The organism is Chitinimonas sp., from assembly GCF_036568685.1.
GTDB lineage: Bacteria > Pseudomonadota > Gammaproteobacteria > Burkholderiales > Chitinimonadaceae > Chitinimonas.
In genome coordinates this window covers 1-45,851 of the sequence record NZ_DATCSC010000114.1, presented here as the reverse complement: position 1 = coordinate 45,851, position 45,851 = coordinate 1, and the positions used below count along the sequence as shown (strand labels likewise).

The window sequence follows — 45,851 nt, the reverse complement described above, 5'->3', positions numbered from 1 at the left end:
CCGGCCGCTGCAAGCGCTGCAACCAGGCCGCCAGCCACTCTGCCTGCTGATCGCTACGCGCCGACTGCCAGCTCCAGTCGCTGAACATCAGGATATTGGGGCGAGCCAGGCCACCGCAGCCTGGGCAGCGCGGCAACGGTGACAGCAGCCGGCAATGGGCCGTGTCGATCTCGGGCAGAAAGTCGTCGGCCGGCCAGATAGGCTGGCCACAACCGCGGTGGCACTGCAGATGGTGGATAGAGCCGTGGATCTCGTACACCCGTGTGGCGTCAAAACCCGCCCTTTGGAACTGGCCATCTACATTGCTGGTGTAGACCGCAGCACCATGAGCCATGCGGGTGGCGAAATCCTGCAGGATGGCAAAGCCCGCGTGTGGCCGGGTTGCGCGGTAGAGCACCAAACGGTGGCCATAGAAGCCCCAGGCCAGCGTCGGGTCGGCATCGAAATTGGACGGGTCGGCGATCTCCTCGAAGGCGAGGCCAGCTGCCGCCAAGGCCGGATAGGCCCGCCAGAAACCCTCCCGGCCACGAAAGTCCGGCAGGCCGGAATCCACCCCCATGCCCGCACCGGCCGCGATGATCAGCCCATCGGCCTCACGTAGCCACTGCACCGCCTCGTCCAAACCTTGCTCACCCATTGCAAGCTCGCCTCCACCTTGATCAGCCAGTCAGCTTAGGTGCAAAAACGTGGCGGCAACAAGCTGAGATAGTGGCCAGAATGCACAAAGGCCCGCATCGGAAACGATGCGAGCCTTTGACTTTCTGGTGCCGACTACCGGAATCGAACTGGTGACCTGCTGATTACAAGGCAGCTGCTCTACCAACTGAGCTAAGTCGGCGTAGGGGCGGGATTATACCGGGCTATTTGCCTTTTCCCATATCCTTGGACAGAAAAAACGCGTCCGAGAAGAAGTCTTCGGCCGGCAGGCCGCGGCCCGTGAAGCTGCCGTGGGCAGCTTCCACCATCACCGGGGCGCCGCAGGCATAGACTTCGTAGCCGGCCAGGTCGGCAAAATCGTGCAGCACGGCTTCATGCACAAAGCCGGTGCGACCATGCCAGGCGTCTTCCGGGCGCGGCTCGGAGAGCACCGGGATAAAGGTGAAGTTGGGATTCTCCACCTGCCACTGGCTGGGCAGCTCGGGCATGTAGAGATCATCCAGGGTACGAGCCCCCCAATACAGCACCATCTCGCGCTGTATGCCCTTCTTGATGGCGTATTCCACAATGCTGCGGATAGGCGCAAAACCGGTGCCGCTGGCCAGGAAGATGATGGGCTTGTCCGACTCCTCTTTTAGGAAGAAGGAACCCAGCGGGCCGGTGAAGCGCAGGATCTCGCGCTCGCGCATGGAGTGGTGCACGTATTCGGAGAACTCGCCCCCCGGCACCAGGCGTACATGCAGCTGCAGGTATTCGTCGTCGTGCGGCGGGTTGGCCAGCGAGAAGCTGCGCTTCTTGCCGTCCTTGGTATGCATATCAATGTACTGGCCAGCCAGGAACTGCAGCCGCTCATTGGTCGGCAGTTTGAGCGAGAGCACCGCCACATCGTGCGAGACGCGGTCGATCTTCTCTACCCGGCAAGGCAGGGTACGGATCTGGATATCCTTGGTGGCCTGTACCTCACGGCACTCGATGGTCACCTCACCCACTGGCTCGGCGCAGCAGAACAGCGCCAGGCCCTGGGCTTCCTCGGTCTTGTTGAGCGCCGACCCGGAATGCTCGCGGTGGCGCACCTCGCCGGCCAATACCTTGCCCTTGCAGGCACCACAAGCGCCGTTGCGGCAGCCATAGGGCATATTGAAGCCCGCGCGCATGGCGGCGTCGAGGATGGTTTCGCCGTCCTCTACCGTGACTTGCTGCTGGCTCGGTTCGATGGTGAGCTGACTGGACATGCCGGTTCCTGCTGAAAGGCCCGCTGCCGTTACAATGGCAGCATGCGAAAAAGAAGATTGTTGATCGTCGGTTGCGGCGACGTCATGCGTCGCGCACTCCCCTGGCTGACCCTGCGCTTCCAGGTCTACGCCCTGTGCCGGAGCGAGGAACAAGCCCTGGCACTGCGGCAGTTGGGCGTGCTGCCGGTACAGGGCGACCTGGACCAGCCGGACACGCTGGGACGCTTGGTCGGCCTCGCCGAATACGTCTTGCACAGCGCGCCACCTCCCAACCAGGGAGAGGACGACCCCCGTAGCAAACGGCTCATGGCCGTGCTGGGGCAAGCTGCGATTCTAGCACGCGGCCTCTGCTACATCAGTACCACCGGGGTCTATGGCGACTGTGGCGGCGCCCTGCTGGATGAGAGCCACCCCCTCAGGCCACAGTCCGCACGAGCCCTGCGGCGCGTTGCGGCCGAGCGCACGCTGCGCGGCTTGGGCAAGCGAGGCTGCCGGGTAAGCATATTGCGTGCACCCGGCATCTACGCGGCCGACCGCCTGCCACTGGAGCGGCTGCGCAGCGGCACGCCGGCCCTGCAGCCGAGCGAAGACGGCTATAGCAACCACATCCACGCCGACGATCTGGCCCATGCCGCCTGCCTCGCGCTATTTCGCGGCAGGCCGGGACGGGTCTACCACGCTTGCGACGATAGTGACTGGAAGATGGGGGATTGGTTCGACAAGGTGGCCGATGCCCACGGGCTACCACGCCCGCTGCGCCTACCGGCGGCCGAGGTCGAACGCTCGGTCTCACCGGCGCTGTGGTCCTTTATGCGGGAGTCTCGCCGGCTGAAGAATCGCCGGCTACGGCAGGAACTACGGCTGCGGCTGGCCTACGCCACGCCGCAGGTGCTGCTGGATCAATTGCGCAAGAGCTGATGCCGCTCCCGCTCCAGTTGGGCGATATAGCGCTGGAGCAGGTTCTCGGTCTGCCGCGGCAAGTCCACAAAGCGGGTGCCCAGCATGGTCTGTACGGTACCGTCGCGCTTGGTCACCTGGCGCTTGCTGCGCACTTCCAGCGAGACCTCGATGGTGCCAAAGGTGCCCAGGTCCAGCCGGCAGCCAGGGAATACATCCAGCTGTTCGACTTCCACCTGGCCGCTCATCCACAGCCCCATGCCGCCGATCGAGATATCGTGCAGCGGCAACTCCATGATCTTGCCGTTGGGGTGGCGCAGCTTGCAAACCAGCGGCTTGCCGACCGGGGTATCAAGGCGGAAATACTCACGCCGCTGAAGCTTGATCAGGTCATCCGGGAAACTGGCCGAGAAGGCCGGGCGGCCATCGTAGTCCACCTCGGTGACGCCGCCACTCAGCACAAACTGCACCCTCACCCCTTCGGGGGCGGCGGCAAAGACGATGTGGCTGGCACGCAGGAAGGCACGGTTGATCGCCTCCACCCCGCTGATGTCGAACAGGAACTGCTGGGCCTTGGGGTCGGCCTCCAGGATGGCAGACAGGAAGGAGAACTCGCCATGGTTGAAGTAGATGGTGACAAGGTCACCCTTCTGGGCGAGCGAGCGCAATACGAACCCGATCTCCATCGGCGTACGCAACAGGAAATTACCGACGTCGACCCCTTCCGGGATCAGGGCGATCGGTCCTTTACCTTCCGTAGCAGTGCTGTTGTCCGTTTCCACCACAGTCTGTTCGACCTGAATAATTATAGAATTTCCTGATTCTGCCACACGCCGCGCCAGGCTTGCTTTGGTACAAAGTTATCCACAGGCTGTAGCGCAGCTATGCTGGCCTACTCCGCCAAAATAATGCCTACGTCATGCGAAAATACCTTCGCGCCGGCACCATAGTTGACGAAGAGGCGCAATTTACCCGCTTTATCGAGAATATAGCTACCCGCGCTGTGGTCCACCGTGTAGTCGGTACCAGCGGCACCATTCTTCTGATAAACGATCTTGAAACTGTCGGCCACCTTGCGGATTTGCTCCGGTGAACCAGACAAGCCGATGAAGCTCGGATTGAAAGCCGGCACATACTGCCCGAGCAAGGCAGGGGTATCGCGCTCGGGGTCTACCGTCACAAACAGCACCTGTACCCCGCTCGCCTTGTCCCCCAGCTGCTTCATGGTCGATGCCAGTTCACTCATGGTGGTCGGACAGACATCCGGGCAGTGGGTATAGCCGAAGAACAGCACCACGACCTTGCCCTTGAATTCAGACAGGCTGTGCGGTTTGCCATCGTGGCCAGTGAGCTGAAAGTCACCACCGATGGCGGCGCCGGTCACGTCGGTGGCCTGGAAATCCGGCGCCGGCGTCTTGCTGCATGCAGCAAGACCCAATGCCAGGGCCACGAACGCGGCGCTAAGGGGTTTGAGCATCATCAGATCAGTCGGATGGGCAGGTAGTGGTCCAGCAGCAAGGCCGCGAACAAGAGCGAGAGATAGAGGATGGAATAGCGGAAGGCGCTACGCGCCAAGGCATCCGAGTAGCTGCGCCAGATACGCCAGGCGTAGACCAGGAAGGCGGCATCCAGCAGGGCCGCGCTGACGAGATAGATCCAACCGGCCATGCCGGTGGCCACCGGCAGCAGGGTCACCGCAGTCAAAATCAAGGTATAGAGCAGCACATGCAGGCGGGTAAAGGCCTCGCCATGGGTCACCGGCAGCATGGGCAGGCCAGCACGGGCATAGTCGTCGCGGCGGTACAGCGCCAATGCCCAAAAGTGCGGTGGCGTCCAGGCAAAGATGATCAGGAACAGGATCATGGCATCGTGGCTGACCGTGCCGGTCACCGCGGCCCAGCCCAGGATGGGCGGCATGGCACCGGACGCTCCGCCGATCACGATGTTCTGTGGCGTATTGGGCTTGAGCACGATGGTATAGACGATGGCGTAACCGACAAAGGTCGCCAAGGTCAGCCACATGGTCAGCGGGTTGACCCAGGCATACAGCAGCCAGAGGCCCAGGCCACCGACCAGCAAGGCAAAGGCCAGGGTCTGGCCGCTGGTAACCTGGCCACGCGGCAGCGGCCGGGCGCGGGTGCGCGCCATCAGGGCGTCGATCTTCTGCTCAACCAGGCAATTGATGGCGGCCGCCGCACCTGCCACCAGGGCGATGCCGACAGTGCCGGCGAGCACTGCCGTCAACGGCGGCAGCTCGGGCGAGGCCAGGAACATGCCGATAACGGCGCAAAATACGATCAGGGCTACCACCCGGGGCTTGGCCAGCGCCAGAAATTCGCGCAGGCGGGCCTTCAGGCCCGGTCCGGGTTTGGCTAGTGTCGTGGCGGTCATGCTGTCTCCTGCATTGTTATCCGTACTGCGCCACACGGTCCGGCCCCCACTTCAGCGGCGGGGTGCCAGCCGGTAATTCAACGTCACCATCAAGGTCAGCAAGAGGGCGGCGCCCGCGTTGTGCAGCACCGCCACCGGCAGGGGCAGATGCAGCAATACATTGCTGATCCCCAGGCCAACCTGTACCAGCAGGACCACGCCGATACCGAGCGCAAGGCTACGCAAAACCCCTCTTGCATACAAGCGCCAGGCCAGCCAGCCAACGTAGCAGAAGGTGATCAGGGCTCCCAGCCGGTGCAGCCAGTGGATCGCGGTCAGATTGGCCATGCTCAGGAGCGCACCATCAGGCGTCTGGCCCAGCTCGCGGTGCACATGGAAGGCATCGCGGAAGTCCATATTGGGCACAAGGCTGCCCTGGCAGGTGGGGAAGTCGGTACATACCACGGCCGCGTAGTTGGTACTGACCCAGCCACCCAGAATGATCTGGCAGGCCACCACCAGCAGACCCAGCAGGGCGAACTTGCGCAGGCCGGCAGACTCGCGCGAGAGGTCTGGCCACTCCCGTTGCCTGAGGCTGAGCCAGACCAGCACAGCCAAAATACTCATGCCGCCGATCAGATGCCCGGTGACGATGGCGGGTTTTAGCAACAGGGTGACCGTCCACATGCCCAGCGCGCCCTGGAAGCAGACCAGCAGGAAGGCAAAGATAGGCAGCATGGGCGACTGTCGCAGTCGCTCACGCTGACGGATGGCCAGGGTCATCAGCACCAGGATCAACAAGCCCAGGCCGCTGGCGAAGTAGCGGTGCACCATCTCCTTCCAGGCCTTGGCCATACTGACCGGGCCGTGTGGCTGGTCGGCATGGGCGGCACTGATCTGCTCAAGCGCATGGATGGGGCTGGCCTTGCCATAGCAGCCAGGCCAGTCCGGGCAACCCAAGCCGGCGTCAGACAAACGCACATAGGCACCCAGTACGATCAGGCAGAAGGTCCAGATGGCGGCGAACAGCGCAAGTTTGCGGTACATCGTGTCAGCCCAGGTTCTCGTTGTTCTTGAGGAATTTTCCGATTTCCTTGATCACCTTGACCGGGTCGGCGCTACGCGGGTAACGCACCACCTGGTTACCCAGCGGGTCGATCAGGTAATAACCGCCGGTCTGGTCACCGGGCAGCGGCACCGGGTCCTGTGCCCGAAAGAGCCGAGCGCCATCGGCACGGGCCAGCGCCTCGGCCGAGGGGGCTGCCGTGCCGGTCAGAAACCAGACCCGCTCCAGCCGCCCCATCTCCTTGCCCTGCGCGATGCGGATCTGCCGCAAGGCGTGCAGCGCATCGAGGCAAGCGACATTGCAGCTGCCGTCATCCACCATGGCCAGTAGCCATTTGCCCTTGAGCTGGCCCAAGTCGGCCGCCTTGCCATCCAGGGTCACCTGCCGGAAGGCCGGTACCGGTCTGGTCTCCAGCAACTGCCCATAGGTCAGGCCGCCAGCCGGTTTCCAGACGTAGTAGAGCAGGTAGGAGGCCGCGATAGGGGCGGCACAGATGCCCACCACAGCCAGGATAATGCGGCGCTGCTTGCGCGGCGGGGGGAGACTGACGCTCATGGACGAGGACGCTTCCAATGCAAGATAAGGAACAAGGCGACGGCCAGCGTCGCAAACAAAAACCATTGCCCGGCATAGGCGTAGTGCTTTTCCACCCCCAGGTCCGGCGCCGGCCAGCGGCGGGAAAGCGTATCTGCCCCCTCCAGCTGATAGGCCAGCGCCGCTACCAGCGGCGCATGGGCCAGCAGCCGGTAGCGGTCCCAGTCGAGGTTCTGCCACATCGCGCCAGCCTGCTGCTCCGACGACAGCGCCAGGTAGTGCTGCTCGGGTGGCTGCAAACGCACCAGCAGCCTTACCTCACCCTCGGGCAGAGGCGCTGCCGGGGCATGGTCCTGCTGCTTGGGCAGCCAGCCACGGTTGATCAGCAACCAGCGGCCATCGGCCAGCTGCAGTGGGGCCAGCACATGAAAACCTGCCCTGCCCGCCTCCAGCCGATTATCCAGAAAGATCTGCCCGCCCGGCTGCCAGCGGCCGCTCACCCAATAGCGCCGCTGCCAGGCAGCGTCCCCGATCTCACCCTGCCAGGCCGTCGGCACCAAGCGGTCCATGGCAGCCAATCGCTCAGCCTTGGCCGCCTTCTGCTGGCCTCGGTCCAGCTGCCAGAAACCCAGCCGGACGGTCAGCGCCACAAAGAGCACGGTGGCGATCACGATCAACAGACGAGGCTTACGCAGGGGCATGGGAACAACTGGCGGGGGAAAGGGAGTCGCTACTACACTGGTGGCTTTCGCCGGGGAACCACAACCACATGAAGATCATCGCCGTACTGCTGATACTGTGCATCCTGGCCGCGCTCGGTAGCGCCATGTACAGCCTGATACGCCATCGTGGCGCCTCGGACCGCACCGTCAAGGCCCTCACCCTGCGGGTGGCCTTGTCGGTAGCGCTATTCATGCTCTTGATGCTGGCCTACCGCCTGGGTTGGATACAACCGCACGGCGTGCAGTAAGCGCAATCACCCTGCCGCCTGATTTCAGCCAGGCGGCAGGACCAGGGATTACAGCCAGTAGACGAAGACGAACAGGATCAACCAGACCACGTCCACAAAGTGCCAGTACCAGGCGGCGGCTTCGAAGGCGAAGTGGTGCTCGGCGGTGAAATGGCCCTTGCTGGAGCGAGCCAGCATCACGGCCAGCATCAGTGCACCGATAAAAACATGCATGCCGTGAAAGCCGGTCATCATGTAGAAGGTTGCGCCATACACACCGGACGACAGAGTCAGGCCCATGTGGCCCCAGGCGTGGCTGTATTCGTGCATCTGCAGGCCCAGGAACAGCGCGCCCAGGAGCACGGTAACCAGAAGGCCCAGCTTGAGCTGGCCACGGTTGCCCTTCATCAGCCCCCAATGCGCGAAGGTCAGCGTGACACCCGAGGTCAACAGGATCAGGGTGTTCCAGGCTGGCAGGCCCCAGGCCGCCATCGACTCATACGGCGCAGTGCCGTGCGGTGCCACCGAGTTGGGCCAGGCGGCGATGAAGTCAGGCCACAGCAGCTTGTGCTCGGCATTACCGAGCTCCGGTACCGAGATCGTGCGCAAGTAGAACAGGGTGCCGAAGAAGGCGGCGAAGAACATCACCTCCGAGAAGATGAACCAGCCCATGCCCCAGCGGAACGACAGATCGACGCGCTTGGAATAGACACCGCCTTCGGATTCCTTGATCACGTCGCCGAACCAGCCGAACAGCATGTACAGGAGGATGGCAAAGCCCAGTGCCAGCGAGTAGTGGCCGACCGGCAGCGAATTGACGGTGAAGGCGGCACCGAGGCCGATGAAGAACAGCGCGAAGGAACCGACCAGCGGCCACTTGGAGGGCGCTGGTACAAAATAATCGGGTTGATGCGTGGCCATATTGTCTGCTCCCTTATAGATATCGCTTTACAGCTTTTCTGGGCCGGGCAACCAGCTACTGACTGGTGATGCTGCGTACCAGGGTCAACAATCCCAAAATCAACAGGGCAAAGCACAGCAAGGCGGCCAGTATGATCTGCACCGGCCGCAGATTCTTCAGGTCATCGCGCGAGTCCTTGCCGCGGCGGATGCCGCTGAATGCGGACAGCACGGTCCCTACCGCCTTGAGCGGATTGAGGCTGCCTTTCGGTTGCTCGCTCATGTGCCCGAACCTGCCTTGCTTGTACCTGCTACCTCAAAGAAACTGTAGGACAAGGTGATGACTTCAACCTCAGGCGGCAACGCCGGGTCGATCACGAACACCACCGGCATGCGCCGCGTCTCGCCAGGCTGGAAGGTCTGCTGCTTGAAGCAGAAGCATTCCAGCTTGCCAAAATACCTGCCCGCCACCGCCGGGCCGTAGCTCGGTACCGCCTGCCCCACCACCGTACGCGAGGTGGTGTTTTCCACATCGTACGCCACCTGCACCAACTGGCCAGGGTGAACTGCCAGCTTGGTCTGCTCGGGCTTGAAGCGCCAGGGCAGGTCGCCGCGCAGATTGGCGTCAAACTCCACCGTCACCCAGCGCTTGGCATCCACCTGGGTATTGGCCACCTTGTCCGGTTTGATCAGGTTGTTGATGCCGGCCACCTCGCAGATCTTCTCGTAGAAGGGCACCAGGGCATAACCGAAGGCAAACATGCCCACGGCGATGACGGCCAGCTTGATCAACAGGCGCCGATTATCGGCGCGAACATCTGCATGCATAACGCCTCAACGCCCCAGGAGCAGGAACCGGGCGACATAGCCCAGGGCAAACACCACAGCCACGCTCAGAAGGATCAGGGCGGTACGGAGATTCCTGTTCTGCATGCCGATGTTCCCGATGCTCAATGCAGCTTCTGCAGGGCAGAGAGCTTATCCACCAGCTCGCGCTCGGGCGGCTCCTCCCAGGTGTGGAACGGTGCCGGCGAAGGCACTTCCCACTCCAGGGTATGCGCGCCTTCCCACGGCCGTTGCGGGGCCGGGCCGGCACCGCCGCGCAGGGTGGGCAGCAGCACGCCGAACAGGAAGTAAACCTGGGCAAAACCAAACAGGAAAGCACCGACCGAGGCCATGGAGTTGAACTCGGTGAACTGGGTGGCATAGTCCGGAATACGACGCGGCATGCCGGCCAGCCCCAGGAAGTGCATGGGGAAGAAGGTGATGTTGAAGGCGATCATGGACCACCAGAAGTGCACCTTGCCGGCGGTCTCGTTGTACATGTAGCCGGACCACTTGGGCAGCCAGTAGTAGACGGCCGAGAACAGCGAGAACAGGGCACCGGCCACCAGCACATAGTGGAAGTGAGCCACCACGTAGTAGGTGTCCTGCAGCTGGATATCCACCGCGGCGACCGACAACACCACGCCGGAGAAGCCACCGAAGGTGAACAGACAGACAAAGCCGATGGCGAACAGCATGGGGGTCTCGAAAGTCATCGAGCCCTGCCACATGGTAGCGATCCAGTTGAACACCTTCACGCCGGTCGGCACCGCGATCAGCATGGTGGCGTACATGAAGAAGATCTGCGCGGTCGCCGGCATGCCGGTGGTGTACATGTGGTGCGCCCAGACCATGAAGCTCAGGATGGCGATGGACGAAGTGGCGTACACCATGGAGTGGTAACCGAACAGCGGCTTGCGGGCGAAGGACGGGATCACCTGGCTGACCACGCCGAAGGCGGGCAGCGCCATGATGTAGACCTCGGGATGGCCGAAGAACCAGAACACGTGCTGGTACAGCACCGGGTCACCACCGCCGGCAGCGTTGAAGAAATTGGTACCGAAGTGGCGGTCGGTCAGCACCATGGTCACGGCACCGGCCAGCACCGGCATCACCGCAATCAGCAGGTAAGCGGTGATCAGCGAGGTCCAGACGAACATGGGCATGCGCATCAGGGTCATGCCCGGGGCGCGCATATTGAGCACCGTGGTCACGATGTTGATTGCGCCCATGATGGACGAGATACCCATGATGTGGATGGCGAAGATGGTCAGGTCCATACCCATGCCCATCTGCGTGGCCAAGGGCGCGTACAGCGTCCAGCCTGCAGCCGCGGCACCGCCTGGTACCACGAAGGAGATGAGCAACAGCAGGGCTGCGGGGGGCAGCAACCAGAAGGACCAGTTGTTCATCCGCGCAAAGGCCATGTCTGGCGCGCCGATCATGAGCGGGATCTGCCAGTTCATGAGGCCGGTGAAGGCCGGCATGATGGCGCCGAACACCATGATGATGCCGTGCAGGGTGGTGAACTGGTTAAAGAGTTCAGGCTTGAAGAACTGCAGGCCGGGGTGGAACAGCTCCAGGCGGATGCACAGCGCCATCACCCCGCCGGAGAGGAACATGATGAAGGCGAACCACATGTACAAGGTACCGATGTCCTTGTGGTTGGTCGCCGTCAACCAGCGCATCAGGCCCGTTGGCGCGTGGTGATCGTGGTCGTGGTCATGCCCGTGGGCGTGGTCGGGCGTATGGGTAGTCGTTGTCATTGTCTCGTCCTCGCTATCCAGCCATCACTTACGGGCGGCCTTGATATCGGCCGGTTGCAGTAGGTCGCCGGTCTTGTTGCCCCAGGCGTTGCGCTCGTAAGTGATCACGGCGGCAATTTCGGTGTCGGAGAGGGTCTTGGCCCAGGCCGGCATGGCATTCTTACCTTGCAGCACTAGGTGGACGTGGTCGTCCTTATGGGCCTTGTCGCCGGCAATCTTGGAACCATCCAGCGCCGGGAAGGCACCTTGGCCCTTGCCGTCGGACTTGTGGCAGACCGCACAGTTGGCCTCGTAGACCTTCTGGCCGCGGGCCTGCAGGTCAGGCAGGGTCCAGACCTTGTTCGGATCGTCCTGGTTGGCGGCCATCAGCTTCTTTTGCTCTTCCACCCAGGCTTTGTATTTTTCTTCCGATACCACGTGCACGACGATGGGCATAAAGCCATGGTCCTTGCCGCACAGCTCCACGCACTGGCCGCGGTAGACACCTTCCTTGTCAGCCTGGAACCAGGCATCGCGGATAAAGCCAGGGATGGCATCTTGCTTGACGGCGAAGGCCGGCACCCACCAGGAGTGGATCACGTCATTGGCGGTCAAGAGCAGGCGGATACGCTTGCCCACCGGCACAACGACCGGATTGTCGACTTCCAGCAGGTAATCGGCATTGCGGGTCGGTTTCTGGCCGTCGAAGTTCTCGTACTGTTCCTGCGGCGTCTTGAGCCGGCTATGGAAGCTGACCCCGTCTTCGAGGTAGTCGTAGCCCCACTTCCACTGGTAGCCGGTGATCTTGATGGTCATATTGGCGCCGGCGGTGTTCTTCTGTTCCAGAACGACCTTGGTGGCGGGATAGGCCATACCGACCAGGATCAGCACCGGAATGATGGTCCAGATCAGTTCGACCTTGGTGCTCTCATGGAAGTTGGCGGCCTTGTGGCCAGCGGCTTTGCGGTGCTTGATGATCGAATAGAACATCAGCCCGAACACCACCACGAAGATGGCGCCGCAGATGTACAGCAGGAAGGAGTGCAGGTCGTAGACCTCGCGGCCTACCTTGGTAACGGGCTGTTGCAGATTGAGCTGGTACTCGGCAAGCGCGGACAGGCTGACCAAGGCCAATGACGCAGCAAGCGATCTGGATACACGGTTCTTCATATTGTCCCCATGACGACACGCCCACGGTCGTAGGCGTCGTTTCCCTCTGCGCCGGTTTTTCCGGCGTCGTGTCGTTTTGCTGCTTGCCTTGATGCAGATCAAAGCCTGCGGCAAAAAGTCGCACGAATCCTAGCAGAGCTAATCTGGGTACTCAACGGGAGTGAAGAACCACAAATCCTTATTTGATAAGCACTTCCAGCCGGATATCGAGCATTTGCTCTTGATTCGATTCGGCTTTTTGATCCGCACCGGAATAGGGAATCACGCCCAGCAACGGGGCGGCTATGTGTTGCGCCAAATAGGCAAGGTTGTCCTCGCGGGCGCGCATCTGGGGGTCGATGCAGTTGGCCAGCCAGCCGGCAAGCCGGATACCACGGGCCTTGATGGCCTCCACCGTCAGCAGCGCATGGTTGAGGCAACCCAGCCGCATGCCCACCACCAGCACCACCGGCAGGCCCAGGAACTGGGCGAGGTCGGCCATGCTGCGCTGCTCGTCAACGGGCGCCAACCAGCCGCCCGCCCCCTCCACCAGGACCAGATCGGCCAGGGTGGAGAGCTGCTCATAAGACTGTTGTATTCGTGCGAATTCCACCGTCACGCCCGCCTCGCGCGCCGCCAAGTGGGGCGAGATGGGTGGCAGGAAGGCATAGGGATTGGCCAGCTCGCGCGCCACCGTCACGTTGCCGGCGGCGGCGTGCGCCAGTACGTCTTCGTTATCCAGGCCGCCATCGGCGTTGCGCACGCAACCCGAGGCCAATGGCTTCATTCCCACCGCACGGTGGCCACACGCCACCGCCGCACGTAGCAAGGCCACAGTGGCGTAGGTCTTGCCGACCTCGGTATCGGTACCAGTGATGAAGTAGGCGGTACTCACGATTTGGGCCGGGCGCGGAATTCGATCACCTGCCGGCCATCCGGCAGCTGCGGCTTGGGCATCGGCTTCCAGGCGTGCCCATAGACCACCTCGTAGGTGGCCGGCAGGCGGCCATCACGACGCAGCTTCTCATAGGCGTCGCAAGCGCGCTGGAAGGCCTGTTTGCCCATCAGGCCACGGTTCCGCCCCAGCGCTACGTTATGGGCGCCGATGGCCTTGAGATCGCGCATCACGGCCTTGACGTCACCATAGGTCAGCACGATCTTTTCCATGTCCATGACCGGCGCCGAGAAGCCGGCATGCGAGAGCGCATCGCCCAGATCATGCATGTCGATAAAGCGGTTCACGTGCGGCTTGTCGTCCACTGCGGCAAAAGCTTGCTTGAGCTCCAAGAGCGTATCCGGCCCAAAGCTGCTGAACATCAGCAAACCCTCGGGTCGCAGCACCCGGTGGAACTCGCGGAAAGCGCGGTCGGGCTCGTTGAGCCACTGGATGGCAAGACTGGACCAGACCAGCTCTTGCGAGTTGTCCGCCAGTGGCAGGGCCTCCAGATCGGCACAGACCTGCCAGTTGCGGCGGGTGAAAACCTTGTCGAGCAGGCCGACCTTGCCGGCCGCCACCTGTAGCATGTTCAGCGCCAGATCGAGCTCGATCAACCGCGCATCCTTGTAACGGGCACGCAGGCGCGGCCCGGCATAGCCGGTGCCGCTGCCGGCATCGAGCATACGCTGCGGCGCCAGCTTGACCAGGTCCAGCCGCTCCAGCATTCGGTCGGCCACTTCGCGCTGCAGTACGGCAGCAGCATCGTAGGACTGCGCCGAACGCTCAAAGGCACGGCGCACCTGGGTCTTGTCGGTGTAGAAATCTTCGGACATCTTCTTGGGCGCGTAGGCTGCGCCAGGCTTGGAGTAACTCTAGGCAGTACGGCGCCGCATGAACCAGCTGCGCATCAGCTGCAACAATACCGGCAGCAGGGCCGCAGCCATGCCGGTGACGACGATCAGGGAGAGGTTGCTGCGGATGAATTCGACATTGCCGAACAGATAGCCCAGCGTCACCAGTGAACCCACCCAGGCCAGCGTACCCAGCACGCTGAAGCTGACGAAACGATAGTAGGGCATGGCCGCCATACCGGCTACAAAGGGTGCAAAGGTGCGCACAATGGGCACAAAGCGCGCCAAGGCCACCGTCTTACCACCATGCTTGGCGTAGAAGGCTTCGGTCCGCACCAGATGGTCACGTCGGAACAGGCGGGACTTGGGGTTGGAAAACAGCCGCTTACCCAAGAGGCGACCAATCAGGTAATTGGTGGAGTCGCCCAGGATGGCGGCGGCAATCAAACAAGCCGCCAGCAACCAGGGATCCATGCCACCGGTCGCCGCCACCGCACCGGCCACAAAAAGCAGCGTGTCGCCGGGCAGAAAGGGCATGGCCACAAGGCCGGTTTCGCAAAAAATCACCAGGAACAGCAGGGCATAGATCAGCACGCCGTACTGCGCCACCATCGCGGCAAGATACTTGTCGAGATGCAGGAAGATATCGATGAAGGTGAAATCCACGGCCATACCTGATTCATCAGGCCCTGTGAGTGAGGGCGGGCCGGAGCTGCAGGGCAACCCCGGCCAGGCGGAAGTACTTAGACGACCGCTTCTTCCTTGGTCTTGACCGGCTTGATCATATTCTCGCGGGTCACGCCGAACAGCAGCAGCAGCGGCGACGCCACCAGTACCGAGGAGTAGATACCGAACACGATGCCGATGGTCAGCGCCATGGCAAAGCCGTGCAGGGCCGGGCCGCCAAAGAACAGCATGGACAGCACCATCATCTCAGTCGAGGCGTGGGTAATCACGGTACGGCTCATGGTCGCGGTGATGGCGTTGTCGATCACCTCAGGTACGCTCTTGCCGCGCAGGCCAGCCTTGCGGAAGTTCTCGCGGATCCGGTCGAACACCACCACCGATTCGTTGACCGAGTAGCCCAGCACTGCCAGTACGGCGGCCAGCACGGTCAGCGAGAATTCCCACTGGAAGAAGGCGAACACGCCCAGGATGATCACTACGTCGTGCAGGTTGGCCAGAATGGCCGACACAGCGAAGCGCCACTCGAAGCGGATGGCCAAGTAGACGATGATGCCCACGCAGACCATGGCCAGGGCGGTCAGGCCGTGGCTGACCAGCTCTTCACCGACCGAGGGGCCGACGAATTCAACCTTGCGGCGCTCGACACTGGCGTCAGACTTCTTGAGCTCGCCCATCACTAGGTCCGACAGCTTGGCGCTGCTGCTGTCCTTGACCACCGGCAGGCGGATCATCACATCCTGCGCGGTGCCCAGGGCCTGCACGACGATCTCCTTGTGCTGGCCACCGATATTGAGCGATTCAACCTGTTCGCGTACCTGGCCCAGGTCAGCCGCCTTGCTGAAGCGGACCTCCAGCACGGTACCGCCAGTGAATTCCACGCTCAGGTTGAGCGGCTTCCAGAACAGGCAGAACACGGCCAAGAGGAAGGTGACGAGCGAAATGGCCGTCGTCAGCCTCCCGTAGCTCATGAACGGGATGTCTTTTTTGAAGTGGAACAGTTCCAACATGACTTTGCTTCCTGCTTAGACGGCGAGCTTGCTGACCTTGCGGCGGTAGCCGTAGATCAGGTTTACAAGGCCGCGCGATACGACGACCGCGGAGAACATCGAGGTCATGATGCCAAGGCAGTGCACCACGGCAAAACCCCGCACCGCGCCCGAACCGAAGATCAGCAGCGAGATGCCGGCGATCAGGGTGGTGATGTTGGAATCAAGAATGGTGGCCCAGGCGTGGGCATAACCCTCGCGGATGGCAGTCTGCGGCGGCAGTCCGGCTCGCACTTCCTCACGGATCCGTTCATTGATCAGCACGTTGGAGTCGATGGCCATACCTAGCGTCAGCGCAATGGCCGCAATGCCGGGCAGGGTCAGCGTGGCGCTGAGAATGGACAAGAGGGCGATCAGGAACAAGAGGTTCACACCCAGCGCAAAGGCAGCGGTAAAGCCGAACACGCGGTAGTAGATCACCATGAACAGCACGATGGCCGAGAAACCGAACAGCGTGGAATGGAAGCCCTTGCTGATGTTTTCCTTACCCAGGCTCGGGCCGATGGTGCGTTCCTCGACCACGGTCATCGGCGCAGCCAAGGAACCCGCGCGCAGTAGCAGCGCGGTGTCGTTGGCGTCGGTGGTGCTCATGGCGCCGGAGATCAGGAACTTGTCACCCAGCTCGACCCGGATGGTCGGCGCAGTCACGACCTGGCCCTTGCCCTTCTCGACCAGGATCATGGCCATGCGCTGGCCGATGTTGTCATGGGTCAGCTGGCGGAAGATCCGGCCACCGGCCGAATCGAGGTTGATGTGCACGGCAGGCTGGTTCTGATCATCGAAGCCGGCCTGGGCGCCGTTGATATTCTCACCGGTCAGTTCGACTTCCTTCTTGACCAGGATGGGGCGGTTGCCGCGGGAGTCAAGCTCTTCCATCAGCTCGAAGCCGGCCGGTACGTTACCTGCAACGGCTTCGGCCAACTTGGCCGGGTCGCTCTCGACCATGCGCACTTCCAGCGTGGCGGTACGGCCGATGATGTCCTTGGCGCGAGCGGTATCCTGCACGCCGGGCAGCTGCACCACAATGCGATCGGCACCTTGCTGCTGGATCACGGGCTCGGTGGTACCCAGCTCGTTCACCCGGTTGTGCAGGGTGGCGATGTTCTGCTTCACCGCGTCGCTCTGGATGCGCAGGCGCTCCTGCTCGCTATAGGTCAGCACCAGCTTGTAGCCACCGTCAGCGCTTTGCTCCTGCAGCTGCATCACAGGCAGGATGCGCTCGACGGCCTTGCGGGCGTCCTTGAGCGTATCGGCGTCGCGGAACTGGACCTCCACGGTGTCGCCGCTACGGCGCACGGTACCGCGGATCTTCTTGTCCTTGAGTTCGCGGCGCACATCGCCCGCCACCCGCTCGGAATTCTTCTCGATGGCCGCCCGCATATCGATCTCGAGCGTGAAGTGCACACCGCCCTGCAGGTCAAGACCCAGCGACATGGGGTGTGCACCGAACTTGGCCAGCAAGGACGGCGTATTGGCCAGGAGGTTCAGCGCCACTACATAGTTCTCGCCCAGCGCGGTTTCGATCGCGCTGCGGGCCTTGAACTGCGAGTCGGTGTCCTTGAAGCGTACCTTCAGGCTGTTGCCTTCCAGGTAGATGCCTTCAGGCTTGACGCCGGCGGCAACCAGGGTCTGCTCGACCTTGTCCATGGTTGCGGTATCGACCTTGACGCCGGAGCGGACACCGGAAACCTGCACGGCAGGGCTCGGATCATAGAGATTGGGGATGGTATAGATCAGGCCGGCCACGATGGCGACCAGGATGATCAGATACTTCCAGAGAGGGTAACGATTCATGGCGGGGAGACCCGTGCGGCGTAAGCCGTAGTGAAAACGGGCAGGCCAGCGGCCCACCCGTGCTGATACTTAGCGTTGCGCCTTGACGGTACCTTTTTCCAGCTTGGCAGCCACCGCGCCACGCTGAACGACGATCTCGACGCCATCGGCGATCTCGATGGTCAGGTAGGCATCGCCAGCCTTGACCACACGGCCCAGTACGCCGCCATTGGTCACCACCTCGTCACCCTTGGCGATGGCGTCGAGCATGGCCTTCTGTTCCTTCATGCGCTTTTGCTGCGGACGGATCAGCAGAAAGTAGAACAGCACGAAGATCACGATCATCGGCAGGAACTGCATCAGGCTGCTGGCGCCCGAGGTGGCGGCAGCGGCAGGAGCGTCGGCGGCGTAGGCGGTACTGATGAACATGGAGCGAGTCCTGGTAAACAAAGGTAAAGGGTCTGGCCACGGAGATGCGGCCGGACTGGCGCTAGTGCAAGCGCAAAGCTTGCCTGGCGCCCACAAAATCACGCCCGCATGGTCTGCTCGACCAGGCAGGCGCGCGATATTCGAGCCGCGCATTCTAGGGTCGGTTGACATTTGAACACAAGCTCGTACGTCCGCTGTTAGATCACGAGCAGGCCGACAGTTCACTGACGGACGGTTAAAATGCCCTGCCCGCCTACAGGCGGCACGATACCAACCAGGGATAAAACATGCGCCACACCCTTATGCTGCTCTCGGCAGCCCTCTGCCTGCCCGCCTTCGCCTCGGACGCGCTGATCGACGCCTACAACGCCGACAAGGTGAAGATCGCCGAGGACTACAAGACAGCGATCCACCAGTGCGAAAAGGGCTCCAGCAAGCTCTTGGCCGGCTGCAAGAAGACCGCCACCCTGGTGCGACAGGACGCCCTCAAGGCCGCCAGCCAGGAGCGGGACGAAGCACTGAAGTGCCGCGACACCTGCGGCCGGGTGGTCGAGGTCGGCAGCGGCGAGAAGCAGGGCGAAGCCAGCGCCGTCGGCACCGTGGGCGGTGGCGTGGTCGGCGCGGTGGTTGGCCGCAAACTGGCTGGCGGCGCCAGCAGCAGCACCAAGAACGTAGCCACCGCCGCCGGCGCAGTGGGTGGCGCACTGATAGGCCGCAAGATCGAGGAAAAGGTGCGCACCCACAAGGCCTGGGTGGTCACCACCCAGCTTTATAGCGGCGAACGCCAGCAGGCCGAGTTCGACAGCGACCCCGGCCTCAAGCAAGGTGACAAGGTCGAGATCCGCGACGGCAAACCGGTACGCAGGTAAGTGCCATATTAAGATATGTAAAAAGGACGGCCAGGCCGTCCTTTTTCATTCCAAACACGCTATCGCTCAATCCACCCCTCGCCCACGTTCGGCATGGAAGCGGGTGACAAAGGCCGGGAACTGGTCAGCCTCGATGGCCTGACGCATCTCCGCCATCAGCCATTGGTAGTAATAGAGGTTGTGGATGGTGTTGAGGCGCGCACCGAGGATCTCACCGGTACGGAACAGGTGGTGCAGATAGGCACGACTGAAGTTCTGGCAGGCATAACAGGCGCAGCTCTCGTCGAGCGGCCGCGGGTCATCCTTGTAGCGGGCATTCTTGACCTTGACGTCACCCCAGCGCGTGAACAGCCAGCCGTTGCGGGCATTGCGGGTGGGCATCACGCAGTCGAACATGTCCACGCCTTGCGACACGCCGTACACCAGATCTTCGGGCGTGCCGACACCCATCAGGTAGCGCGGCTTGTCCTCCGGCAGCTTGGGGGCGGTGTAGGCCAGCACACGGGCAAAGTCTTCCTTGGGCTCGCCCACGCTCAGCCCGCCGATGGCGAAGCCATGAAAGCCGATCTCCTTGAGGCCAGCCAGGCTTTCGTCGCGCAGGCGCTCATGCATGCCGCCCTGCACGATGCCGAACAGCGCATTGGGGTTCTGCAGCCGCTCGAACTCATCCTTGGAGCGACGTGCCCAGCGCGCCGACAGGCGCATGGAAGTAGCCGCCGTCTTCTCGTCCGCCGGGTAGGGCGTGCACTCGTCAAAGATCATGACGATGTCGGAGTTCAACGTGGCCTGGATCTGCATGGAGATCTCCGGCGTCAGGAAGAGTTTGTCGCCATTGACCGGCGAGGAGAACTTGACCCCCTCCTCGGTGATCTTGCGCAAGGCCCCCAGGCTGAAGACCTGAAAACCGCCCGAATCGGTCAGGATGGGCTTGTTCCAGCCCATGAAACGATGCAGACCCTCATGCTTGGCGATCACATCCAGCCCAGGCCGCAGCCACAGGTGGAAAGTATTGCCGAGCACGATCTGGGCGCCGATCTCGTCAAGCTCGTTCGGCGCCATGGCCTTGACCGTACCGTAGGTGCCGACCGGCATGAAGACGGGGGTTTCGACGATGCCGTGGTTGAGTTCGACGCTACCGCGGCGGGCGCCGCCACTGGTGGTCTTGAGGGTAAAGCGCAGGCCGTTTTCCGGCATGGGGCACTCCTGGCGCCGACGGAAACACAGTCCGAAGCGCATTGGTTGGGGCACCCCTTGTAGGGTGCCCATAAAGGCAACGCCGACCGTTTCGGTCGGCCCTGCCCACATCGTTAACGGGTATAGAAGACCGGTTCGCCGCCGCCGCGGTGTTCCGCCAAGGTCAGTCGCATGGGCGCACCGCTGTCGGCGCGCCGTACATCCACATTGCCCTCATAGCCAGCCCCGGTATCGAGATGACAGTGCGAGGCGTGGATGACCGGATAGGGCACCGGTGTATGGCCGCAATAGGTGATGGACAGACCGGGCTGCCAACTGGACTGGGCATGGTCGAGCGCCAGCTCGGCCGCATCGTCGGCCAGGGTACGGCTCCAGATCAGCCGCTCCACCGCCTTGTCATCCGCCTTGGCCAGCCGGTCGTCCAGATCGGCATCGCTGTAGAGCGAGACATCGGACGGCGAGCGTAGCAGGGCGGCATGCACAATATTGAAGCGCTCCGGCGTACCCGGCCCGACCACCAGCACATGCGGCAGGCGATCCAGCACCTGAGAGGCGGCCAGCAGTGAGGGATCGCGCTTGAGTATGCTGCCCAGCGCCCAGCCACCGCCATTGGCCACCGACAAAGCGATCGCCGCGTCGTCGCCGCTCAGGGCATTGAGCAGCATCTGCTCGTGGTTGCCCAGCACGCAGTAGAACCAGGGCTGGCGCAAGAGCTGCAGGCAGCCCATGGCATCCGGGCCACGGTCTATGAGGTCACCAGTGGCGAACAAGCGATCACCCTTGCCCGGCGTAAAGCCGGCGGCGACCAGCAGCACCTCCAAGTCGCGCCGACAGCCGTGCAGGTCGCCCACGATGAAATCGCGGCCCTTTTCATTGCGCGGCAGGAAGGCGACGCGCGGCTTGTTCGGATCGACTGGCATTACGTAATTATGAACGGCGACTTAACGTCGTTCCAGCAGCATGGCATCGCCATAGCTGAAAAAGCGGTATTCCTGCTGCACAGCATGCGCATAAGCCGCCCGCATACGGTCGTAACCCATGAAGGCGGAGACCAGCATCAAGAGGGTGGACTTGGGCAGGTGGAAGTTGGTGATCAGCACATCCACCAACCGGAATGGGTACCCCGGCGTAATAAAGATGTCGGTATCACCTTCCGGCTCGGCCAGTTCACCCTGCTGGCAAGAGGCCTCCAGCGCCCGCAGGCTGGTGGTACCAACCGCCACCACACGGCCGCCACGCGCTCGCGTCTCGCGGATCGCGGCCAGCGTCTCGGCCGGGATGCTGTAGCGCTCGTGATGCATGCGGTGCTCGGCCACGTTCTCCACCCGTACCGGCTGAAACGTGCCAGCCCCGACATGCAGCGTCAGCCGTGCATGGCTGATGCCGCGCGCAGCCAACGTCGCCAACATGGCCTCGGTAAAGTGCAAGCCAGCGGTCGGCGCGGCTACCGCACCCGGCTCGCGGGCGAACACAGTCTGGTAGCGCTCGGCATCGGCACCGTCCGGCTGGTGTTCTATATAAGGGGGCAGCGGCAAACGGCCGGCCTCTTCCAATACCGTCAGGACCGGATCGACAAAACGCAGGCGGAAGAACTCACCCTGCCGCTCCAACATGGTGGCCCGCCAACGCTCGCCAAACACGAGGCCACCACCAGGCTTGGGCGACTTGCTGGCGCGCACCATGGCCAGCGCTTCGAATTCACCCAGCACCCGCTCCACCATGACCTCGACCTGACCGCCGCTGTCCTTCTGACCGAACAGGCGCGCCTTGATCACGCGGGTATCGTTGAGCACTAGGAGGTCGCCCGCGCGCAAAAGCCCGGGAAGGTCGGCAAACTGTCGGTCTGCCAGCCCCTCGCCAACCGGCAGGTGCAGCAAACGACTGCCGCCGCGCTCCTTGGGCGGGAACTGGGCAATCAGGTGTTCTGGGAGGTGATAATCGAAATCTGCGAGCTGCATGCGAAAAAGTCGGCAACGGCCAGGAAAACACGCCATTATATCAGCCGGCAGCCCTACCCTTCGTCAGCCGATATATACGGCACGACCCAAGCGCCAGCCCGCATGCCACGGGCATTTTCGCAACAATCGTCATAAAAAATTCAAGCGGGCGCTTGACCTAATTTTCGGCGATCGGTAGACAACGTGCGCGCATCTGCGGCAAACTCGCCGCCATGACTCAGCCCAACCTGCACAATTTGGCTGGACAGCAACGCAGTATCTTGGTACTCCACGGCCCGAACCTGAATATGCTCGGGCGGCGGGAGCCACAATACTACGGCGCTGACTCCCTGGCCACTATCGACGCGCGCCTCGTCGATAGCGCCCGTGCGGCCGGCTTTGTCTGCCATACGTTTCAAAGCAATAGCGAAGCTGCGCTCATCGAGCGCATCCACGCCGCCTTCGACGACGGTACCGGCTTCGTGATCATCAACCCGGCCGCCTATACACACACCAGCGTCGCCCTGCGCGATGCGCTGGCGGCGGTCAAGTTGCCCTTCGTCGAAGTCCACCTCTCCAACGTCCACGCCCGCGAGCCGTTTCGGCATCACTCCTATTTCTCGGATCTCGCGGTGGGCGTCATTTGCGGACTCGGTGCGGCCGGTTACGGCTATGCACTGCAGCACGCCATAGACCACCTGAAGCGCCAGAACTCGGCCTGACATCTGTTCAGCCTGGCAAATCTGAAACACCACATACCTACATAAAAGGGAACGGGCATGGATCTACGCAAGCTCAAAAAGCTGATCGACCTCGTTGAAGAGTCCGGCATTGCCGAAATCGAAGTCACCGAAGGCGAAGAGAAAGTTCGCATCACCCGCGTTTCGCAAAACGCGCCACTGATGTACGCGCAAGCTCCGATCCAGCAATACAGCATGCCAGGCGCCATGCCGGCCGCCGCCCCCGCCGCTGAAGCCCCCCCGGCTAGCGCCAGCAGCCTGCCGGATGGCAATGTGCTGAAGTCGCCCATGGTCGGTACCTTCTACCGCGCCTCCAGCCCCGGCGCCAAGGCCTTCGTCGAAGTCGGCCAGCAGGTCAATGCCGGCGATACGCTGTGCATTATCGAGGCCATGAAGCTGCTCAACGAGATCGAAGCCGAGACCAGCGGCGTGATCAAGGCCATCCTGGTGGAAAACGGCTCGCCGGTCGAATACGGCGAACCGCTGTTTGTCATTGGTTAAACCGGTGAACAAGTGAACGGGCGCATGGCCGACCCGCGCCCTAGCAGGCTGCAAGTCCCGGCCCTGCCCGTTTGCTTTTCACTTGCTCACTAGGAACAACCATGTTCGAAAAAGTCCTGATCGCAAACCGCGGTGAGATTGCGCTGAGAATCCAGCGCGCCTGCCGCGAGATGGGCATCAAAACCGTGGTCGTCCACTCCGAGGTCGATCGCGAAGCCAAGTACGTCAAGCTAGCAGACGAATCGGTCTGTATCGGGCCGGCACCGAGCCCGCTGTCCTATCTGAACATTCCGGCCATCATCGCCGCCGCCGAGGTGACCGATGCCCAGGCCATCCACCCTGGCTACGGCTTTCTGAGCGAGAACGCCGACTTTGCCGAACGCGTGGAGCAGAGCGGCTTTGTGTTTATCGGCCCGCGGCCCGATTCGATCCGCATGATGGGCGACAAGGTCAGCGCCAAGGATGCCATGAAGGCATCCGGCGTGCCCTGCGTGCCCGGCTCCGACGGTGCCCTGCCGGACGACCACGAGGAAATGCTCAAGATCGGCCGCAAGGTTGGTTACCCCGTCATCATCAAGGCCGCTGGCGGTGGTGGCGGCCGCGGCATGCGCGTGGTGCGCATTGAAGAAGAACTGATCAAATCGGTAGAGATGACCCGCACCGAAGCGGGCGCCGCCTTCGGCAACTCCACCGTCTACATGGAGAAGTTCCTCGAAAACCCGCGCCATATCGAGATCCAGGTGCTGGCCGACGAATATGGCAACGCCGTCTACCTGGGTGAGCGCGATTGTTCCATGCAACGCCGCCACCAGAAGGTAATCGAGGAAGCGCCCGCTCCCGGCATTACCGACAAGCAACGCAAGAAGATCGGCGACGCCTGCGCCGAAGCCTGCCGCCGCATCGGCTATCGCGGCGCCGGTACCTTCGAGTTCCTGTTCGAGAACGGTGAGTTCTATTTCATCGAGATGAATACCCGGGTCCAGGTCGAGCACCCGGTGACCGAGCAGATCACCGGCATCGATATCGTGCAGGAGCAGATCCGTATCGCCGCTGGCGAGAAGCTGCGCTTCACGCAGAAGGACATCGTGCTCAAGGGCCACGCGATGGAGTGCCGTATCAACGCGGAAGATCCGTTCAAATTCACGCCCAGCCCCGGCAAGATTGCGACCTACCACCCGCCAGGTGGCCCTGGCATCCGGGTCGATTCGCATATCTACCAGGGCTATACCGTACCGCCCAACTACGACTCCATGGTCGGCAAGGTGATCGCCTTCGGTGACAGCCGAGAGCAGGCCATGGCACGCATGCGCATAGCACTGTCGGAAATGGCGGTCGAGGGCATCAAGACCAATATCCCGCTGCACCAGGTATTGTTCAACGACAAGGGCTTTATCAAGGGTGGCACTTCCATCCACTACCTCGAGCACCTGCTCGCGGAAGGGAAGGAATAGCCCACATCGGTGCTAAAATGCACGGCGGCCGGGGAGACCCGGCCGCCGTTTTTCATGTTCTGGAGTCCGCCATGCCCTGGCAAGAACTGCGCATCCACGCGCATTCCAACCAAGCCGAAGCCCTGTCCGACGCACTGTTCGACCTGGGTGCCCTCAGTGTCAGCATCGAGGATGCCGCCGCCGGTACTGCAGCCGAGAAGCCCATCTTCGGCGAACCCGGCATGCCGCTCGAACAGCTTTGGGACGAGAGCGTGGTGGTAGTCCTGCTCGAAGAGGACAGCGACGCCGAACTGATGGTGACGGCTGCCGCCAATGTGGTCGGCATCCCGCAACCCCGCCATAGCGTGAGCCGGGTGGAGGAGCAGGACTGGGTACGCCTGACCCAATCACAGTTCGAGCCCATCCAGGTCTCGAACCGCCTGTGGATCACCCCCACCTGGCATGAAGCCACTCCCAACGCCATCAATATCGCGCTCGACCCGGGCCTGGCCTTTGGTACCGGCAGCCACCCCACCACCTGGCTGTGCCTGCAGTGGCTGGATGGCGAGGTAAAAGCCGGCGAGAGCGTGCTCGACTATGGCTGCGGCTCAGGCATCCTCGCCATTGCGGCCAAGCTGCTGGGCGCCGGCGAGACCCACGGGGTGGATATCGACGAGCAGGCCATGACCGCCAGCCGCCAGAATGCCGAACAGAACCACGTGCAAGCCGAGTTCTTTCTGCCGGACGCCGCCCCAGAACGCAGCTACGACCTCGTGGTCGCCAATATCCTGACCAATCCGCTCAAGATGCTGATGCCGCTACTGGCCAGCCGCTGCCGCCCCGGTGGCCGACTGGTGCTGTCGGGCATTCTGGCCGAGCAGGCAGATGACATCATCGCCATCTACGGCCCATCCTTCGACCTCGCCGTCTCGGCCGAGCGCGAAGGCTGGGTACGTATTGCCGGGCTGCGCAAGTAGGGCAGGACCGTAGAGGTCGGCGTTAGCGTTTTGCAACGCCGGCCGCTCCTCTGCAAGAGAATGCTGATCCATGGCACAAAGTTTCATCGAACCTAGCTAGAATCGCGGCCATGTACCACATCACGCGCTGCCCCAACTGCCGCACCAGTTTCCGCGTCACCGACGCCCACTTGGCCGCCTTCGACGGCAAGGTGCGCTGCGGGCGCTGCGCCTTCGTCTTTGATGCCACCGAGCACTTGGTCGGCGATGCAGCCAGCCGGCCGGCTCCTGCCCCGGCACCAGCGCCTCAGGTCACCCCGCCGCCAGCGGCCCGGGTAACGGAAACGGCTGTCGCAGCGACCGTCGCGACACCTCCTGCCCCGACCCGCCAGGCTGAGCACGAAGAGAACCTGTACGGTCTGGACAGCATGGCCAGTCAGCTGGAGGCCGCTGCCGAAGCCGAGCGCGATCAGGCGGACGACACCCTGGCCAGCCAGAGCCTGGCCCAGCTTGCCAATGCCTTGGCGCAGCCTCCTGTGGCGAGCCCGGCCCCCGGCAGCGACATGCTGGAACTGGACCTGGATGAGATCCATCAACGCCTGGAACACGCGCCGGCGTCACCTGCGCCGGCCCCCTTGGCCAGCGAGATCGAAGTCATTGAGATTCCGCCGGTAGCCGGCCATGAGGACTTTGCCACCGAGCCCTTCGAGCACTGGCCGGAACACGCTGCCCAGGCCGAGGCGCCGGCCGCCCCCGTGGTAGCAGCGCTAGCCGGGGATGCCCCGGCCGAAGAGACCATGCTGGAGCTCAGCCTGCCGACCGAACCGGTTGAAGCCGCGCCGGAGGTCGAGACTGTCGCTGCCCGAGCGGTCGCCGAGGCCGGCACCGGCAGCTACCGCCCCATCATGACCGCGCAGGATGAGGCCATGCTGCGAGTGCCGGAGCGGCCCTCGCCCTGGCGCTGGCTGTGGAGCATACCCGCTCTTCTGGCCTTCCTGGGCCTCGTCGGCCAGTTGACCTACCACTACCGTACCGAGATCGCCATCCAGTTGCCCGGCATCGAGCCCAAGCTGCAGCGCTTCTGCGCCATGACCGGCTGCGAACTGGAGCTGCCGGCACGTGCCGGCTATCTGCGTACCGAATGGAACGAGCTGGTCTCGCTGCCCGAGCATCCCAACCTGATCCAGCTCAATGCCACGCTGCGCAACCAGGCCGGCTTTACCCAGGCGCTGCCGCTGCTGGAGCTGACTCTGACTGACGACACCGACCGCATCGTCGCCCGCAAGGTCTTCAGCGCCCGCGAATACCTGGCACCTTTGGCCGACGGTACGCCGGCACCGCTGCCCGAGAGCCTCGCCGCCAATGGCGACCTGCGTGTCTTCCTGCAGCTGGATCTCGGTGAGATGCACTCCAGCGGCTATTCGTTGAACTGGTTCTACCCGGAACCCAACTAGGGCCAGTCCTACCAGGGCCGGCTTGCTTTCGCCTGCGGTGCTGCCGATACTGAAGCTGCCACTATCAGGAGGACAACAGACATGGCCACGGTGTTACTCAACGGCGAGCCCATCGGCATAGGCGGACGCTTCCCGCGCGTGGGCGACACCGCCCACAGCTTTATGCTGGTGGACACCAACCTCAGCGACGTCCCGCTGTCCAAGTTCATAGGCCGGCGCAAGATCATAGCCGTGATCCCCAGCATCGATACCGAAATCGGCCTGCGTATCACGCGCCGCCTGGAGGCGATTGCCGACGGCTTCCCTGAGACCCGCTCCTTCGTGGTCTCGGTCGACACCCCCTACGCACTGGCGCGTACAGCCAACGCCGAGGGCATCCGCAAGGTGCAACTGCTCTCCACCCTGCGCGGCCGCGACTTCCACAAGGACTACGGCGTCATGATCACCGACGTGCCACTCTCTGGCATGATGGCGACCGCGCTGTTCGGCGTGGACGATGATGACACCATCCTCTACGCCGAGCTGGTACAGGACATCAATGCGGAACCGAACTACGACAAGCTGGCCGAAGCCATGCTGGTTACCGAATCCTGAGAAGTTACTGCGAAGGTGTAAGCCGGAAGCAGTCGTTCTCCGCCCGGCTCAGCCGGGCGCTGGCAGTCAGTAGAAGATCAACGGGCTATCGCTGTTTTACTCCACACCCGCCGCCCTCGCCGCCGCGAGGGGGCCTCGCTGACGCGAGAATATGGGCTTTGCAGAGACTCCCTAAGCCCTACGAGTTATCCAAGCTGCTCGCTCCCGCTTCGGCGGGAGCGGCGTTTCTGGGGTCCGCCACGGTCTGTGGCGGCCCAGCCTTAAGACCCTGAAGAGGAATCTCCATGTCTACCGTTACCCTGCGTGGCAACCCCATCCCCGTCAATGGCACCTTCCCAGCCGTCGGCAGCACCGCTCCGGCCTTCAAGCTGGTCGGCGCCGACCTGGCCGATGTGACGCTGGACAACTACGCTGGCAAGCGCAAGGTGCTCAACATCTTCCCGAGCATCGATACCCCGACCTGCGCCACCTCGACCCGCAAGTTCAACGCCGAAGCCGACAAGGTCGCCAACACCGTGGTGCTGTGCATCTCGGCCGACCTGCCCTTCGCCCAGAAGCGTTTCTGTGGTGCAGAAGGTCTGACCAATGTGGTTACCCTGTCGACCATGCGCGGCCGCGAATTCATCCGCGACTATGGCGTGGACATGGCAGCAGGCCCCTTGGCAGGCGTGACCGCCCGTGCGGTGGTGGTGCTCGATGAGCACAACAAGGTGCTGCATGCCGAGCTGGTGGGCGAGATCGCCGACGAGCCCAACTACGCTGCCGCCCTGGCCGTACTGAAATAAGCGACTAGCCACGGCGCGCAAGCAGGTCACCCCGGGGGTGGCCTGCTTGCTTTTGGGCGAGGCTCAGCCAGCCCAGGCGGCTTCATCCCTGATCACCTGATCACGGCCGGCTTGTTTGGCGCGGTACAAGGCGGCGTCTGCACGGGCCAGCAATTGCTCGGCTCTCTCGCCAGGCTGATGGGTGGCAATGCCGGCGCTGAAGGTACAGCGTATGGCCTGCTCGCCATGCAAACAGACACTGTCCCCCACCTGGGCTCGCAGACGCTGCACGATGCGATGCGCCGTCGCCGGTTCGGTCCGTTCGAAGAGAATCACGAACTCCTCCCCACCCAAGCGGCCCAGGGCATCCTCGTGCCTTAGCAGGGTGCCTGCCAGCCCAGCGAACTGGCGCAATACCGCATCACCCGCGGCATGACCGTGGCGGTCGTTGATGCGCTTGAAGTGGTCAATATCCAGCACCGCCACGCTCAAGGGCTGCGACCCAAGCTGCAGCGACGCCTCAAAGGCCTGCATCCAGGCCCGGCGCGACAAGGTTCCGGTCAGATAGTCGCGGCTGGCAATGCCCTCCAGCCGCGCAGCGATACGATCATGCACCATCATGATCAGACCGACCGACACGGCGGGCATCAACAAACTGCCTATGGTAACGAAGACCATGCTCGCTAGGTTGGCCTCGGCGGCCGCGTGCTCGCCCGACAGCAGCCATATATGCGAGCCGCCCCGCCACAGGTGCAGCCCGGTACACAGCCAAGCCAGGCCGGCCGTGAAGGCGTAGCTATAGCGAGGTCGTTCTCGCGGCCAATAGCGGCCTATGGTCAATGCAATGCAGAGGCTGGCGTAGGCACAGTACAGCGAGCTGGCCAGTACCCGCATGGGGTAGTCGTCGCGCAGGTAATAAAAGCTGGCCATGATCAGCAAGGCCATTACCGCGGGCAGCAGTAGTCGCCAGACCCGTAGCGGCCTGGCGAAATAACACTGACAGCCCAGCACCAGCATGGCGTGACCGGCCAGGTTCAAGGCGTTGGCCAGCACGATGCTGAGCCAGGCCGGCGCCCACGGCCGCAAACAAAAGCCGAGTATGGCCACTGCCAGCATGAGGTTGGCCGCCAGAAAGTAGCGCACGCTCTCATCACGGCGCAGCAGCGAACCTAGCGCCAACAGGTTGAGCAGGCAGAAAAGGCCGGTGATGCCGAGTAATACCAGGGGATCGGTCATGAATTGCTACACTTCGGGCCAGCCGGCAGGCGCAAGGGGCGTTAGTTTCGCGTCCTTGCTGGCATGTCGCCAGTGCAACGCTGTCATGACAGCGGCCTAAGCCGAAAAACACCAGCCAGAACAATTGCTTGTGCTCAACCCAACCTCCTCTTCGATACCGCCGGGCAGCTGGCCAGCTGATCTACTGAGCTGCTCGCCCTGGTTTGCCAGCTTGCAGCCGGTACTAAACCAACTCGGCTGGCAGGCCTTTCCGGACGCGACCGCCTGGGACGCCCTGCCCGCTCATTTGCGGCCCGCCACCAGCCGCGGCCGGCTGGTGCAGTTCGTCGTGCCACCGGCGGACGATGGCGCAGGCTACGAAGTCCGGATCGCCGAGCACGGCCTGGTCGCCACCCGCCAAGACAACTGGCACGACGCCTTCAATGCCTTGTGCTGGCTGGCCTGGCCAGCCAGCAAGGCGGCCCTGAATGCGCTACACCTGCGCGAACTATCGCTACAGACCGGCAAACAGCGCAGCCGGCAGCGTGACCTCGCCACCCTGTTCGACGAATCCGGCCTGGTTCTGGCCTGTGCCGATCCTTTACTCAAGGCGGCGCTGATGGCACATGACTGGCAAACCTTGTTCGTGGCACGTGCGGCCGACTGGGGCCGTCTGGTGGAGCCCTTTGTGCTTGGCCATGCCCTGCTGGAGAAAGGCCTCGCACCCTTTGTCGGCATCGTGGCCAAGGTCATGGTGGTGGAAGTGGCACCCGACTGGTTCACTCAACCCGTGGCGGACAAGCTGCGCCAGTTGGACCGGCATATCGCGGAGCAGCTGACGCATGGCGAGCAACCTCGGCGCGAGGCCATGTGGCCCTTGCCGGTACTGGGCATACCAGGCTGGTGGCCGCTGCAGGATGCTGCCTTCTATGCCGACCAGAGCCATTTTCGTCCTCGCCGGCCGGCCGTTCATCCCCGCTAGCCGCCTTTCGGCCCGCCCTGCCGCAACTCGTCGCATGCCCCTCTACCCGGCCAACTGGGGCGAGTAATTTACGCTCCGCAAACCGGCGATCCCGGTGCATTGGGGAGATAACCATGTTCAGTCCGTTCACCATGGGCCGCCGCCAGCCGGCCCCACCGACCAAACAACCGGCCAAGCTGCGGCCACTGCGGCCCGTCCTGCCACAACCCCTACCGCGTGACCCCATGACCGGGATGGCCTAAGCTCGCGGCATGATTTCCGCACCTCACGCTCCCACCCCGGTCGGGCAAGTCAAACGCGCCCTCTGGCGCAACCTGCTGGTCACGCTGTGCATCAGTACCCTGGCCGGTACCTTCCTCTCGTTGGCCAGCCAATCGCCCCCATGGCGGGTCATGCTCACCATCCACACGGTGGGCTTGAGCGTCTTTGTCGCCATCACGCTGATCTTCAGCGTCATCAAACCCTCGCCACGGCGCGAGCCGATCTATTTCATCGGCGCCATCACCGTGGCTGCGGTGCTCGGTCTGGTGCTGAACTGGCTGCTGCGCTTTCAGCTTGAAGAGCTGCTCAAGATCGTGCGCGAATACCCGGCCGAGCTCTTGGCCAGCCTGCTCTTGATGATGCTGTCGGCCGCCGTGACCGCCAGCATCCTCTGGGGCCGGGAAAAAGCCGGTCGGCTGGAAGCGGCCTACCATGCCGAGCAGGCCAAACGCGGCGAACAGGACAAGCAGTTGATGCAGGCTCAGCTACGCATGCTGCAGGCCCAGATCGAGCCGCACTTCCTGTTCAACACCCTGGCGAGCGTGCAGAGCCTGATCGATGTCTCGCCCGGCACTGCGAAACGCATGCTGGGCCTGTTCAACGACTATCTGCGCGCCTCGCTGGCTCGCACCCGCCACGCCGACGGCACCGTGCGGCAGGAGCTAGACCTCTTGAGCGCCTATCTGGGCATCCTGCAGATCCGCATGGGTGACCGCCTGAATTATGAGATCGACTGCCCCGAGCAGCTGCTCGATAGCACCTTGCCGCCCATGCTGCTGCAACCGTTGGTCGAGAACGCGGTCCGGCACGGATTGGAGCCCAAGGTCGAAGGTGGTACGGTACAAATCCATCTGGCCCGAGTCGGCGACCATCTGGAGGCTACCGTCTGTGACAATGGGCTAGGCCTGCCAGCCGAGGTCCATGGTCAGGGCGTGGGCCTTAGCAACGTGCGCGCCCGCCTCGCCACGCTTTATGGCGATACGGCCCGGCTGACGCTCTCGGCCAACCCGGAGGGCGGCGTGACCGCCCGACTTGAACTGCCTTGCCTGCCCACGCTGCCATGATGAGCCCAACCGCCCTGATCGCCGACGACGAGCCTTTGCTCGCCGACTACCTCAAGACCAAGCTGGCCCTGCTGTGGCCCGAGCTGGAGATCGTCGCGCAGGCCCGCAACGGCCCCGAGGCCGCCGCCGCACTGCGCGAATACGAGCCGGACGTGGCCTTTCTCGATATCAAGATGCCCGGCATGAGCGGCCTGGAGGTGGCTCGTAGCGCCGAAGGCTGCCACTGCGTCTTCGTGACCGCCTTCGACCAATATGCGGTCGAAGCCTTTGAGCGGGATGCCATCGACTACCTGCTCAAGCCCTTCAGCGACGAGCGGCTCAAGCGGGCGGTGGACAAACTGCGTGACAAGCTCGCCAGCCGCCAGCAGCCCAGCCCCAACGGCGCCCTGCTCGACACCCTGCGCGCTGCGCTGGGTAACGGCCACCCTGCCTTGGCAGGCAACCACCGGCTCACCTGGATACGTGCCGGCCAGGGCAATGAGGTCAAGCTGATCGCGGTGGACGATGTCTGTTACTTTCATGCCGCCGACAAATACACTACGGTGCTGACCCGCGACGGCGAGTACCTGATCCGTACCTCGCTAAAGGAACTGCTGGAACAGCTCGATGCCGACCAGTTCTGGCAGGTGCACCGCGCCACCCTCGTCAATGTGCGCGATATCGCCGAAGCAAGCCGCGACTTCACCGGCAAGGTCACCCTCAGCCTCAAGTCCCGGCCCGAGAAGGTCTCGGTCAGCCGCGCCTACGCCCACTTGTTCAAGCAGATGTAGGTATACGGGCAAACAAAAAGGCCGCCCTTTGAGGCGGCCTTTTTGTTTGGGGATTCGTACCGCCAAATCAGGCGGCTTGCGGCAAGGCAAACTGCTGGCGCAGGGCCGCCAGCTTGCGGTCCTTCTCCAGCCAGAGCTCATGCACCCAGGCCTGCACCCGTGCACGGAATACCGGATCGCCGCTGTAATCGCCGTGCACGAAGTCGCGCGGGATGGGCAACTCATTGACCAGCACCACAACCTGCCGAACCCGGCCAGCCAGGAAGTCCCAAAAGCTGGGGATGCCCTCTGGGTAGAAGATGGTCACATCCAGGAGCGACTGGAAGCGCTCACCCATGGCGTTGATTGCCAAGGCAATGCCGCCCGCCTTGGGGCGCAACAGGTACTGGTAGGGAGCATCCTGTTTATCGTGCTTGGCGCGGGTAAAGCGCGTCCCTTCCAGGAAATTGATCACCGAGGTCGGTACCAGCGAGAACTTCTCGCAGGCGCGGCGGGTGGTTTCCTGATCCTGGCCACGCTTTTCAGGGTGCTTCTTCAGAAAGGCCTCGGTGTGGCGCTTCATGAACGGGAAATCCAGCGCCCACCATACCAGGCCGATGATGGGCACAAAGATCAATTCCTTCTTGAGGAAGAACTTCAGGAAGGGGATACGGCCGCGCAGGGAACGCTGCAACACGATGATGTCCACCCAGCTCTGGTGGTTGGAGGCCACCAGGTACCAGCCGCGCAGGTTGAGCTTCTCCAGCCCCTCCACCTGCCAGCGTACGCGCTGTGCCAACGATATCCAGAGGCTGTTGGCGTGCACCCAAGCTTGGCCGAAGGCATTGAGCAGGCGATCCAGCGGCCGGCGTGCCGCCGTAAAGGGCAGGATCAGCTTGAGTACCGCAAAGGTCAGGATCAAGGCACCGAAGAGCAGGACGTTCAGTACCAGGAACAGCGTGGATACCACGCCCAGCAAGGGCGCCGGCAGGAAATTCAGCATGAAGAACTCATCACAACGGGGGAATTGGCCGGCATTGTATAGGCCGACCGGGGTGTTAACAGCATAGACGACAAACGGATCGGGCCGCCGGCTCAGCTTTCCTGGTGGGCGCGCATCAGTCGGATATAGTGCTGGGCGCTGTAGGCAAAGTGGGCGATCTCTTCTTCGGTCAGCGGGCGCACTTCCTTGACCGGCCGACCCAGGTAGAGGTGGCCGGATTTCAGCACCTTGCCCGGTGGCACCAGGCTGCCGGCGCCTATCATCACCCGCGGCTCGATCACTGCCCGGTCCAGCACGATGGTACCGATGCCGATCAGGCACTCGTCACCAATGGTGCAGCCGTGCAGGGTGACCTGGTGGCCGATGGTGACCCGCTCACCGATGATCAGCGGCGCACCCTGCGGATCTTCCGGCCGCTTGTGGCTGACATGCAGGCAGGCGAGATCCTGGACGTTGGAATCCTTGCCGATATGGATATGGTTGACGTCGCCGCGCACGATGGCGCCGGGCCAGACCGAGGCGTTCTCGCCCAGCACGACCTCACCCACCACCACGGCTGACTCGTCGACATAGGCCGAATCCGGCACCACGGGTGTGATGCCCTTGAAGGAACGAATAGCCATGCGGGAAACTCCACTGAAATCAGGCGGTCGAGTATAGCTGAGCCGACGCCTTTTTCCGCGCAGGGTAAACTTGCGGCTATCGCCGGGCAGGGTCAGCTTGCTTTGCCCCGCAACGCCCGCATCTAGGACTACAAGCGCAATCCGCCGACATAGAAAGCCCAAGCGATGAGCAATCCCCTACTCGACTTTTCCGGCCTGCCGCGCTTTGCGGATATCCAGCCCGACCACATCACGCCGGCTATCGACAGCCTGCTCGAGACCGCTCGCGCCGCAGTGCGCGCGGCCGAGACCGTCTCGCCGGTGAGCTGGGACAGCTTTGTCCGCCCGCTGGACGATGCCAGCGAGCGACTGGGTCGTGCCTGGGGCCAGGTTGGCCACCTCAATGCCGTGGTCAACACGCCGGCCATCCGCGATGCCTACAACGCCAACCTGCCCAAGCTGAGCCAGTTCGGTGCCGAAGTGGGGCAGAACCTGGTGTTGTTCGGCCAGTACAAGCGGCTGGCCGCCAGCGCCGAATATGCCGGCTATGACGCGGCGCAAAAGCGCATCGTCGAAAACGCTTTGCGCGACTTCCGCCTGGGCGGCGCGGAGCTGCCGGAAGCCGACAAGCCGCGCTTTACCGCGATCAAGGAAGAGCTGGCGACCTTGTCGGCCAAGTTCGAGCAGAACCTGCTCGACGCTACCGACGCCTATAGCTTGTACGTGGAAGACGTAGCCGAGCTGGCCGGGCTGCCCGAGGACGTACTGGCCATGTGCCGCGCCCAGGCCGAGAAGGACGGCAAGCCCGGCTACAAGCTGAGCCTGCATATGCCGGTCTACCTGCCGGTGCAAAGCTATGCCGACAACCGCGCCCTGCGCGAACAACTCTACCGCGCCTACAGCACCCGCGCCGCCGAGTTTGGTCCGGCCGAGTGGGACAATACCGCCGCCATCGACCGCATCCTCACCCTGCGCAAGGAACTGGCGCAGATGCTGGGCTTTGCCAGCTACGCCGAATACTCGGTCGCCACCAAGATGGCCGATACACCCGACGAGGTGCTGAGCTTCCTGCGAGACCTGGCGCGCCGTGCCAAGCCCTATGCTCAGCGCGATCGCAGCGAACTGGAGGCCTTTGCCCGTGAGCAGCTGGGTCTGGCCAGCATCGAGAGCTGGGACTTGGGCTACGTCAGCGAAAAACTCAAGGAGGCGCGTTACAGCTTCTCGGAGCATGAGGTGAAGCAATACTTCACCGAGCCCAAGGTGCTGAGCGGCCTCTTTGACGTGATCGAATCGCTGTACGGCCTCAAGGCCGAGCTCGATAGCGCGCCGGTGTGGCACCCTGACGTGCGTTTCTACCGCCTGAGCCGGGCCGATGGCAGCCTGGTGGGTCAGTTCTACTTCGACCTCTATGCCCGCGAAGGCAAGCGCGGCGGCGCCTGGATGGACGACTGCCGCAATCGCCGCCAGACCCAGGCCGGCGTGCAGACGCCGCTGGTCTACCTGACCTGCAACTTCGGCGCCGGCGTGGATGGCAAGCCCGCCACCTTCAGCCATGACGAAGTGATCACCCTGTTCCACGAGATGGGCCACGGTCTGCACCAGCTGCTGACAGAGGTCGGTGAGCTCGGCGTGGCCGGCATCAACGGCGTGGAATGGGATGCAGTAGAGTTGCCCAGCCAGTTCATGGAGAACTTCTGCTGGGAGTGGGAGCGCCTCTTGGCCATGACCCAGCATGTGGACAGCGGCAAGCCGCTGCCGCGCGCCCTCTACGACAAGATGCTGGCAGCCAAGAACTACCAGGCCGGCATGATCACGGTGCGACAGCTGGAGTTTGGCCTCTTCGACATGGAATTGCACAGCCGGTATGAAGCCGGCAAGGAAAGCGTGCTGCAATTGTTGGCACGGGTGCGCGACGAGGTGGCGGTGAACATCCCGCCGGCCTGGAACCGCTTTCCCAACTTGTTCAGCCATATCTTTGCCGGTGGCTATGCAGCTGGCTACTACAGCTACAAATGGGCCGAGGTGCTAAGCGCCGACGCCTACGCGGCCTTTGAAGAGACCCCGGCCGAGATCCGCCTGACCGGCGAGCGCTTCCGTCGCGAAGTGCTGGCGGTGGGCGGCAGCCGGCCGGCCATGGAGAGCTTCAAGGCCTTCCGCGGTCGGGCGCCACAGATCGACGCGTTGCTGCGGCATAGCGGCATGGCGGGGTGATGCTGGCGACGGCTGGCGGCATGCGCCACCGCCAACAAAAAACCCGGCCTAGGCCGGGTTTTTTGTTGCTTGCTTAACGCCTGGATCAGAAGGCGCCCTGCACACCGATGGAGAAGGAGTCGCGCTTCTCGTCGCCGGCGCTGACGGTCTTGCTGTAAGCCCCGTAGATGCTCAAGGTCTTGCTGAGCTTGGCACGAGCACCGATGTTCAGCACGCCGTAGCTGTTGTCAGGGGTGAAGACTTCAGTGTCGAAAGTCGCAGCCTGACCGACCAGGGCAGCGTTGACATGGCGGTCCTTATCCTTGCTGTCGTGGTAGTACATGGCCGAACCGAAGGGTTGGAACATGCCCAGATCGGCTTCCACCTTGGCGCCCAGACCGGCCAGCAACGAGTCGACGCGCTGACGCTCATAGCGCATGGAGGTGCTGCAGCTGGTAGCGCCAACAACGTCGGCGCAGTTTTCCGAGTAGCCGCCGACCTTGTTCTCGCGGTAGGCCAGGCTGACGGTCGGCGACACGCTGACCTTGCCCAGCGAAACGAGGTAGCTGCCGGCCACACGGAAGCCAAGCTGGCTGCCACGGGCATCGGCGCTTTCCACACGATGCAGCGCGCCGAGCTGTACGTTGCGGTGCACGTCGTTGAAGCGGGTCGAACCCATGAAGACATCGCCGACCACGCTGATCGCGCCAATATCCTGACGAGCAAACAAGGACAGCAGGTGGTTGGCGGCCTTGAAGCCGCCCACATCACCGGCGAAGTCAGTCTTGTTGTGCGCATAGGTGTAGGCCACGCCAACCGCGGTATTACCGCCGGCCTGGTAGTCCAGACCCACGGTCACGGCGGTGTTGCTGCCATCGCTCTGCAGCGCGCCGTTGTTGGCATCCTGATCGTTGTTCAGGCGGCTGACACGGGCGAAGCCATCCAGCGCGCCGACGGAACGAGCCTGGCCGGCACGCTCGTCCAGTGCGGCCTGGGCGGCGTTGACGGCGACCGGCTGGTTGTTGACCAGCTGGGCGGCGTAGTACGGTGCGTCCAGGGTAGAGGTGATCAGCTGGGCCAGGATGGCGTGGGTCTGCGGGGTGGGGTGGAAACCATCCGAGAAGAAGAAGTTCTTGCTCGAATCGTAGCCGGGTGCACCCTGTACGCAGGCGTTGGCACTGGCCGCGCAGGCAGTACCGGTCACGTTGTCAAAGCCAAAGGCCTTGGGGTTGGCCAGGGCTTCAGCCATCAGCTTGTTCATGTCGATGGCCACCACATTGCCGACCTGGCCCAGGCTACCGTTGAGGGCAGCGTTGAACACCGAATTGGCCAGGCTGGAGGCGGAAACCGAGGCAGTTGCCCAGGTGCCATAGACCTTGCCCTGGATATTGGCGACCAGGGTGGGGGTCAGCGCCAGCGGCACGCCGGCCTTGAGCTGGGCAGCCTGGGTGGCGTCGATCACACCGGCTGCGACCAGCGCATCCACGGCCGCATTGGCGGCGGTGGTGGCGTAGCTCTTGGCGATGGCGTTCTCGGCGCCGCTACCGGCAGCCTGGTAGGCGGCGGTCTGTGCGGCCGGGTCGGCGCCACCGGCATTGAGCGCGGTACGTACGGCTGCGGTGCCGGCGGTTTTCATGTTGGAGAGGGTGCTGGCCTGGCCGCTGGCGGTCTGGATGGCACCGCTCATCAGGCCGATCAGCGCGGCATTGCCGCTCTGGCCGATCCGCTGGGCAATGGCGCCGGCCACGGTATTGGCCGTGGTGGCGTTGTTCACGCCGGCGTAGAAGGCGGTTGCCACGCCATCCGACACGGTATTGACCAGGGTCGGGGTACGGCCGATGTCGACCGCGTTACCGACGATGATGTGCTTGGCACCGGCGGCCTTGAGGGCGCCAACCTGTTGCACCACGGCGGCGACAGCCTGACCGGCCACGGTCTGGGCGGTAGCCGGGTTGGTCAGTGCGGCGGCCAGATCGTTGTTACCGCCCCAGACCATATACAGTGCATTGGGGTCGGCCTTGCCGCCGTTGGCAGCCAGGTAGGTGGAGATCTGGAAGGGCAGGAGCTTGCCGTTGCGCAGCGGGTCGGCCGGGTCCAGGCTGCTGCTCAGCATGGCGCCACCACCTTCGGCAAAGTCATTGGCACCGGCGGTCACCTTGCCAGCCAAGAGGTCGGTGACCAGGGCCGGGTTGAGCTTGTAGCCGTACTTGCGGGCCAGGATATCGGCGTACAGGTCGTTGACCGAGCCGTCCGGCTTACGCACGGTCCAGCGGTTGCCCTGCGGTACGCCGGGCAGCCCGTAGTAGGCGCCGGCATCGGTCAGGCTGTCGCCGAAGAAGATCACATTGGAATAGCTGCCGGCGGCCTGGGCAGCCGGGACAAAGGCAGCCGCGACCAAGGCGGAGGTGATGACGGTGCGTGCAAGACCGAAGCGTTTCATAGGATGTCTCTCTCCTGGAGGGGTTCAGGCTTTAGAATTTGTATTGCCCTGGCGGCGCCTTGGTCTAGCGCTTGGCCGATATGCCGGACACAGGTCGGGTTTCTGGCCGCAACCCGCATGGGGCTTGGTCTGGCGGGCAATGGACCGCTGCCACTATATGTCATTTCAGAGTTATTACACTAGATGCAAAGACAAGACATCGATGTCGTCGTGATTGGTGCCGGCGCTGCCGGCATGATGGCCGCCGCCAGTGCAAGCCAGCGTGGACGCGGGGTTGCACTGATCGACCATAGCGAGCGCTTGGCCGAGAAAATTCGCATCTCCGGCGGCGGGCGTTGCAATTTCACCAATACCCAGGCTGCCGCTGACCGCTATCTGTCGCGTAATCCGCACTTCTGCAAATCGGCGTTGGCGCAGTACAGCCAGCACGATTTCATCGACCTGGTGAACCGCTACGGCGTGGCCTGGCATGAAAAGAAGCTGGGCCAGCTGTTCTGCGACGATTCGGCGCAGAACATCATCGATCTACTCAAGGCCGAATGTGATCTGGTCGGCATCGAGTGGCGCATGGGCACAAGCATTGCAAGCGTGGAAGCGCTCGACGGCGGCTTTGTGGTGCGTACCAACCGGGAGACCTGGCATTGCCAGAGCCTGGTGATCGCCACCGGGGGCCTGTCCATCCCCCCCATCGGTGCCACCGGCTTCGGTTACGACCTGGCCCGGCAGTTCGACCTGCCGGTCACACCGCTGGCGGCGGGGCTGGTGCCGCTGACCTTCGAGCCCAAGGACCTCTACGGCGAACTGGCCGGGGTATCGCTCGATTGCGAAGCCCACGGTGGCGACGGGCCCAGCTTTCGCGAGAACGTGCTGTTCACCCACCGCGGCGTCTCCGGCCCCGCCATCCTGCAGATATCCTCCTACTGGACGCCCGGCCGCGAGATCAGCCTGGACCTCTTGCCTGGCCGCGACGTCAGCCAGTTGTTCGAAGAGGCGCGGCGTTCCGACATGCTCCTGCCCAATGTGCTGGCGGACTGGCTGCCCAAGCGCTTTGCCCAGGCTTTCTGCGCCGCCCATGGCGAGGTCAAGCCCATGAAGCAGTACCAGGTTGCAGAGCTGGCGGCATTGGCCAACCACTTGCACGACTGGCGGGTCAAGCCCAGCGGCAGCGAAGGTTACAAGAAGGCCGAAGTCACCCGTGGCGGGGTGGATACCGACGCGCTATCCAGCAAGACCATGATGGCCCGCAAGGTGCCCGGCCTCTATTTCGTTGGTGAGGTGGTGGACGTAACCGGCTGGCTGGGGGGTTACAACTTCCAGTGGGCGTGGTCTTCGGGGTGGGTGGCTGGCCAGCACGCGTAGGGCCTGGGCTTATTTACGTCGCATGTTCGATACGTTCAGCGCAGGCGCCCGGGGACCCGGGCGCTAATCATTTGTGATGACTGAAAGATTGGCCCTACTCTTGATTTAGTCCCTACCCCCTCCGCCCCCCGCCCGCCGGCGGGGGAGCCTCGCTACGCTCGAGCCGTGGATGAAACTGGCGGCAGTCAATATCGACGTATTCGCTGCGCCCGGGTAACCCGGGCGTTAACCTTTTATGTGTGCTGAAACATGGCTCTCGCCTTGCTTTAGTCCCGCCCCCTCCGCCCCCGCCCGCCGGCCGGGGAACCTCGCTACGCTCGCGGGTGCTTTGAATAAGCGCTAATTGCGGCTCCCTTGATCCCCGGTCGGAGTCTCATCTCCAAAGTCGTTGCTACTCAGCCCTTGGGTACGGCTGGCGGAGCCGGCGGTGCGGGTGGGGCCTTGGGTGGCATGGGTGGCTTGGGCAGGTCGGCCAGGACGTCGCGCAGCTGGTAGTCGGCCGGGACCTTGAAGAGGGCGCTGTCGGGTTCGCTACGTTTGAGCTTGGCCAGCCTGTAGCTCGATTCGCCGGTGCGTGGGTCGCGGGTGGTGGTGGCCAGTACCAGTTTCAGCTCGGGAGCGTACCAGCGCTCGGTGACGATCTGGATGGGCTTTTCGTTGCCGACGCGGCCGGCCGGGATGACCCGGGTGTACTCGCTGCCCTCGGCCTTGACCCCATCCATGTCCTTGTTGCCGAGCGAGCGGGTGGAGGGGGCGCCCTCCCCTTCACCACCCATGACCACAATGCGGGTAGCGGACGCGCCCTTGAGGTCACCCAGCTTGACTATACGTTCCTGGGTCAGCACCTTGCCTTCCTTGTCGGTACCCACGGTACGGTTGACGACGACCCGCTCGCCACCGCCCTTGCCCCAGGGCAGCTTGGTCGCCTTTTTGCTGGCGGGGCTCAGGAGGTAGTGCGCCCCCGCCACCGGATCGAAGATAAAGACCTGCCGCACGCTGCCGTCGTCGGCCAGGATCTCCTGGCGGGTACGGCCCTGCTCGTCGCGGTACAGCCGGGTGGTGGAGCGCTTGATCAGGCGGTTACCGTCGAGCAGCGTCTGCACGCGTTCGGTCTGCGCCTCGGCGCTATAAGGGGCTCCAGCGACGGTTGCGCCACCTGCAGCGAACTCCTGGCCGGTGAAGGCCATGGCCCCCTCGACCATGCCGGAGATATCCGGCAGCTGCAGATTGATCACTTCTGGCAGCGGCGGGATCGGTGGAATCGGGGGGATAGGCGCCATGGGTGCCACCTGACCATCCTCGCCTACCCGGGTGATCACGATGCGCTTCTCCACCACATTGCGGGTGCGCTCAACGGGTGCCGCCTTGGGCGCCGTCGCCGTCTCGGCAGCCAGCAACAGCGGCACATCCTCGGCCAGTGCAGTGGCCGGCAGCCCCAGCAGCAGAGCCAGGCCCAGCGGTTTCAGGAGGGTATTCATGGTGCGTCCTCTACATCAGATGATGATTGCCGCGCACAAAGCGCAGCGCCAGGGTGCTGCCATCGTCGGCAACCAGAATGTCGGCCTCGATGGGTTGATCGGCCAAGGCCGGATTGACCGGCAGGCCATAGCTGACCAGGGCGGCTCGCGGCATGGTCACCCGCACCATGCGCGCATGGTCTGCCGCCTGGATGCGGGCTGGGTCACCGACCGGGAAGAAAGCGGTTGCCAGCTCTTCGCCCGTGGTTTGCTGCGCCGCAGCCTCGATCGTGCTGGGCGCCAGCGGCCCCCGCTGCAGCAGCAGGGGGCGTAGCCAGAGCATGGCGGCCAAGGCGGCCACGCAGGCGCCCCCCAGCGGCAGCCAGAGATTGCGTTCCTGCCTTAGCCACTCCAGCAGGCGGGCGTGCAGCTTGGGTGCGGGTGCATAGGCTTGCCGGTAGCTCGCCAGCAGCTGTGCTTCCAGTGCGTCGGGGGCCCGCAGCTCAGCCAGGGCTTGCCGCAGCGGCGCGTAGGCCGCCGACAGTTCAGTCTCGTGGCGGGTCATGATGTCGTCTCCAAACCGGCTGACTGTGCACTGAGCAAGTGGCCGGCAAGCGCCGCGCGGGCGCGGTTGAGTCGGGACCGTACCGTCCCCAGCGGGCAACCGATCACGGCTGCCGCGTCCTGGTAAGGCAGCTCCTGCAGATCGCACAACACCACCACCTCGCGGTAGGCAAAGGGCAGCGCGGCGATGGCGGTGCGCAGGCTGGCCAACGTCTCCGCCGACAACAAGCCGGCCAGCGGACTACCGGTGTGCTCGGCATCGCCATCCTCGTCCTCACCAGCGGCATCCGGTTCAAGATCGGGCAACGGCGCATGAACCAAGCCGCGCCGCACGTGGTTGCGCGCCACGCCCATCAAAAAGGCCGGCAAGGCCCCCTTGGCCGGGTCGTAACTGGCCGGCGCATGGATCAGCAGCAGGAAGGCTTCCTGGGTCGCGTCCGCCGCCACACCGCTTGCCCCGCAGAGCATCAGGGCGAAGCGATAGACCGCATCCTTGTAGCGGCGGTAGAGCTGAGCAAAGGCAGCTTCATCCCCGTGCTGGAGGCGTTGGTGGAGCTCGGCGTCGGCAAGCGTGGCGGTCGGGTTCACGGTGGGCAGGGTACGTTTGTCTAAACGTATTCAGCCGAGCGGGGGGAAAGGTTCCAGCCAGCACAAAAAAACGGCCGGTACCGGTCTGGAAAGGGCCGTCCACTGCGTTGTGAACCTAAGCAATAGCAGGCTATTGCCATCGCTCGACGCCTTGTGCCAGGCCCTTTCCAGACCGGCACCAAGAGCTAGGATTTTGAGCTGGCGCCTAGCTCGCCGGACTGTCGGAGCCCTCGCTGGCCATCTGGCGCGAGAGTCGCTGCGCCAAGCCTTCGTCCGGGGGTACGATGCGCGCCAGGCAGGTCTCGGCCTGGGCCTTGAAGGCCGGCTCCTTGTGCTCCAGGAAGGCCTTTGCCGCGGCATTGGCGGCCGCCGCCAGCAGCCGGTTGTTACGGGTGCGCTCGCCCTCACGGGTCAGCCGCTCCACGGCTGCGCGAAAGTTGCCATCCTTGACCAGTTGGGCCGCCTGGTTGGTGATCTGGGCGACGAATTCACCCGCCTTGGCGACAACCTCCGTCAAACGGGTACGTCTTGCGAGCGGTTGGGTCAGCAGTTCCTCCGCCTGTCGGCCGGTGACAAAACGCACCGCGATGGGTTGCACCCACTCGACCAGGGTGCCGGCGATATCGTCGGCATACAGACGGTCGACCACCTTGAGATAGTCCAGGGCAAAGGTGAAGGTGAAATCCGGTGCGCTCCAGTGTTCGGCCAGCTTGCGCAGGATGTCGATGGCCGAGAGCGGTTCGCGGCGGGCGATCGCCTCGGTCGCCAGCGCCATCTGGCCATACCAGTCACCCTGCTGGCCATCGGTCGGCGTAGCGTCGGCCTTGTGCTTGGCTGCCAGCTGCTTGACCAGACTGGCCGCATCCGGCGCCTGGCCCTTGTCGTACTGCAATAGCACCAGGTGAAAGATGGTGCGGTAGTCGAGGTCCACCGCCTTGCCGTTGATGCGTACCGCCCGTTCCAGGTACTCGGCCGCCTTGGTGGCGTCCCCCAGGCTGTAGGCCAGCTGCCCGGCCCGTTGCAATCGTTTGAGGCTGTTGGGGGTGATCTTGATCGCCTGTTCGGTGATCTCCAGCGCCTCGGCATAGCGCTCGTCCGCAAGATAGAAGTCGACCAACTGGTTGTAGACCGGCAGGTAACGGAAATGCTGGTTGATGATGTCCAGCATCGCCCCTTCGGCTGTCTCCTTATCGTCCTGGCGCAACGCGACCTTGGCCAGGCCGAGCTTGGCCCAGGCCGGATTGCGAGTCTCCAGAATGCGCTTGTACATGGCCGCCGCTTCTTCATAGCGGCCCAGCCGGTACAGGATGTTGGCCGACAGGCGGATGATGTCCGCCAGATACGGCGTCTTCATCTGCATCATCTGCTGGGCGACCTTGAGGGCCTTGTTGTAGTGCTGCTCGTTGAGCGCCTCGTAGATCTCCATCAAGGCCTGCCGGCGCAGAAAGGCCTTCTCTATGCGCTCGGCCAACTCGCCAGCCTGTACCGGCTTGAGCATATAGTCGTCCGGCGTTTCCTCGGCCACATTGACCACCCGGCTGTAGGCGGCCTCGGCGGTGACCACAAAGAATAGCGTCGACAAGGGTAGCGCCTTGCGCGCGCGCATTTCCTCCAGCAGATCCTGGCCGGTTTCTTCCGAGTCGAAGTGGTATTCGCACAGCACGATGTCGTATTTGCCGTCTAGTAGACGGCGCCGCGCCTCGCTGATGGTGGAGGCGGTATCGATGCGACTGACATCGCAGCCCTGCAAGATGGCCCGCAGCGACAGGCGGACGGTGGAGGATGGGTCGGCGACCAAAGCCGCCAGGGCGCGTTGTTGCATGGACTATCCCGGTTTATGCAGCGAGCCACAGACAGGGGGTCCGCTGGGCCGGCGCGTGCCGGCCCAGCGACGATCAACGATTCACGACCAGCACGCGGGCATCGAGCGCTCGACCCAGCGAGAACTCAAGGCGACCACCCTCTGGCACGCCGGCCAGGGAGATACGGGCGCTGCCACCGGTCAAACCTTGCGACAGCACCGTGCGGGTGCTGCCCACATGCGTGACCGACAAACGCGGATACGCTGCGGCATTCCAGCTCAGGCGCAGCTCGCCACCGGCTTCGCGCCAATCAACGCTGGGCGCCCCTGCACCGCCCACCCGGTCGGCCTGGGCCAGCGCTTCCTGTGGCAGAACGCGCCCGTCCTTCAGCACCTCCAGCTTGGCCAACTCGCCGGTATAGGGCACGGCCAGATGGAAGGCGACGGCATTGCTGTCCGGCATGGGGACGGTACGCAGGCGCTGTTCCTGCACCGAACCATCGGCCAGGGTCAACCGCAACACATGGCTGCCGCCGGCATACAGTACCGGCTGGCCACGGCTGGCCGAGAGCGGGCTGAAATGCACCACGCCGGCAGCATCGACATAACCACGGATACGCAAGAGGTCGGTCTCTGCGGCCGCACCGGCGATCAGCGGATAGCCATTGCTCTCCAGCCAGGTCTGGGTGCCGCGGTAGTTGTAGTCCGAGAACCAGGTACCACTACAGTAGCCCATCACATCGGTCTGGCCGTTAGGGCTATACAGCGTGCCGGTATTGCTGTCGTACAAGGGCGTACTGCTCAGCACGCCGTTGGCGTAGGGATAGCTGGTATCGACCGCGGTGGGGTTGCCGCAAGGCGCATGACCACGGCTGAAGTTATGGCCCAGCTCGTGCACCATGGTCCGCTCCCACTCGTTGTAGCGGGCATCAAGGCCGACGGCGGAATCGGCGCGCAGGAAGCCCGGGCCATTCTGGTAACCCAGGCCCACGGTCTGTGCGCCCGTCAGGCTGGGTCGAGGCACAAAGCCGAAGTAGTGCCGGGTCGGTGCTTCCTGGCCACGAAGGTCCTCCACCTCGCTGAGTATCTT

The 45,851-nt window shown here is 63.4% G+C and carries 48 protein-coding genes and 1 tRNA gene; 16 read left to right on the top strand and 33 right to left on the bottom strand.

The window, feature by feature from the left end; genetic code table 11:
- The 3 genes from VIM95_RS16250 to VIM95_RS16240 all read right to left on the bottom strand — a co-directional run.
- A partial coding sequence (locus tag VIM95_RS16250; protein WP_331987778.1) for an SIR2 family NAD-dependent protein deacylase occupies window positions 1-637 on the bottom strand: 637 nt, incomplete at its 3' end.
- Between the two features lie 125 nt (window positions 638-762).
- Window positions 763-838: transfer RNA gene (locus tag VIM95_RS16245), tRNA-Thr, on the bottom strand.
- A 22-nt stretch (window positions 839-860) separates the two neighbouring features.
- Window positions 861-1,889, bottom strand: coding sequence for a CDP-6-deoxy-delta-3,4-glucoseen reductase (locus VIM95_RS16240; protein ID WP_331987776.1), 1,029 nt, complete (start codon window positions 1,887-1,889; stop codon window positions 861-863).
- Between the two features lie 84 nt (window positions 1,890-1,973).
- Here VIM95_RS16240 and VIM95_RS16235 point away from each other — a divergent pair, with 84 nt between their 5' ends.
- Entirely contained in the window at window positions 1,974-2,807 is an 834-nt protein-coding gene (locus tag VIM95_RS16235) for an SDR family NAD(P)-dependent oxidoreductase (RefSeq protein ID WP_331987774.1), read from the top strand.
- On the opposite strand, the gene VIM95_RS16230 is transcribed toward VIM95_RS16235, so the two are convergent.
- The 6 genes from VIM95_RS16230 to VIM95_RS16205 all read right to left on the bottom strand — a co-directional run bounded on the left by VIM95_RS16230 (window position 2,789) and on the right by VIM95_RS16205 (window position 7,457).
- Window positions 2,789-3,568 (bottom strand): flagellar brake protein, encoded by a 780-nt coding sequence (locus tag VIM95_RS16230; protein WP_331987773.1) that lies wholly within the window; start codon window positions 3,566-3,568, stop codon window positions 2,789-2,791. The genes VIM95_RS16235 and VIM95_RS16230 overlap by 19 nt on opposite strands.
- A 110-nt stretch (window positions 3,569-3,678) precedes the next feature.
- On the bottom strand, window positions 3,679-4,266 hold the full coding sequence (locus tag VIM95_RS16225; RefSeq protein ID WP_331987772.1) for an SCO family protein: 588 nt from the start codon (window positions 4,264-4,266) through the stop codon (window positions 3,679-3,681).
- Window positions 4,266-5,177 (bottom strand): heme o synthase, encoded by a 912-nt coding sequence (gene cyoE / locus VIM95_RS16220; RefSeq protein WP_331987770.1) that lies wholly within the window; start codon window positions 5,175-5,177, stop codon window positions 4,266-4,268. Before cyoE ends, VIM95_RS16225 begins: the two co-directional genes overlap by 1 nt.
- A gap of 51 nt (window positions 5,178-5,228) precedes the next feature.
- Window positions 5,229-6,203: a COX15/CtaA family protein gene (locus VIM95_RS16215; RefSeq protein WP_331987767.1), complete on the bottom strand. Its 975-nt coding sequence runs from the start codon at window positions 6,201-6,203 to the stop codon at window positions 5,229-5,231.
- 4 nt (window positions 6,204-6,207) lie between these two features.
- Entirely contained in the window at window positions 6,208-6,777 is a 570-nt protein-coding gene (locus VIM95_RS16210; protein WP_331987764.1) for a hypothetical protein, read from the bottom strand.
- Window positions 6,774-7,457 (bottom strand): SURF1 family protein, encoded by a 684-nt coding sequence (locus VIM95_RS16205; RefSeq protein WP_331987762.1) that lies wholly within the window; start codon window positions 7,455-7,457, stop codon window positions 6,774-6,776. The genes VIM95_RS16210 and VIM95_RS16205 overlap by 4 nt, the downstream gene beginning before the upstream one ends.
- Window positions 7,458-7,525: 68 nt before the next feature.
- Between VIM95_RS16205 and VIM95_RS16200 the strand changes: the two genes are divergently transcribed.
- Complete coding sequence (locus tag VIM95_RS16200) at window positions 7,526-7,726, top strand: twin transmembrane helix small protein (RefSeq protein WP_331987760.1); 201 nt, start codon at window positions 7,526-7,528, stop codon at window positions 7,724-7,726.
- A 48-nt stretch (window positions 7,727-7,774) separates the two neighbouring features.
- On the opposite strand, the gene VIM95_RS16195 is transcribed toward VIM95_RS16200, so the two are convergent.
- The 12 genes from VIM95_RS16195 to yajC form a co-directional block, all read right to left on the bottom strand.
- Complete coding sequence (locus tag VIM95_RS16195) at window positions 7,775-8,626, bottom strand: cytochrome c oxidase subunit 3 (protein WP_331987758.1); 852 nt, start codon at window positions 8,624-8,626, stop codon at window positions 7,775-7,777.
- Between the two features lie 55 nt (window positions 8,627-8,681).
- On the bottom strand, window positions 8,682-8,888 hold the full coding sequence (locus VIM95_RS16190) for a DUF2970 domain-containing protein (RefSeq protein ID WP_331987756.1): 207 nt from the start codon (window positions 8,886-8,888) through the stop codon (window positions 8,682-8,684).
- Window positions 8,885-9,433 (bottom strand): cytochrome c oxidase assembly protein, encoded by a 549-nt coding sequence (locus VIM95_RS16185; RefSeq protein WP_331987754.1) that lies wholly within the window; start codon window positions 9,431-9,433, stop codon window positions 8,885-8,887. Before VIM95_RS16185 ends, VIM95_RS16190 begins: the two co-directional genes overlap by 4 nt.
- A 6-nt stretch (window positions 9,434-9,439) precedes the next feature.
- Window positions 9,440-9,538: a cytochrome oxidase small assembly protein gene (locus VIM95_RS16180; protein ID WP_331987753.1), complete on the bottom strand. Its 99-nt coding sequence runs from the start codon at window positions 9,536-9,538 to the stop codon at window positions 9,440-9,442.
- A 17-nt stretch (window positions 9,539-9,555) separates the two neighbouring features.
- On the bottom strand, window positions 9,556-11,196 hold the full coding sequence (gene ctaD / locus VIM95_RS16175; RefSeq protein WP_331987751.1) for a cytochrome c oxidase subunit I: 1,641 nt from the start codon (window positions 11,194-11,196) through the stop codon (window positions 9,556-9,558).
- 24 nt (window positions 11,197-11,220) lie between these two features.
- Window positions 11,221-12,345, bottom strand: coding sequence for a cytochrome c oxidase subunit II (coxB, locus tag VIM95_RS16170; protein WP_331987749.1), 1,125 nt, complete (start codon window positions 12,343-12,345; stop codon window positions 11,221-11,223).
- Window positions 12,346-12,523: 178 nt separating this feature from the next.
- Window positions 12,524-13,219 carry a dethiobiotin synthase gene (bioD, locus tag VIM95_RS16165; RefSeq protein WP_331987747.1) on the bottom strand — a complete coding sequence of 232 codons (696 nt, stop codon included), beginning with the start codon at window positions 13,217-13,219 and terminating at the stop codon, window positions 12,524-12,526.
- Window positions 13,216-14,094, bottom strand: a complete 879-nt coding sequence (bioC, locus tag VIM95_RS16160; protein WP_331987745.1) for a malonyl-ACP O-methyltransferase BioC — start codon at window positions 14,092-14,094, stop codon at window positions 13,216-13,218. The genes bioD and bioC overlap by 4 nt, the downstream gene beginning before the upstream one ends.
- Before the next feature lie 39 nt (window positions 14,095-14,133).
- Window positions 14,134-14,784: a DedA family protein gene (locus VIM95_RS16155; RefSeq protein ID WP_414648535.1), complete on the bottom strand. Its 651-nt coding sequence runs from the start codon at window positions 14,782-14,784 to the stop codon at window positions 14,134-14,136.
- Window positions 14,785-14,855: 71 nt separating this feature from the next.
- Window positions 14,856-15,803, bottom strand: a complete 948-nt coding sequence (gene secF, locus VIM95_RS16150; RefSeq protein WP_331987780.1) for a protein translocase subunit SecF — start codon at window positions 15,801-15,803, stop codon at window positions 14,856-14,858.
- A gap of 18 nt (window positions 15,804-15,821) precedes the next feature.
- A complete protein-coding gene (secD, locus tag VIM95_RS16145; protein WP_331987740.1) occupies window positions 15,822-17,639 on the bottom strand; it encodes a protein translocase subunit SecD in 1,818 nt (605 codons plus the stop codon).
- A 69-nt stretch (window positions 17,640-17,708) separates the two neighbouring features.
- Complete coding sequence (yajC, locus tag VIM95_RS16140; protein WP_331987737.1) at window positions 17,709-18,047, bottom strand: preprotein translocase subunit YajC; 339 nt, start codon at window positions 18,045-18,047, stop codon at window positions 17,709-17,711.
- Between the two features lie 287 nt (window positions 18,048-18,334).
- Here yajC and VIM95_RS16135 point away from each other — a divergent pair, with 287 nt between their 5' ends.
- Complete coding sequence (locus tag VIM95_RS16135; protein WP_331987733.1) at window positions 18,335-18,916, top strand: glycine zipper 2TM domain-containing protein; 582 nt, start codon at window positions 18,335-18,337, stop codon at window positions 18,914-18,916.
- A gap of 66 nt (window positions 18,917-18,982) precedes the next feature.
- Here VIM95_RS16135 and tgt read toward each other — a convergent pair whose 3' ends face one another.
- The 3 genes from tgt to queA form a co-directional block, all read right to left on the bottom strand.
- Complete coding sequence (gene tgt, locus VIM95_RS16130; RefSeq protein ID WP_331987731.1) at window positions 18,983-20,110, bottom strand: tRNA guanosine(34) transglycosylase Tgt; 1,128 nt, start codon at window positions 20,108-20,110, stop codon at window positions 18,983-18,985.
- 113 nt (window positions 20,111-20,223) lie between these two features.
- A complete protein-coding gene (locus VIM95_RS16125) occupies window positions 20,224-21,030 on the bottom strand; it encodes a metallophosphoesterase (RefSeq protein ID WP_331987728.1) in 807 nt (268 codons plus the stop codon).
- Window positions 21,031-21,051: 21 nt separating this feature from the next.
- Complete coding sequence (gene queA / locus VIM95_RS16120) at window positions 21,052-22,068, bottom strand: tRNA preQ1(34) S-adenosylmethionine ribosyltransferase-isomerase QueA (protein WP_331987726.1); 1,017 nt, start codon at window positions 22,066-22,068, stop codon at window positions 21,052-21,054.
- 212 nt (window positions 22,069-22,280) lie between these two features.
- On the opposite strand from queA, the gene aroQ reads away from it, so the two are divergent.
- From aroQ to tpx (VIM95_RS16085), 7 genes are all read left to right on the top strand, one after another.
- The gene (gene aroQ / locus VIM95_RS16115) at window positions 22,281-22,769 is read left to right on the top strand and encodes a type II 3-dehydroquinate dehydratase (protein ID WP_331987724.1); all 489 of its coding nucleotides are present in this window, start codon (window positions 22,281-22,283) and stop codon (window positions 22,767-22,769) included.
- A 57-nt stretch (window positions 22,770-22,826) separates the two neighbouring features.
- A complete protein-coding gene (gene accB / locus VIM95_RS16110; RefSeq protein WP_331987722.1) occupies window positions 22,827-23,288 on the top strand; it encodes an acetyl-CoA carboxylase biotin carboxyl carrier protein in 462 nt (153 codons plus the stop codon).
- A 101-nt stretch (window positions 23,289-23,389) separates the two neighbouring features.
- Window positions 23,390-24,739 (top strand): acetyl-CoA carboxylase biotin carboxylase subunit, encoded by a 1,350-nt coding sequence (gene accC, locus VIM95_RS16105; RefSeq protein WP_331987720.1) that lies wholly within the window; start codon window positions 23,390-23,392, stop codon window positions 24,737-24,739.
- A gap of 71 nt (window positions 24,740-24,810) precedes the next feature.
- Window positions 24,811-25,695 carry a 50S ribosomal protein L11 methyltransferase gene (gene prmA / locus VIM95_RS16100; RefSeq protein ID WP_331987718.1) on the top strand — a complete coding sequence of 295 codons (885 nt, stop codon included), beginning with the start codon at window positions 24,811-24,813 and terminating at the stop codon, window positions 25,693-25,695.
- A 110-nt stretch (window positions 25,696-25,805) separates the two neighbouring features.
- Window positions 25,806-27,128, top strand: a complete 1,323-nt coding sequence (locus tag VIM95_RS16095) for a DUF3426 domain-containing protein (RefSeq protein WP_331987716.1) — start codon at window positions 25,806-25,808, stop codon at window positions 27,126-27,128.
- Window positions 27,129-27,209: 81 nt separating this feature from the next.
- Window positions 27,210-27,722: a thiol peroxidase gene (gene tpx, locus VIM95_RS16090; RefSeq protein ID WP_331987714.1), complete on the top strand. Its 513-nt coding sequence runs from the start codon at window positions 27,210-27,212 to the stop codon at window positions 27,720-27,722.
- 284 nt (window positions 27,723-28,006) lie between these two features.
- Window positions 28,007-28,507: a thiol peroxidase gene (tpx, locus tag VIM95_RS16085; protein WP_331987712.1), complete on the top strand. Its 501-nt coding sequence runs from the start codon at window positions 28,007-28,009 to the stop codon at window positions 28,505-28,507.
- Between the two features lie 63 nt (window positions 28,508-28,570).
- Here tpx (VIM95_RS16085) and VIM95_RS16080 read toward each other — a convergent pair whose 3' ends face one another.
- Window positions 28,571-29,722, bottom strand: a complete 1,152-nt coding sequence (locus VIM95_RS16080) for a GGDEF domain-containing protein (protein ID WP_331987710.1) — start codon at window positions 29,720-29,722, stop codon at window positions 28,571-28,573.
- A gap of 211 nt (window positions 29,723-29,933) precedes the next feature.
- On the opposite strand from VIM95_RS16080, the gene VIM95_RS16075 reads away from it, so the two are divergent.
- The 4 genes from VIM95_RS16075 to VIM95_RS16060 all read left to right on the top strand — a co-directional run bounded on the left by VIM95_RS16075 (window position 29,934) and on the right by VIM95_RS16060 (window position 32,778).
- A complete protein-coding gene (locus VIM95_RS16075) occupies window positions 29,934-30,683 on the top strand; it encodes a DUF3025 domain-containing protein (protein WP_331987708.1) in 750 nt (249 codons plus the stop codon).
- Between the two features lie 113 nt (window positions 30,684-30,796).
- A complete protein-coding gene (locus VIM95_RS16070) occupies window positions 30,797-30,925 on the top strand; it encodes a hypothetical protein (protein WP_331987706.1) in 129 nt (42 codons plus the stop codon).
- Between the two features lie 9 nt (window positions 30,926-30,934).
- Window positions 30,935-32,008, top strand: a complete 1,074-nt coding sequence (locus VIM95_RS16065) for a sensor histidine kinase (protein ID WP_331987704.1) — start codon at window positions 30,935-30,937, stop codon at window positions 32,006-32,008.
- Window positions 31,987-32,778 carry a LytTR family DNA-binding domain-containing protein gene (locus VIM95_RS16060; RefSeq protein WP_331987702.1) on the top strand — a complete coding sequence of 264 codons (792 nt, stop codon included), beginning with the start codon at window positions 31,987-31,989 and terminating at the stop codon, window positions 32,776-32,778. Before VIM95_RS16065 ends, VIM95_RS16060 begins: the two co-directional genes overlap by 22 nt.
- A 67-nt stretch (window positions 32,779-32,845) precedes the next feature.
- Here VIM95_RS16060 and VIM95_RS16055 read toward each other — a convergent pair whose 3' ends face one another.
- Together VIM95_RS16055 and VIM95_RS16050 are read right to left on the bottom strand one after the other, a co-directional pair.
- On the bottom strand, window positions 32,846-33,760 hold the full coding sequence (locus tag VIM95_RS16055; protein ID WP_331987700.1) for an acyltransferase: 915 nt from the start codon (window positions 33,758-33,760) through the stop codon (window positions 32,846-32,848).
- A 92-nt stretch (window positions 33,761-33,852) separates the two neighbouring features.
- Entirely contained in the window at window positions 33,853-34,383 is a 531-nt protein-coding gene (locus VIM95_RS16050; protein WP_331987698.1) for a gamma carbonic anhydrase family protein, read from the bottom strand.
- Window positions 34,384-34,548: 165 nt separating this feature from the next.
- On the opposite strand from VIM95_RS16050, the gene VIM95_RS16045 reads away from it, so the two are divergent.
- A complete protein-coding gene (locus tag VIM95_RS16045; protein WP_331987696.1) occupies window positions 34,549-36,573 on the top strand; it encodes a M3 family metallopeptidase in 2,025 nt (674 codons plus the stop codon).
- An 85-nt stretch (window positions 36,574-36,658) separates the two neighbouring features.
- Here VIM95_RS16045 and VIM95_RS16040 read toward each other — a convergent pair whose 3' ends face one another.
- On the bottom strand, window positions 36,659-38,992 hold the full coding sequence (locus tag VIM95_RS16040; protein WP_331987694.1) for an autotransporter domain-containing protein: 2,334 nt from the start codon (window positions 38,990-38,992) through the stop codon (window positions 36,659-36,661).
- A gap of 183 nt (window positions 38,993-39,175) precedes the next feature.
- On the opposite strand from VIM95_RS16040, the gene VIM95_RS16035 reads away from it, so the two are divergent.
- A complete protein-coding gene (locus tag VIM95_RS16035; RefSeq protein ID WP_331987692.1) occupies window positions 39,176-40,351 on the top strand; it encodes an NAD(P)/FAD-dependent oxidoreductase in 1,176 nt (391 codons plus the stop codon).
- 395 nt (window positions 40,352-40,746) lie between these two features.
- Here the strand turns inward: VIM95_RS16035 and VIM95_RS16030 are convergent, their stop codons facing one another.
- From VIM95_RS16030 to VIM95_RS16010, 5 genes are all read right to left on the bottom strand, one after another.
- Window positions 40,747-41,829, bottom strand: coding sequence for a hypothetical protein (locus VIM95_RS16030; RefSeq protein WP_331987690.1), 1,083 nt, complete (start codon window positions 41,827-41,829; stop codon window positions 40,747-40,749).
- Window positions 41,830-41,839: 10 nt separating this feature from the next.
- Window positions 41,840-42,373: a hypothetical protein gene (locus tag VIM95_RS16025; RefSeq protein WP_331987688.1), complete on the bottom strand. Its 534-nt coding sequence runs from the start codon at window positions 42,371-42,373 to the stop codon at window positions 41,840-41,842.
- Window positions 42,370-42,960, bottom strand: coding sequence for an RNA polymerase sigma factor (locus VIM95_RS16020; protein ID WP_331987686.1), 591 nt, complete (start codon window positions 42,958-42,960; stop codon window positions 42,370-42,372). Before VIM95_RS16020 ends, VIM95_RS16025 begins: the two co-directional genes overlap by 4 nt.
- A 205-nt stretch (window positions 42,961-43,165) precedes the next feature.
- The gene (locus tag VIM95_RS16015; protein ID WP_331987684.1) at window positions 43,166-44,782 is read right to left on the bottom strand and encodes a response regulator; all 1,617 of its coding nucleotides are present in this window, start codon (window positions 44,780-44,782) and stop codon (window positions 43,166-43,168) included.
- A 73-nt stretch (window positions 44,783-44,855) separates the two neighbouring features.
- Window positions 44,856-45,851 (bottom strand): M66 family metalloprotease (locus VIM95_RS16010; protein WP_331987682.1); only part of this gene is annotated, 996 nt, incomplete at its 5' end.

Bases quoted from the DNA above. Each gene is read 5' to 3' on its own strand.
- VIM95_RS16070 (WP_331987706.1), top strand. From the start codon at position 30,797: ATGTTCAGTCCGTTCACCATGGGCCGCCGCCAGCCGGCCCCACCGACC.
- VIM95_RS16200 (WP_331987760.1), top strand. From the start codon at position 7,526: ATGAAGATCATCGCCGTACTGCTGATACTGTGCATCCTGGCCGCGCTC.
- VIM95_RS16040 (WP_331987694.1), bottom strand. From the start codon at position 38,992: ATGAAACGCTTCGGTCTTGCACGCACCGTCATCACCTCCGCCTTGGTC.
- ctaD (WP_331987751.1), bottom strand. From the start codon at position 11,196: ATGACAACGACTACCCATACGCCCGACCACGCCCACGGGCATGACCAC.
- VIM95_RS16205 (WP_331987762.1), bottom strand. From the start codon at position 7,457: ATGCCCCTGCGTAAGCCTCGTCTGTTGATCGTGATCGCCACCGTGCTC.
- VIM95_RS16095 (WP_331987716.1), top strand. From the start codon at position 25,806: ATGTACCACATCACGCGCTGCCCCAACTGCCGCACCAGTTTCCGCGTC.
- secD (WP_331987740.1), bottom strand. From the start codon at position 17,639: ATGAATCGTTACCCTCTCTGGAAGTATCTGATCATCCTGGTCGCCATC.
- tgt (WP_331987731.1), bottom strand. From the start codon at position 20,110: ATGCCGGAAAACGGCCTGCGCTTTACCCTCAAGACCACCAGTGGCGGC.
- VIM95_RS16025 (WP_331987688.1), bottom strand. From the start codon at position 42,373: ATGACCCGCCACGAGACTGAACTGTCGGCGGCCTACGCGCCGCTGCGG.
- VIM95_RS16035 (WP_331987692.1), top strand. From the start codon at position 39,176: ATGCAAAGACAAGACATCGATGTCGTCGTGATTGGTGCCGGCGCTGCC.
- VIM95_RS16050 (WP_331987698.1), bottom strand. From the start codon at position 34,383: ATGGCTATTCGTTCCTTCAAGGGCATCACACCCGTGGTGCCGGATTCG.
- VIM95_RS16180 (WP_331987753.1), bottom strand. From the start codon at position 9,538: ATGCAGAACAGGAATCTCCGTACCGCCCTGATCCTTCTGAGCGTGGCT.
- prmA (WP_331987718.1), top strand. From the start codon at position 24,811: ATGCCCTGGCAAGAACTGCGCATCCACGCGCATTCCAACCAAGCCGAA.
- tpx (WP_331987714.1), top strand. From the start codon at position 27,210: ATGGCCACGGTGTTACTCAACGGCGAGCCCATCGGCATAGGCGGACGC.
- bioC (WP_331987745.1), bottom strand. From the start codon at position 14,094: ATGTCCGAAGATTTCTACACCGACAAGACCCAGGTGCGCCGTGCCTTT.
- VIM95_RS16045 (WP_331987696.1), top strand. From the start codon at position 34,549: ATGAGCAATCCCCTACTCGACTTTTCCGGCCTGCCGCGCTTTGCGGAT.
- VIM95_RS16240 (WP_331987776.1), bottom strand. From the start codon at position 1,889: ATGTCCAGTCAGCTCACCATCGAACCGAGCCAGCAGCAAGTCACGGTA.
- VIM95_RS16055 (WP_331987700.1), bottom strand. From the start codon at position 33,760: ATGCTGAATTTCCTGCCGGCGCCCTTGCTGGGCGTGGTATCCACGCTG.
- VIM95_RS16185 (WP_331987754.1), bottom strand. From the start codon at position 9,433: ATGCATGCAGATGTTCGCGCCGATAATCGGCGCCTGTTGATCAAGCTG.
- tpx (WP_331987712.1), top strand. From the start codon at position 28,007: ATGTCTACCGTTACCCTGCGTGGCAACCCCATCCCCGTCAATGGCACC.
- VIM95_RS16065 (WP_331987704.1), top strand. From the start codon at position 30,935: ATGATTTCCGCACCTCACGCTCCCACCCCGGTCGGGCAAGTCAAACGC.
- queA (WP_331987726.1), bottom strand. From the start codon at position 22,068: ATGCAGCTCGCAGATTTCGATTATCACCTCCCAGAACACCTGATTGCC.
- accC (WP_331987720.1), top strand. From the start codon at position 23,390: ATGTTCGAAAAAGTCCTGATCGCAAACCGCGGTGAGATTGCGCTGAGA.
- VIM95_RS16210 (WP_331987764.1), bottom strand. From the start codon at position 6,777: ATGAGCGTCAGTCTCCCCCCGCCGCGCAAGCAGCGCCGCATTATCCTG.
- VIM95_RS16225 (WP_331987772.1), bottom strand. From the start codon at position 4,266: ATGATGCTCAAACCCCTTAGCGCCGCGTTCGTGGCCCTGGCATTGGGT.
- VIM95_RS16015 (WP_331987684.1), bottom strand. From the start codon at position 44,782: ATGCAACAACGCGCCCTGGCGGCTTTGGTCGCCGACCCATCCTCCACC.
- VIM95_RS16190 (WP_331987756.1), bottom strand. From the start codon at position 8,888: ATGAGCGAGCAACCGAAAGGCAGCCTCAATCCGCTCAAGGCGGTAGGG.
- yajC (WP_331987737.1), bottom strand. From the start codon at position 18,047: ATGTTCATCAGTACCGCCTACGCCGCCGACGCTCCTGCCGCTGCCGCC.
- VIM95_RS16215 (WP_331987767.1), bottom strand. From the start codon at position 6,203: ATGTACCGCAAACTTGCGCTGTTCGCCGCCATCTGGACCTTCTGCCTG.
- VIM95_RS16080 (WP_331987710.1), bottom strand. From the start codon at position 29,722: ATGACCGATCCCCTGGTATTACTCGGCATCACCGGCCTTTTCTGCCTG.
- VIM95_RS16125 (WP_331987728.1), bottom strand. From the start codon at position 21,030: ATGCCAGTCGATCCGAACAAGCCGCGCGTCGCCTTCCTGCCGCGCAAT.
- VIM95_RS16155 (WP_414648535.1), bottom strand. From the start codon at position 14,784: ATGGCCGTGGATTTCACCTTCATCGATATCTTCCTGCATCTCGACAAG.
- accB (WP_331987722.1), top strand. From the start codon at position 22,827: ATGGATCTACGCAAGCTCAAAAAGCTGATCGACCTCGTTGAAGAGTCC.
- cyoE (WP_331987770.1), bottom strand. From the start codon at position 5,177: ATGACCGCCACGACACTAGCCAAACCCGGACCGGGCCTGAAGGCCCGC.
- aroQ (WP_331987724.1), top strand. From the start codon at position 22,281: ATGACTCAGCCCAACCTGCACAATTTGGCTGGACAGCAACGCAGTATC.
- coxB (WP_331987749.1), bottom strand. From the start codon at position 12,345: ATGAAGAACCGTGTATCCAGATCGCTTGCTGCGTCATTGGCCTTGGTC.
- VIM95_RS16030 (WP_331987690.1), bottom strand. From the start codon at position 41,829: ATGAATACCCTCCTGAAACCGCTGGGCCTGGCTCTGCTGCTGGGGCTG.
- VIM95_RS16235 (WP_331987774.1), top strand. From the start codon at position 1,974: ATGCGTCGCGCACTCCCCTGGCTGACCCTGCGCTTCCAGGTCTACGCC.
- VIM95_RS16195 (WP_331987758.1), bottom strand. From the start codon at position 8,626: ATGGCCACGCATCAACCCGATTATTTTGTACCAGCGCCCTCCAAGTGG.
- VIM95_RS16135 (WP_331987733.1), top strand. From the start codon at position 18,335: ATGCGCCACACCCTTATGCTGCTCTCGGCAGCCCTCTGCCTGCCCGCC.